This is a genomic window from Bradyrhizobium sp. AZCC 2230 (assembly GCF_036924495.1).
Classification (GTDB): Bacteria; Pseudomonadota; Alphaproteobacteria; order Rhizobiales; family Xanthobacteraceae; genus Bradyrhizobium; species Bradyrhizobium rifense.
This window is the reverse complement of record NZ_JAZHRS010000001.1, coordinates 4,779,794-4,837,464: the sequence shown is the minus strand read 5'-3', so window position 1 is coordinate 4,837,464 and position 57,671 is coordinate 4,779,794. Positions and strand designations below refer to the sequence as shown.

Genomic DNA, 57,671 nt, shown 5'->3' with positions numbered 1-57,671 from the left:
GTCTTTGCAATTCCCGTCGAACAAACCCGTTGGGCGGATTGGCGCACCATACCGCAAAATCGCTAATGAATGCATCTTCGTAGTTCGACGGCGCGTGCTCGGCATGAAGCAACGTGATACCCAGTCTCTCCGCTGCGCTTCGCACGCCAATCGCGGCCGGACTTTCCCAATCGAGCTTCAGCCCGAGTTAGGCCACTCGAACCGCATCCGGTGCGACCTCGCGCAGCAACTGCAATCTCTTTGCTTCAAACTCCGGTCCAGTGTTACCTGAGAAACCTGTGATGTTGGCACCGGGATGGGGAGACTGGCCACGAGGCCCTGTGTGGCCGGATCGGAGCTGTTGGCCATGACGATGGGCACAGTTCGTGTCAACCGTTGGAAGGCGTGCGCGACCTCGTTGGCGCCGCCTCCGCCAGCCAAGATAACGTCGGGCGAAGTCTCGAGGACCCGTGCCGCGGAACGACGAAGACGATCCGATAGACCTTGCCGGCAGCTCTCGCCCGCTGCAGCCAAGGCGCGGACATAACACTGCCGATCAGGGCGATGACGACGCGACGCTCCATGGGATCATTCCGATCTAGCGAACAAATTCCGTCCTGTGCTGAGCTTGCGAGAACGAAGCCTACTACGGCTTTGCGTCGCCATCCGGCGGGGCCGCTGGGTTAACGACGCCATAGTGGTCAGCCAGGAAATTGCTCGAGTTGGCATAATTCGCCGGCCGAGGCCGTTCCGGTAGCATCGTGGCGTCCCAAGCTCCCAGTCGCTTTTCAGTCGTTCGAATACGTCTCTCTCCCGGTCCTTGAGGTTGGCCCGCTCACGCGGATCTCTCACAAGATCAAAGAGAAATTCGTTCCCGGCTACCCGCAAATATTTCCGATCGCCGTCGCGGATAGCACGCTGCGATCCCGCTTTATAGCGCCAGCACAATTTCCGAGGATGCGCCTCCGTCCGGGTAGTCAAGACTTGTCCAAGATCCTCTCCATCGGATGGATACGACGCGTCCGGCGATGTGCCGGCGGCCGCCAGTAACGTTGGCATCCAGTCCATCGTGATAATGACCTGCTCGGACACCGTCCCAGGCGCGATCCGTCCAGGCCAGCGCACGATCGCGGGAATGCGAATGCCGCCTTCGAGCAGCTCATGCTTCATGCCGGTAAACGGCCATACGTTGGAGAATCGTTCGCCGCCATTGTCGCTGGTGAGAATGACAATGGTGTTGCTGGCGAGGCCGCTGGCATCGAGCGCTTGCAGCACGCGACCGATATTGGCGTCCAGGCTTTGCACCATCGCCGCATAAGTGTTCTGCGAGCCGCCATCGCGATCGAAAATATCCCTGATCCGCTTCGACTCTGCCTCATCATCCGGCCCTTCCCATGGCCAATGCGGCGCGGTGAAATGCAGGCTCAGCAGAAACGGCTCTTTTCGCTTGGCGTAGCCTTCAATAGTTTGCAGGGCTCGATCGCCGAGCAGGTTTGTCATGTAACCGTGACGCTCAACCCGGTACCTCCTGCTCGTAAAGTTGATGCGCAAGTCCGGGGAACGGCAATACATACGTCCGGGAAGCCTCCGCTCCATGATTGAAATAGTCGGCGCAGCAGCCGAGTATTCCGAAAAACTGGTCATAGCCGCTCTTCAACGGACTGAAATCGGGCAGATCGCCGAGATGCCACTTTCCGACCAGCGTCGTGCCATACCCCACATTCTTCAGCAGCGACGGCAAAGTGGGGTGACTTGGCGCCAAGCCAGTCCCCTTGGGACTTAGAGAAATAAGCGGCTCTTCGAGCCCAACCGACAACCGAGCCTGATAGCACCCCGTGATCAACGCCGTGCGCGTCGCAGAGCAGTCAGGCGAATTGGAGTATGCCTGCGTGAATTTTAATCCCTCGGCAGCCAGCCGGTCTATGTTTGGTGTCGCATAGTCCCGCTGACCGTAGCAGCCCACATCGGCGTAGCCGAGATCATCCGCCAGGATGAAGACAATGTTCGGCTTGCTCGGTTGAGCCCGAGCCGGGCGACGATGGCCCATCCCCGCGAGTGCCAATGAACTCGCGGCAGTCGTTTGCACAAATCGACGGCGAGAAATTGCGCTCTGCTGAACCATGAGTGCCCTCCCTCTTAAGTTGATCGGTGATTGAGATCAAACCTTAACATCCTGCTCGCTTTTCGCGATAGCCGATGGATTGCCCGCGAGAGCTGAACCGAAGGCACTGCACCCCGCCGCCGGAGGCCGGCATTATCCGACCGATCGTATGCCTCGCGGGTCAGTATTTCGGTTCGAGGCTACGTAGTCGATCTCGCCATACGTAATACCGATATCCGTCAGCTCTCGATCACTGAGGCTGCAAAGATCCCGCCGCAGCCGCTCCCATTTCCGCCACTCTTGAAATGCGGTCCAACAATCCTTGAAAGCGCTGACATTGCGTCGCTGCGATACGGCCGTCTGGACCAAGCCCGTTGTCTGGTAAATCGTGCTCATTGCAGCATTCCCGGGTGCCTTGTTTCCACCCGGACAAGCTGCCATGATCCGGCCCAGCACGCTTGACCTGCTGCTTACATTTTCCTTACGGACAGCTTATTTCTTTAACTTTCCAGGTGTTGCCGGGCCTGACCGGAGACCGTCTAAAGGGATTTCGCGCCTTGCGCTATCTCTTCGAAGACTACGAACTGGATCCCGGCCGCCGCGAGCTCTACCGCGATGCAGGCGTCGTCGCCCTGACGCCACAGGCCTTTGACCTGCTCGACTATCTGATCCGCAACCGCGAGCGCGTCGTTGGCAAGGACGAGCTTATCACCGCCATTTGGAAGGGGCGGTGCGTGTCGGATGTCGCCCTCACGACAAGGCTGAATGCTGCTCGATCCGCAATTGGCGATTCCGGGGAGAAACAGCGATTGATCAAGACGCTGCCGAGGAGGGGCTATCGCTTCATCGGTGCGGTGCAGGAAGCTCACGGCGCCCCCACCGTGGCAGCCGCCGACATCCGCAGCGAGGCGGCGAAACCTGTCCTCACACTTCCCGACAAACCGTCGCTCGCCGTTCTCCCGTTCACCAACCTGAGCTCCGATCCGGAGCAGGAGTATTTCGCCGACGGCATGGTCGAGGACATCATCACCGGCCTTTCACGGTCCAAATCGCTGTTCGTCATCGCGCGGCAATCCACTTTTACCTATAGAGGCAAGGCGATTGACATCAGGCAGGTGGGGCGCGAGCTGGGCGTTCGGTATGTGCTCGAAGGCAGCGTGCGCAAATCCGGCGATCGCGTTCGCATTTCCGGGCAGTTGATCGAGGCCACGACGGGCGCCCATCTCTGGGCGGACCGCTTTGACAGCCAACTCAACGATATCTTCGATCTGCAGGACCAGGTGACGGGTAGCGTGATTGGCGCACTCTTTCCTCAATTGGAGCGCGCCGAGATAGAGCGCGCAAAGCGCGTACCGACCGAAAATCTTCAGGCCTACGACTACTATCTTCGTGCACTCTCGAGCTTCTATCAATTCACCCGCGAACAAAACATTGAAGCCCTCCGACTGATCTGGCTTGCTGTCGAAATTGATCCCGGGCTGGCCGCAGCCTACGCGCTTGGTGCTTATTGCTACCTGCAACGAAAGGTCTTCGGCTGGACGGTCGATGCGGATCAGGAGCGGAACGAGACCCGGCGGTTGGCAAGGCGCGCAATTGAGCTCGATAAGGAAGATCCAACTGTCCTCGTGAGAGTCGGGCAGGCTATTGCCGCCGTACTGTATGAGATCGACGAGGGCGTGCCCCTCGTCTTCCAGGCGTATGAGCTCAACCCAAATCTGGCTGTCGCACGGTATACTATCGGCTGGGAACACATACGCCGCGGCAATGTCGATGCGGCGCTCAAGCAGTTCCATGCCGGGGTGCGTTTAAGCCCCATGGATCCGTTTCTCTTTCTGATGCAGAGCGGAATAGCGTGTGCGCATTTGCTGACAGATCGATACGAGGAGGGGTCATCCTGGGCCAAGTCGGCTGTGCTGCACCGGCCCAATTATCTAAACGCACAATTCCTTCTGGCGGCATGCCACGCTTTGTCTGGCAGGGTCGAGGAAGCCCGGATGATCGGCGCGCGCCTGATGGAGGCGAGGCCGGCTGTGCGCGTGTCCACACTCGTTCCCAAGCTTGCCAGAATTTACACGCCGGAACACCTCGAAAGGATAGCGGGTGCCTGTCGGATCATGGGCCTACCCCCATGATTGCGTGCGTTCGTCGGGAAGTGCCGGTCTCAGTCCAACTCCCATGAGCCGCGCAGTATGGAATGTCCGCTTGTGGCCCCGTCGCGACAAGTGGAGGACGTCGTGCTGAGGTCTCAACTATTGCGGCTCGTGACCCATTTCCGACATCACCCCTCCGGCACTTCCGCCAGCCGCAGGCCCTGAAAGATGCGCTTGCCCCAGGCGAGGTAAATTGGGTTGTCACTGTAAGTGGCGTTTCGGAGGCGGCGGAGGGTGAAGCTTGGAACGAGCGCAAGCAGCGTCTGTGCAGCGGCTTTCGCCTCATCCAGCGAGCCAACCAGCGCGAGCGCGGCGGTCAGCCCAAAATGCGCGTTGACGTCGTTCCGGTTGGCTTCGATGCTGCGGCGGAAATAGCCGACTGCTTCAGCATCCGCGTTAACATGCAGCTTGGCAAAGCCGATTATCATGAGCCAGCGATGGGCGAAGACATCGCGAGGAGAGAGGCGAAACGCTTCCTTGATATGGGCCTCAGTCTCTGCACCGCAACCCATGTTCAACTTCGCGCTGCCAATCTGCGCATGCGCCTCGGCCAAATTGCGATCCAACGCCAACGCTCTCTCGAATTCAGCGATACCCTGAACGGCGCGGTTTGTGCAATTTTGCGCGATGCCCAAGACCAGGTGGGCATAGGCGTGGTTTGGCGCGAGAGATAGCGCCTTTATTGATATCGACTCGGCCGCCGCGAAATGCGCGGTCCGGTCGTCATCCATGTAGCTCACGCCAAGTATCAATTCGACGCCCGCCATCCAGACCATCGCGTCGACATTCTTGTGATCGCGAGTTAACGCCCTTTCAAAAATATCCCGAGCTTGCAGCACGCATTCGGACGTCCATCCCTTGTGCAACAAAGCCTTACCTTGGAAATACAAGTCCATCGAATTGGGGTGCGGAGAACGTTCTGACCGCCTGGCCTCCTGCTCAGTGAGCTGCGCGTCGAGCGTGTTGGCAAGACGCGATACGATCTCGTCCTGCATATCGAACAGATCGGCAATAGGCTTGTCAAATCGGTCCGCCCACAGATGGGCGCGAGTCTCCGCGTCCACGAGCTGAACGTTCACGCGAAGTCGATCACCGGCGCGCTGCACGGAACCTTCCAGCGCGTACCGAACATTCAGCTCACGACCAATCTGCTTGAGATCGGCTGCCTTGCCTTTGTAGGTGAATGCAGTGTGTCGCCCAATGACGAACGAGCCTGAGATACGCGACAAATCCGTGGTCAAACTCTCGGTCACGCCATCGGCGAAATAGTCTTGCTCGGGATCGCCGCTAAGGTTGGCGAAGGGCAAAACGACGATTGAAAGGTGGTGTCGCGAAAGCGGTCTCGGCGCTGCCTCGCGGTCTTGCTCCTCAGAGCCAAAGGCGCCGCTTACGGGTCCTGCCCCTTCCCGAACCGAGCCTACGAAGCGGAAGCCCTTGCGCGGGAGCGTCTTGATCAGGTCCTGTTTCTCACCCGTGTCGCCGATTGCACACCGGGCACCATTGATGCGCGTCGTCAGCGCGGCATCGGAGACGATGCGACCATTCCAAACGCCGGCGATGAGCTCGTCCTTGCTGACGACACGTTCCCTGTTGTGGATCAAAAAGCTCAGCAGGTCGAATACCTGCGGCGCGACAGAGATCGTCTCGGCTCCCTGCCGCAGCTCCCGCCGGTCCGTATCCAGCGTGAAGTCCGAAAAGGAGTAGAGCAAAGGAGTCCTCCTACGGTACGATCGCACCCCAGCAGAGCTGCGATGTAAGCAAACGGTAAGAAGAATGGAAGCCGATTGTAAAGTACTTCATATGTCCTCGGTGCATCCTCATGCTCGGCTGAACGGTATCAACTGCTGGCCGAACTCGCGCCACGAGGGAGGGCGTCATGAGGCGGATGGTTGCGCTGACGGGGGAGGTCGCTGCAGCGACGCTCTTGCTCTGTGTCGTATGCGTTCTCGCCTCTGCGAACCGCGCTCACGCTCAATGCTCGGCGCGTGATGTGTTGCAGAGGCAGTTGATGCACAAGGCGACGCCATTTGTCCCGGCACTCATGGGTCCGATAACGTCCGTTTCGGATGTTGCCGAATGGAAAACGATCAGCATCGGGACGTTCCCGGATACGTTTGCTCTCCTCAACGCACTGAGTGCGATGGGTTGCGGCGTCGGGAACTCGGCCGCGGAGGCTCTTGCCCGACCTGCGTTTACTCTTAGCGGCACCAGCACGGCTGTAACACTGCTGACAGTGACTGCGGCCGACCTGGGCTTCAAGGGTGAGACGGTGCGGTTGCGGGAAATCTACGAACTCGCGCAGCAACTGGGCTTCGGGCTTGCACCGCCCGAAATCGCTCCGCAGCTTAGACTTCAATATCTGGACCAGCCCGTCGGCGAGTTTCTCGTCATCGGGATGAACCCGATCCGGACATGGGCTGGCGAAGAGGTCATCCTGACGGTGGCAAATGGGGGAGCGGGCCTGATTCTCATCGGCCAGGATGGTCGCGCCGATGCGGAAATACCGGTGACCTCCCGCTTCGTGTTCCTGCGCTCCTTGCCCTCGACGCCGGCGACGCTGAGTCGCAACTGACTGTCCGAGATGGCCGAGGTGACGAAATGCTGGTGATCAGAGCGATGAAGCACATCGCGGTTCCAATCTGTCTGCTGCTGCTGTCGTCGACCGCGATACTTGCGCGAGATGACGGGCGCTTCGCGAATTCCCCGCTGAAGCCCTGGTTCGAGAGCCTGGAGGGCGAATTCGGGAAGTGCTGTGAGGACTCCGACGCCTACGTAGTCTCCGAACCGGATTGGAAGTCCGATCACGGACGATATCGCGTTCGCATCGACGACGAATGGGTGCTCGTGCCAGACGGCGCTCTCATCAAGCAACCCAATCTCACCGGACGGACGATGGTCTGGAAGCACTACATCGATGGCCATCCTCGTGTCCGCTGTTTCATCCCGGGCAGCATGACCTGATGCGTCGAGCATCGTCTAATGCACCCTGCGCATGATCCAAGGTCGATGGTCCAGTTCAACCATTGAGATCGGGTGCTTAGTTTCGGCATTGACGCGTGCGCGCAACGAGCGTTTTCGCAATCCGCCGAAATGCTCTCGTCGATTCGCTCCAGCCGGCGCTTCATCTTTGCCTCGGTGAAGTTCTTGTCCCTCGCATTGACGGCCTTGAACTTCGATCCATCGATGGCGACGCTCGCTGCAACAAGCAAATCAAGCTTGCGGCACAGCGCGACGAACTCGCGGCAGACCTCACGAATGGCCTTGCCATTGTCCTTGCGGAAATCTGCGATGGTCTTGAAGTCCGGCGCCAACTGCCCAGTCAGCCAGATCATCTCGATATTGCGCTGGCATTCTCGCTCCAGGCGTCGGCTCGACGGCACGCGATTGAGGTAGCCGTAGATGTAGAGCTTGAGCATAACACCGGGGTGATAGCTGGGTCGGCCGGTGTCGAGTGGCTGGACACCGACAAAGCCGAGCTTGTCGAGCTCGAGACCGTCAACAAACACGTCGACCGCTCGCACCGGGTTATCTTCGGACACATAGTCGTCGAGTGATGCCGGAAACAGCGTGCTCTGCCCGCGATTCAATCCTTCAACAAAGCGCTTCATCAGATGCCCCGCAAAATCGCCAGGAATCTTAGCGCGCGAATCACAGCCAGCAGAGGCTTTTCACACAGCCTGGGCCCATAGCTGACATAAACGGCGCTCTGGCCTAAGGTCCTCTTTCGAGGGCAAAACCGACGTGCCCGCACTAACCGGTGTATTTACCGCCAAAAGTTCTTGAAGCGGGTAGGCGACAACTCGGTGTAACGTACAGTGTGCTGAATATTCTTGTGCCCCAGATAGGCTTGCACCGCGCGGGTGTCGTGTCCCTTGTTGGCGAGCGTATAGCCGCAAGCATGCCGTAGCATGTGTGGATGCGCTTTGAATTGTAATTTTGCAGCCGCGCCTGTCCGCTCGATCATTCGCGCAAATCCCGCGGTGCTGAACGGAGTGCCGCGTTCGGAAGTGAAGACGAACGGGGATTTTGGTTGCTGTTCTCGCTGAAGCTTGCGCAGAGCACGAAGCTCGTCTCCGAGGATCGGATGCGTACTTGGCGTTCCATTTTTGACTCTTCGGACATGAAGAGTAGCTGACGAGAATTCGATTTGGTCCCAACGAAGGTCCGTCAACTCTGAAGCGCGGAATCCGTGGCGATAGGCCACCAGGACCATGGTGGCGTCGCGATGGCCGTAGCGATTTGCTTTGGCGACATCGACCAAGGTCTGTACCTAGTCATCAGTCAGATATTCTCGTGTACGTCGACAAGTTGGCGACGCGGCGTCTTCCAGTATGAGAGGTCAGACGGCGGCCCCGGTCGACGACGATCCATTTTTCAAGTCGACATTTCGGATTTATCGGTCGAAATGCTTTGGATTTCGTCAGTTCAGCAACTGATAAGGATTTGAGAGAAAGCTTATCAGTAGGGACGGCGCGGTTAACTAAAAGGACAAGCGCGCGTTCAGGACGCATCCGGCGAGGGCCCCCGGCTAGGCCGCTTTCGGGAAGGCTGATCGCGCTCAAGCTGCGTGGACGACGCTTTGAGGGTGCCAATTCCAAGGCGGCAGTTCGTTAATGCGTTTGGCAGAGTGATCGGGTAGGCGCGCCAGCACGTCGGCAAGCCAAGCCTGCGGGTCGGCGTCGTTGAGCTTTGCGGTGGCGATGAGGCTGTAGATGGCAGCAGCACGCCGGCCGCCCTCATCGGGCCCGGCGAAGGTCCAATTTTTTCGCCCGATGGCGACCGCCCGTAGCTCACGTTCAGCAGCATTGTTCGACATGCAAAGCCGTCCGTCGTCGAGGAAGCGGCTAAATGCATCCCAGCGTCTGAGGCAGTAATTGATCGCCTTGGTTGTGTCGTTGTTCCTGGAGAGCTTGGCGCGCTGCTCGCGCAACCACGCCTCCAGCTCGACCATCAAAGTGCTGATTCCGCTCGATGTCGCCCACCATTCCGGAATGATCTCGCCCACCGTTCCGATTTGATGTCGCCCACCATTCCGAGATGATCTCGCCCACCATTCCGGGATGATGTCGCCCGGGGTGACGAGGCCTCTTCTGGCTCCGCTACGGTCCCGCCTTTCGGCTTTGCGAAGGGGGGACCTGGATGCCGACGGAGAGGTTTGCGATGCGCCATGTGCGCGATGTGATCAGATTGAAGTCGGCCGGGATGCCGACCCGCGAGATTGCGCGGCGGGTCGGCACGGCCCCTTCGACGGTGCGGTTGACGATCCGCCGGTTCGAGGCGGCGGGGCTGACCTGGCCGTTGCCAGACGACGTCACCGACACGGTGCTGGAGGCCCGGCTGTTCGCCAGCGCCGGAGCCGGTCCGGGCACCCGGCGGGGCCATCGGCGGCAGGCCGAGCCGGACTGGGCGGCGGTGCATCGCGAGCTCAAGCGCAAGCACGTGACGCTGTCGATTGTGTGGGAGGAGTACATCGCGGGCGAACCCGGCGGGTATCGCTATTCGCGGTTCTGCGAGCTCTACCGGGCCTGGGAAGGCCGGCTGTCGGTGACGATGCGCCAGTCGCATGCGGCCGGCGACAAGCTGTTCGTCGACTATGCCGGCGACGGCGTGCCGGTGGTGATCGACCGGTTCACCGGCGAACGGCGCACCGCGCAGATCTTCGTCGCAGTGCTCGGCGCATCGAGCTTCACCTACGCGCAGGCGACCTGGACGCAGGGCCTCGCCGACTGGATCAGCGGGCACGTCGGCGCCTTCGAGGCGATCGGCGGCGTGCCGGCACTGCTGGTGCCGGACAACACCAAGGTCGCGGTGATCAAGGCCTGCCTCTACGATCCGCAGATCAACCGCAGCTACGCCGATATGGCGGCGCATTACGGCACCGCCATTCTGCCGGCGAGGCCGCGACGGCCACGGGACAAGGCCAAGGTCGAGCAGGCGGTCCTCATGGTCGAGCGCTGGCTGCTCGGACGGCTGCGCCACCGGATCTTCCACAGCCTCGCCGAGGTCAACGCGGCGATCGCCGAGTTAATGACCCGGCTCAACGAGGAGCGGCCGATCCGGCGGCTCGGCGTCACTCGCCGCAAGCTGCTGGAGGAGATCGACCGGCCGGCACTCCAGGCCTTGCCGGAGAGCCCTTACGTGTTCGCTGAGTGGCGGATCTGCCGGGTCAGCATCGATTATCACGTCGAGATCGAGGCGCATTATTACAGCGTTCCGCATCGCTTCGTCCGCGCCGAGGTCGAGGTGCGCTTCACGGCCCGCACCGTCGAGATATTCCACAAGGGTGAGCGGATCGCCGCGCATCAGCGCATGAGCGGCAACCACAAGCACACGACCGTGCCGGAGCACATGGCATCCAGTCATCGGCGCTACGCCGGCTGGACCATCGAGCGCATCCGCAAGGACGCAGCCTCGATCGGGCCGGCGACCGCGGCGCTGTGCGACCTGATCCTCGACGAGCGCGCGCATCCGGAACAGGGCTTCCGCGCCTGTCTCGGCATCATCCGGCTCGCCCGATCCTACGGGCACGAGCGGCTCGATGCCGCCGCCATGCGGGCGATCGATATCGGCGCGCGCACCTACGGCTCGGTCAAATCGATCCTCGCCAACAATCTCGATCGGCGTCCTTCACCCAAGCGCTCCGCGGACGACGCGCCGATCCTTCATCCCAACATCCGCGGGCCGCGCTACTACAATTAGGAGATCTCATCTTGCTTACCCATCCGACCCTCGATCAGCTCCACGCGCTCGGCCTTCACGGCATGGCCAAGGCCTTCGCCGACATCGAAGCCGGCGGCGACGCCGCAAGCCTCGGCCACGCCGAATGGCTCGCGCTCCTGCTCGAACGCGAAGCGTCATTGCGACGCGACAAGCGGCTGTCGAAGCGGCTGCAATACGCCAAGCTGCGCCAGGAGGCCTGCGTCGAAGACATCGACTACCGCACTCCACGCGGCCTCGACCGCAGCCTGCTGACGATGCTGGTCGAAGGCCGCTGGATCGATGACCACGCCAACCTGCTGATCTGCGGGCCCTCCGGCGTCGGCAAAAGCTGGCTCGCCTCAGCGCTCGGCAACAAGGTGTGAATGCTGACCGAAAAGTGACCCCCATCGGCGTCTTCGGTACCCCTTCAAGTCACTGATTCCATTGAATCTGATTGATCGGACCCCGCGCCGATCAAGGTCGAGACCCCATGCCGAAACACACCATTCACCGTGAGCTGAGCTCGGCTGGCTGCAGCACGTTCTTCACAACGTAGTCTCCGATTTGAGATCCCATCGCCGTTCCGATACGCGTCGAGAAACGGTAGTGGAAGCCTGACCAGACGCGAGCATTTGCAACTTCCGTAGTGAAAGCCGTGAGGTTGGTCCACCGGTGCGTCACGCCCGGAGCTGTCGGACTTGTCATCGCGATCTCCGGAATGTCGTCTGAGCCGAAGGTCGCCCGTACGACTTCCGCGACGCTGCCGCTCACGATGCAATGAGCGCAAGGGTATTCGGGGTGCAATGGCGTCTCGGCGATTGGCTGCCAGGTAGCCTCCCGCTCCGTGGCTGGATTGTCATCGATATCGCCGTTGCGAATCGCCGTGACTGGCCGCCAGAAGTTGTAGTGGTACTTGGCATCCAGAACAGCGATGAATGCGTCATTGATAGCAATTCCTCCGAGTGCCATGAACCGCGCGCTTTCGGCGACACCCATGTTCTTAATCATTGCTAGCTGGCTCAAGAACGGGAAATAGGCCACGGGTCCGGTGACAAGCCAGAAGCGGGCAGTCTCAGTCTGCTCAGGCGTTCGCGCTACGCTCTTCTGCGCGCCATAGACCTTGATTTCATTGAAATCTTTCGCCCATTCCGCGCTATCAAGTGCAATCGGCGGGCTGGGCCGGAACTGAGAAGCACTCGGGAGGGCAAATGGTTTGACGCTTGGCCACATCGGGGCTCGCTAATAGCCGTCGGCACATAGACCCCAGGCGCCGTTCTTGGCCGGTAGTCATCAGGTGCATCGGCCCCATCGTTCGCTCGCGCTTCGAGAATCTTCACCGCAACCGCTTCACCGAGGCGTATGCCGTCCGATTTCGGAACTCCATCGGGAAGCGCCGCAATATAGCTTTCAAGCTCCCCTTTGATCTGCTTGGCCGTTGCTGCATCGATGCTTGTAAGAACTGTCGCCGCCGCCGCCGCCGCTGCGGCTTCCTTTGTGGTGCTCGAGTCGGCCGGCAGTTGTACTAGATATCTGCTGTAGCGGCGCTGGATCGAATTGACCGCGTCGAACATCGCCAGATGGACCATTCCGACCATACGGTAAGCGGCATATGGCGTGTATGGCGACGACGGAGCGCTAGCTAGCGGCGCAACGGCGGTAATCGCTTTCGCGTCCCAATCAGTTATAACATTAGCGAAGGCGGGCGCGGCAGCGCCTGGAAAGCCGGCAATCGTTACCGTCCAGACGAAGTTGTTGAATGCATGAAGCGAACGAGCAGCCATACTTTCCTCCCTCAGCTTGAAGGTTTGCGTACAACGGCACTGTCAAAAAGCATTGTGGTGCGCTTGCTTGCGCATCAAGGTCTATAGAGCTCGAACCCTCTAGGGTCGTGCGTCGGCTCGAGCACAATCGACCGACTGCGCGAGCCATCACCCGTAAGGAGCGAGCTAGTTCGGAAGCTCATCCGGCGCAATCGCAGCGAGGCGCAATGGCCATGGCTTGCAGTAGCTGCACGTCAAACTATGTATTTCATGATGGTCGTCCTCCGTTTGAGAAGAGAGTCTTTCACCACCAAATTTCAGAGCCAACATAACGTCTCTTTGTGAGCTCAAGTGTGAACTTGCTCACAGCTGATTTCTAATCGAAACTCAAATGGTCGGCGCATGATGGACGAAGAGGATGGCCTCCTTACCTTATCCAGCTAACAGGGACTTTTCGTTCATGAGGCGAAAGGCAGTTTAGTGGCGTAGCCAACCAGGTTTGCTCGCGCCGAGTTCCGTCACCGTAACCAGAGTTATTGCGGCTGTTCATAAGACTTCCATCCCTACCTTCATTAGTTGGATAGACCTGCAGCCTTTTTGCTCTGACGGTACCGGATCGCTTGGAAATACGTCATTTCGATTGCTTGGCGCGTGCTTCGAGCGATTTTTGGAATATGCCAAGAATCTGCCAAGGCTATCGTCAGGTCGTGAACCAGTTCTGGTGATCCATTCCAGCATTCGACGCTGGATGGAAATGGTGCATTTGTGTGGCTTGCGCCAAACTTCAAACGCCCTCTCAGCATGAAAGATGTCCGCTTTGTTCGCGACATAGTCGTGCCACCACGCCGTATCAGGTCGAGCCGGTACGAGACCGATCACGATACAACCGCGCTCGCTCTCGCGCCAGCATTTCTGCACCGATGCACTCGTGGCAAAGCACGCGGGACGGCTTGTGAAGCAGCGACATACCGAGGTGACCTTAACTCAGCAGTACAGCGGACGCGAGGTAGGGGAGCGTACCCATAGTGTACCGGGGACAAGCCATATCAAAAGTCTCGTCTGGACGATCCGGGTCATCCAGGCGCGCGCAGCTTTGATCTAGGTCAAGGAGGTTATTTTCCTGCTATTGAACGTTGTGAGATGGCAGGGAGCGACGATACAGGTTCGTAATTTCGTCCCCTTTGGTATGGTCCCGTCGGTGAGATGTTTCCACAGACCACTCGCGAAAGCTGACGGACATTTAGTTTAGGCCAGGGAAAAGCGATCATGGCGAAGAGGGATATTGCAAGGAAGGCTTCGACCCGTGCCCCTCCCGCGTCGTCATCAGCGAGAAATGGCTTTAAGGTCTTGGCGGTGCACGTCACTGAGGCGAGCGGCCGACGCTTATTCGCGGCCCTTAAGGCTGATCGGTCAGCGCATCCGGTGTTTTCGGACCCGGCACGCCAGCCCGGTAATCTCGATCCGGAAAGCGCCGCCAAGCGCATTCTGGAGCACGCCTTTGCGAGCAAAACGATGCCAACGCTGAACGTTCCAAAAATCCGGGGGTGTGAGAGCGATTTCAGGAGCCTTGGTGTCGAGACCGTGTCCCTGACCAAAACCAAAGTCGTCAAGTTTCGACAGCAGGTCGATGGCATTCCGGTTTTCGGTTCTCTTGTCAGCGTCGAACTCGACAAGCACAACGAGCTGGTCTCGCTCAATTCCAGCATGGCGGAGCCGAACCTGCGATCCTACGTCGCGCGGATTTCGCCTTACCGGGTGCTAAAAAAGATAGCGGCGATAGCAGGATACGGTCGCAAGCTTCCTTACGGGATACCGAAGCTGAATCTCTATCGCGACAGCAAGGGTAAATGGCACCTCGCTTATATTGTTGAGGACGTGCGCAGCAGGAAGAAGGGCAGGACGACGCTCAAGGACTTCCCCCTGGTTCATGACTACGTCGTTGATGCGGTTACCGGCGCTCTGGTTGCGGAACTGCCGCGCACCCCGACTATTCGCCTCGGCAAAGGAGTCGATGAGCTAGGCAAGCCGAAGACTTTCGGGATCGAAATCAAGGGCGGCAAGAGGACGATGCGCGACGTCCGGCTAAATATAGAGACTCACGATTTCGCTTTTCACGATCCGGTCGATGGGAAGTTGCCAGGCGAACTAGTCGGGCCTCCTTGGTCGGCCGCGGCGGTCAGCGCACACACTAACGCCGCTGCTGTCGTGAACTTTCTGCGCGATGTGCTAAAGCGCAACAATGTCGACGACATGGGTGGCCCGATCATTTCGACCGTCAATTGCGTTGTCAGACAGTTCGAGCACCCGCCGCGCGGCAGCAGGATCTGGTTAAACGCGTTCTGGAACGGCACTCAGATGTTGTATGGTCAAGCGCCGTTTGACGGCAGACTGAGGTCGATAGCGTCATCACTGGACGTTGTGGCTCACGAGCTGTTTCACGGCGTGACCGGCCACACGGCGCGTCTTATCTATCAAGGCGAGACCGGCGCGCTCAACGAATCCTATTCGGATATTTTTGGCACAATCATCTCAAATCGGGCCAAGCCAGATATCGCGAAGTGGAACTGGTTGATCGGCGACGGTATTTCCAGCGGCGTTGCGGCGTTTCGTGACATGCGGAATCCGCCGCGGTTTAACCAGCCCAAGTACATGAAGGATTTCAAGACGCTTCCGCTCAAGCGAAAGTCCGATGAGGGCGGCGTGCACTTCAACAGCGGTATCCACAACTTCGCCGCCTTCAGGGTAATGTCTGCGACCCGCAGGGGCACTTTCGTGTTCAAGCCAGCCGAACTCGCTGCGATATTCTACGTCGCGCTGACGCAGCAGCTTTCACGCCAATCGACATTCGCCGACAGCAGGCGGGGTGTCGTGCTCGCAACGCGATCACTATTCCGCAAGCTGCCGCAGAAACAGGTCGATGTCCGCGTTAAGGCGGTCGAAACGGCGTTTAAGGCTGCCGGAATCAAATAGCAACGACGGTCGGCCAATCGCTCGCGTCGCGATGCCGTCCACAGAGCGAACGGGTTCGCCGAATTGCCGTCGATCCCGTTCGGTGACCGGTATCCGCCGAAGATCAAGCGGTCCAGAAACACCAATCCTCATTCATCGATCAGCCTCGGACGCTGCTCAAAACTCGGACGCTGCACAAAAGAGAGTTTGCGCAAAGTCCGAAACCTCGGCGCGAGCGATGCAAAGACAGCCCACCGGTTATGCGAGGTCTTACCTCTTGGCTTCACGTTTTTTTCTTCTTGGCCGCCAATTTTTTGAGGTGTGCATCGATGTTCTTCAATGATTTCTTGTGCCCTTCCTTCTGCGCCAAAAGGCGCTTCTTCAGTTTGGCCTTGTCCGCAGGACTCAAATTAGCGAAATTCAAGCCACTTAAAAGAGCCATGTCTCGTCTCCATCCTTACTCACTACCCAATACCGCATTGGTAGCCATTGATGAGCTACTGTCAATTGTAGAGAGGAAAGTTGGTATCCCGTCTCCTCGGCGAGGACTTGGAGAACATTGCGTTTGTCAGCCAAAGACCAACTGTCCGATCCGCCATTCCGGATCGGCGGCCACCCTGGCGAGGATTGCCCTGTAATCCGCCATCCACTGGCGAGGCGTGTCGGTGTCGAACAGATCATCCTTGTAGGCGCATGACCCCGCGATGCCCGAGGGCCCCTGCTGCAGCATCAGCGTCAGCCAGGTTTGATCGATGGTGAAGACCGGCCGACCGTTAAAATCGTTTCCGAACGGTCGAACGTCCAGATCGCGCAGCGCGAGGGGCCGACCAACGGCGTTTTGCAGGACGAAAAACGCTTGCGCGAGCGATGCGGGATGAACCCCGCCGTCTTGCGCCAGCCGGGATGCAAGGATCTCGAAGGGCAGATCTTGCCGTTCGTGAGCCTCCAGAACCGCTTCGCGCACCCGCGCAAGCGCTTCTCGAAATGTAAGATCCGGATCCAGGCGGGTTCGGATCAGCGTCGTGTTTTCGAACAGCCCGACCACGCGTTCGGTCCACAACTCGGCGCGGTTGGCCATGATGGTGGCGATGCACATATCGCAGCGTCCGTTCCGAGCCAACAGCATCGCCTTGAAACCCGTCAGCAACGTCATGAAAAGCGTGGCGTCCTGGGTTCGGCTCAAGGCGCTGAGGCGGGCAACCAGATCTGTCGGGAGGTGAACCGGTTCGCGGGCCTTAACGGAGCTGGGCCGCGCGCCGGCGGCGCTGCCGTTTCGGGAGAAAACCGGTGTCGCGCCGCGGAGGTGATCTCGCCAGTAGGCGATCTGCCGGCTCGCTAGGTCACTCGTGCACCACCGGCGCTGCCAATTCCCGAAGTCGGAGAACTGGGACGTTTGCTCCGGAAGCCCCGCCTGACGGCCGCTCGTGAGGGCGGAATAGATCGCGGAGATCTCCTCAAACACGATCCCGATGGACCAGCCATCGATGATGACGTGGTGCAGGATCAAAAGGAAAACATGATCGTCCTGACCGAGCCGGAGCAAGCCCGCACGAAACAGCGGGGCCTGGCTCACGTCGAAGGGTTGCCAGGCGTCTTCTTGTGCCAGCAATTCTGCTTTCTTGAGGAGGAGTTCCTTGGCGCGTTTGTTTCCGGACGCAATCCCCGCTGCGAGGTCTTTGACGACAAGCTGCTGATTGATGTCGGCGGCCGGAGCCACGACGGCGACTGGCTTTCCCTTCACCCAGGCAAACCCCGTGCGCAGGGCATCGTGCCGGCGCACGACCTCTGCCAGACTTTGCTTGAGCGCCGGAATGTCGAGCAGTCCCCGCAAACGATAGGCATGTGGGACGTTGAATAGGGGCAGTCCCGGCAAATCCCGTTCGATGCCGAGCACGCGTTCCTGGGCGATGGAGACCACGCGCGAGCCGTCTCCTTCCACGCGCACAGCCTGGAGCACCGGCGCCTTTGAGTGCGTCTTGCGCGCCTCGTCGATCAACCGGGCCAGCGCTTCAATCGTGCTAGCCTCGAAGATCGTTCGGATAGGCAATGAAACACCAAAGACATTGGCGACCCGGGCCAGAACGCGTCCCGCCAGCAGCGAATGACCGCCCACGTCAAAGAAGTTGCTGTAGACCCCAACCTGCTCGATATCGAGGATCTCCGCCCAGATGCCGGCCAGCTTCTGTTCGGTGGAACTGCGTGGCGAAATCAATTCGCCGACTGCCCGCACGATGCTCGCGGGGATTGCCGCCAACGCGGGACGATCGAGCTTGCCGTGAGGCGTCGACGGCAAGCGATCTAGCATGACATAGCCCGCAGGGATCATGTGCACCGGAAATCGGGTCCGAAGAAAATCGTTGAGTTCGGTGGCCTCCGGTTCCTCTTCGGCTACAGGGACAATAAAGGCAACCAGTTCAACCTCGCCATTGACATCCCTCGCCACCACGGCGGCGGACTGCACCTTTGCGTGTTCGACCAGAACATGCTCGATCTCTTCGGGCTCGACTCGGCAGCCGCGAATCTTGAGCTGATGGTCGACACGCCCGAGGCATTCCAAAGTAAGGTCGCTTCGCCAGCGTGCCAGATCTCCGGTCCGGTACAGGCGTGCGCCCGGCCGTTTCGAAAATGGATCGCGCAGGAATCTGTGGCGGGTCTGTTCCGGGTCGTTGAGGTAACCGCGACCGACGCCGATGCCGCCAACATACAGCTCACCGGTTACGCCTATCGGCACCGGCTGCAGATTGGAATCGAGCACATAGAGACGAATGTTGGCTATGGCCCGGCCGATCGGCACCGTTGCGGTCGAGACCGGCGGTGCGGTGAGGCGATGCGTCGCGACGTCGTCGGACGTCTCGGTCGCCCCATAGGCGTTGATGATTGGCACGGCCGGAAAGTGCCGGAACCAATCACGACAGAGATCGGGCGCGAGGCTTTCGCCTGTGGAAATCAGCACACGAAGTCGGCCCAGTGCATGAAAGGAGGGTTCGTCAGGGACACGCTGAAGGATTTCGCGCAATAGCGGCGGCACGATCTGCAGAATCGTGATCCCCTCGCGCGATATTTCCTGCGCTAGCAAAGCCGGATCCCGCACTATCGCGTCGGCGCAGACGTGGATGCGCGCGCCCACGATCGGAGCTGCGAGAAACTGCCAAACCGAGATGACAAAGCTCTGCGGCGCTGTCTGAGCAACCACGTCCGTGGCTGACAATTCAAGGTCCGCGATCTTGGAAAGGAGGTGGTTGCACATGCCCCGCTGCTCGATCATGGCGCCCTTCGGAACGCCCGTAGAGCCGGAGGTGTAGATCACGCAGGCCAGGCGCGAGGGGGAGGGGCGGGATGACGGAATAGGGCCTTTCGAGACTGACGAATTCAGCTTCTCCAGCACCAGAATGGGGGGGCGTCTTCTTCGCGGTAAGCCGTCGAGGGCCGCTTGCAACGTCGTCGAATTCGCCTGTGCGGTCAGGATGACCCGTGCGCCGCTGTGACGGATCATCTGTGCCAGTCTGGTATCCGGCAGCGTGGGGTCCAGGGGAAGGAAAGCAGCCCCGGCCTGCTGGACCGCGATTATGGCAGCGAGCAAGTCGATGCCGCGTTCGGCAAGCAGGGCAACGACGTCATCGCGGCGGACATCCGCGCGCATGAGCCGGCCAGCAATAGCGTCCGCCCGGCTTGCGAGTCCGCGATAACTCAGCCGAACGAGCCCGGCCGACACCGCGATCGCATCGGGGGTACGCGCGACCTGCCTCTTGAATCGTTCAGGGAACATGTCCATGCGAGGCGGTCTGATCTTGCTGTCATTCCCGGCCGCAAGTTGCTTCCATTCCGAGATCGGCAGCAGGGGCAGACGCGCGACGGTTTGCTCGGGGTCGGCGACGATCGACTCCAGGAGCGTCCGGAAATGCGCTGCCATTCGCGCGATGGTACGATCCTCGAACAGTTCGGTGCTGTATTCGAGCCAGCCGCTCAGACGCCCGTCCTCGTCGATCAGTTCGAGCAACAGGTCGCACCTCGCTGTACCGGGATCGACCTCCACAAAGTTCGCGGAAAGCCCTGACAAGGCAGGCTTGGACGGTGCCTTTTGCAGAAGGAACATGACCTGAAACAGGGGATTGCCGTCCGAATTGCGAGGCACTTGAAGTGCCCGCAATATCTCCTCGATTGGCAGATCCTGGTTTCGATAGGCATCCAGCGTGGTTTGCCGGACACGGTGCAGAAGGTCGCTGAAGGTGGGATCCCCGGACAGGTCGGTCCTCAATACGATCGCATTTGCGAACATTCCGATCAGCCGCTCGATCTGGATTTGGTTGCGGTTCGCAGTCAACGATCCGACCGCGACATCCTCGTGCTGCGTAAACCGGTGCAGAAGGCACTGAAACGCCGCGAGAAGCGTCATGAACAGGGTGGCGTTATGGGTCCGGCTCAGTGATTTGAGGCGGCCGGACAACGCCCGCGACAGGCTCAACGGAAGCCTGGCGCCAAGCCCGGTCCGCGTCTCGGGACGAGGCCGGTCCGTTCGCAGCGGGAGCTCAGCCAATCCCTTCAGTCGCTCACGCCAATAGTTGAGTTGTTCCGCAGCGGCGGGCGTTTGCAGCCATGCTCGCTGCCACGCGACGAAATGGCCGTACTGGACCGGAAGCTCGGGCAGCGCAGCGGGCTGATCCTTTGTTCGCGCATTATAGAGCGCTTCGAGTTCGTTCCAGAACAGCCGCTGAGACCAGCCGTCCGTTATCAGATGGTGAAGCTTGATCAGTAGCGCATGATCCTGTTCGCCAAGTCGCAGAAGCCATAGCCGGATCGGCGGCTCTTTTTCGATCTCGAAGGCCTGTCCCAGCAATTCCATCGTCTGTGATCGAATCGCCTCTGTCCGGTCGGCCTCAGGCAATGGCCGCAAGTCGAGACGTTTGAGATGCGGCCGAACCGACGTGACTCTTTGGATGGGCTCGCCCCGACGGTCGATGAAAACCGATCTCAACATCTCATGGCGTTCGCCGATCGCGGCGATGCTCGCCTCCAGGATGTCGAGATCGAGCGGTCCGGACAGGCGAACGGCATCCACCACGTGATACTTGTGTCCGATCCGGTCGATCATGCTCAGGACGTGGATTCGCTGCTGCTGCTGCGACAGCAGGCTTTTGGTACTCTCGGGAATATCGCCCAGGCTTGGGGAGGAGATAGAAATGCCCGACTTGGTCGATTCGATACGGGCCGCGAGAGCCGCAACCGTCGGCGCATCGAAAATGTCCTTGAAGGAAAATTCGACCCCGAAGCGTGCCCGCAGTCGCGACATCAGTTGCGCCACCGTCAGGGAATTCGCTCCGAGTGCGAAGACGTCCTCCTCGACCCCGACCTCATTGATATCCAGCAGGTCCGCCCAGAATCTGGCCAGTTGCCATTCGGTCTCCGAGCGGGGCGCGCCGCGCTCGTTGCGTTCGATGCGCGATCTTGGCGCTGTGATCGACAGCATGCGTGCCAGCTCGCCGCGAACGAGCTTTCCGTCGGGGCCGGTTGGAATCTCGGGCACAATTCGGATCAGGCCAGGGGTCTTGAAGCGTGCCAGGTATTCGCTTGCGAACTGGCGGAGCTTCTGCGGGTTGATCTTGGCTTGGGTCCGCAGGACCACGGCGGCCGCAACGTCTTCCCCAAGCGTCGTGTGAGGGATCGGGAAGGCGGCCGCCGCGGCCACGTCGGGATGGTTCAGCAGAACCTGTTCGACCTCGGCCGGCGAGACCTTCTGTCCACCGCAGTTGATCACATCCGCTTTCTTTATGCGGCCGACCAGGAACAGATATCCGTCGGCGTCGATGTAGCCGAGATCGCCGGTTCGAAACCAGCCGTCGCGAAACGCTGCTTTCGTAGCGACCTCGTTATTGTCGTAGCCCCTGGTGATGGTCGCTCCTCTGAGCGCCACCTCTCCACGTTCGCCAGCGGGCAGTTGCCGCCCCTCGCTGTCCATGATGGCGATCTCGGGCCCCGTGGGGATGCCTACGGATCCCGGCTTCCGTCGCTCGACCGGGTTTGCTGCAATTTGTGTGGACGCTTCCGTCATGCTGTAGGCCTCTATCACGGGGACGCCAAACAGGGCTTCGAGCTCATCGAGCACGTCGATTGGCAGCGACGACGAGGCGGATCGGATCAGCCGCAAAGATGACTGGTGGAAGCTCCGCTTGCGTCGGCGCGCCGCCGAGATCAACGCGCGATGGATCGGCGGGACGGCGGTGTACCAGGTTGGCTGCCACTGTTTCAGCCAGCCGAAGAAGGCCGCTGCATCGAACTTTGGCGGGCAAACCACGCTTGATCCGGCTGCCAATGCGGCCACCAGTCCCGCGATCAGGCCGTGCCCGTGAAACAGGGGGAGCACACTCAGCAGCCGGTCCTGAGCCTGTAGCGCTAGGGCCGCGCTGACATTGTGGGCTGACAGGCAGACGCTGACGTGAGTCAGAGGAACAAGCTTCGGCCGTGACGTCGTTCCTGAGGTCAGTAGCATGAACGCGTCGTCGGCGCCGGTCGCCAAATCGGCGATGACGGCGGGGCGCGGTGTCGGGCAAACCAGCCTGAATGCGCCCGGCCCCTGGTTTGGGAGCGGCGCGAGATCGATCACGGGGATGCCGAGGCTGTAAGCGACGCTTCGGCTCGCCGAACCCGCATCGGAGCGGGTCAGCAGCCCCGCTACCCGCAGATCCGCGAAATAGCGTCGCCATTCGTCCGCGGCAAAGCCAGGGTGAAGCGGCACGCAGACCGCGCCGGCGGCGACGGCGATGGTCGCCACCGCGGCGTCTGCGCCGTTCGGCAACACAACCGCCACACGATCACCTCGGCCGATACCGAAGCTGCGTAACTGGCCGACGATCTCATTCATGCGCGTCCAAAACGCGCCATAGGTCAACGCGGCACCGCCGGGCGCAAGAATGGCGACCGAGTCCGGCGAATGGCGCCCATAGTGAGCGAGAAGGTCTCCGATGCAGGCAAAAACCGGGTGCTCGGACTCGACGGCATCCTGTAGCGGCCGTGTTGCGGCGATATTTGACAAGCTCGTCCCCTTGCTCACTCGTTCGGCCCGTATTTGGTGCGCCGGCGCCAGACGGTGTCCTGGGTCGGAGTCACCGGCTCCTCCAGAAGGCGCGAGAGCGCGGCACCGTCCAGGCGCGTGGAGGATAGCCCAAATAAGTCAGTTGGCGCCGCACCCGTTTCGAGAGCAGTGTAGCGCCCATTATAAATGCCTCGCCACTGGGCCATACGGGACGGCCGACTCTGCAGTATTAGTGGTCGTCAAAAGCGTTCCAAACTACATCAAGCGTTGGTACGCCGATCACCGACGCCGATGAATTTCGATGGTTTGCTCGTACAAATCTTGATGTGCATCAGAACACGCCGCTGGATGCAAGAGCTCTGCAAACGTGATCAAGTTCTCACTCGTCTGCGACAACGTCAAGAATGATCGTGCTGATCTTCATGTCTGCGAAGCGGCGCAGTGTCGCCCCAATCTCGGCATAACTTCCAACGAGGTACGGACAATCCGCCTGGCACGTTAGGAAGGGCAACAGCCAATAGCCGTTTTCACGGAGTTCGCCGTCTTGATCGGCCTCGTGCAGCTGGCGCTTCCAGACGGAGTCGGTGTTCTCCATCGTATATCTTAACAGCTCACGCTGCTCAGCGCTGTCCAGAAACAGCCTTTTGGCGTCGTCTTGCTTGATCACGTCTCTCTCTCTCTTGCGAAAATCCCGAAATTCCGACCGAAAGCAGATATTCCATGCTCAAGATCCGGCGGAAGCATCTGCATCCTTAGACAGCCCGTCTGCGCCGCGACACGGCGGGCATCATCGGACTGACCTGCGATCAGAAATTCCGGCATGAGCGCGTGTGGCAAGCCCGCACGTAGCTGCAGATTTTGCGTCGCGTAAAATTCTCCTTGAAAAGTGATCGGTCTAGGGCTGGCTAACAGTTGACGGACGATGACGATAAACTCGCCGAGCCTTGAATACCGCTGTTCATGAGTGCGCCGTTCGCCCAGCCCCGCTAGATCGCTCGTCGCCGTCCCGGTGATCATATTGAGATAGATCTTCCGGCGGTAGAGCAGCGCAAATGACGAGACGAACTTGGCGACTGTGAACGGATGCATATAAAGCGGGTTGACGGCAATCAGTGGCGAGATCTTCCTCGTGTGGGCGAGAATGTGCTGAGCCATGGCCCATGGCTCGACTAGTGTGTCGTTGCCGGCAAACAGCAACGGACCTTCCAATCCGATGCTTTCGCCGAAACGCGCGACGCGCATCAATTCGTCGATGTGTTCGGCGGCATTCGGATTGCGTGGGATGGCAGGGAACACCCGAAGTCTAGTCATGGCCATTGCGACCGATCCCGGCCGCGACCGATCCTGGCCGCTTGTACCGCTTGCGATCGCTTATATCCAATCGTGCTCACAGGAAAGGCCTCACCACGAGCTCCGTCGCAAGTTCGCCCTCGATCGCCACCGCTGCCCTCACGCTCGCGCTGACCGCAAGAGTTTCGACCGTCCAAACCCCTGCGTCGAAGGTGACATAACTGCGCCCCTGTCCAATTCCGACCTCCGCCTGTCGGGGATCAACAAGAAACCCTCGGCCGATCGCCTTGAGCAGCGCTTCCTTGCGGGTCCACAGGTCGAAGAAGCTCGAATGCATTTCGCCTGCCGGTAGTTGTCTCAGCAGGTCGATCTCTTGAGCCGTTGCAATACTCATAGCCACTCCCAAGATGTCGCTCATCGGCCGACTCATCTCGATATCGACACCGACGGAGCGATTTTCCCCACCGCGATGAGACTGTGGCGGCCGGAATGGGAGAGATTGAACTGAAGAGCTTGCGCGGGTTTGGTAAGAAAGGGCTTCCCTGCGTCGGTTGCGTCGAATTCGAGGTGCCCCGGATCGACACACAGTTGGAGAGCAAGGATACGCCGGACGGCGCAATGTGCTTCCAGTAAGCGTCTGCGCTCATCTGGCAGTTTGAAACGACTGGCGCAGGCGCGCTCATGTGCCGAAAGAACACCTATGTCGCCACCGCCGCAATCCAAATCCGCAGCCCAGACTTGCAAGGTTTACCTCCGAACCTTTTCAGATTGCTATCAAGAGGGGCCTTGCGTAACAGCTAGGGACCGTCTCATAAATCGAGATTGATGGTAAGGCTTGCTCGACGTCCGCGATGCCCGGATAGCGACCAAATTCCACTGCTCAACCAAAAGGCGCGACTTGCAAAAGCGGACGTGCGGACCCTCGCAACCACAAGCGCCTTCATTGCGTCAGCTCGTCAAGTAGCACCTTGGCCTGCTTCAAGTCCAAGGTGTCAAAGCCCTCGACAAACCAGGCGTAGACCGGGGCGAGAAGTTCTCTGGCCTCATCGCGCTTCCCTTGCTCGTGCCACAGCCGCGCCATGCTCATAACCGCGCGCAGATCCCAGGATTTCGCCTGCTGCGAACGGGCGGCCGCCAGCGCGCGCTTGAAATAGGCTTCGGCTTTTGCTGCATCCCGTTCTGGCGACATCAGCGCGATTTCACCGGCGATACGATGGACCTCGGCCTCGTACCATTTTTCCTTTGTTGCCTCGACCGCCGTGATTGCTTCGCCAATGTAGCTCCAAGCGTCATCGAATTGGCCAAGCTCGCCACAGGCCCTTGCCAAGCGGGATAGCCATACCGGCAAAAAAAGTGTTGTTCCGCTTGCGCGCGCTGCGTCGATCGCTGAGGCCAGTATGCTGACCGCCTCTAAGCTTTTTTCGGTTAGAGCCAAAAGACCGGCTCGCCTCAGCGTTCCGCTGACCTTCCAGTAAACGGAGCCTTTTTCTTCGGCCAGTCCGATGAGCTCATCAGATTGCGCCTTCGCTATCGTATAATTACCGCTGATGAGTTGGGTGAGGCACGTAATGGCAATCGCATGCATCAATGAGCCGGGGTTGCCGGTCTCACGCGCCCTACTGAGCCCTTGCTCTGCACTTGCGAGCGCAGCCTCGGGATAGCCAAGCACCCATCGTCCCAGCGACCGAAAGATCAATGCCGCCACCTGAGGATCTGTGGAGAACTGAGTCTTCAAGAGACGATGTTCCACAGGATCGTAAATCGCAATCACCTGATCGTAGTGTAGAAGGGATTGCACTATGTTTCCCGCGAGCAGCAATGAAGTGCCCATCGCAGCATGCCCGCGCATGAGCGGGACCTTGGCTCCGTGTTTCTCGGCAAGCGTTAGAACACGCGCGGCATGTTGGCGCGCCAGATCGCCGCTAAACCCTGTAATGTAAGTCTGCCACAAACTGTAGAGAGCCGAAAACAGCAGCAACGGATCCTCGAGAGGCTCACCAAGTGCTTCAGCTTGTTCTATCAGCAGAAGCGCCCGCTCCGCGGCGGCCCTGGTTTCTGGGGCGGCTTGCCCTTTGACATTCTGGAGTGGGTATATCAGTGCAACTTGAAGCTTGATTTCTTCACGACGGAGCGCCGGCGTGCGAGGCAAAGTTGCAATCTGTCCGAGCGCACGTGTGAGCTGCTCGAAGGCTTCAACCAGCGCCGACCGCTCAATTGACCGCAATCCTGCTTTGCCCCACAGGCTCGCGGCCTTGTCGATCAACCCAGCCTCGGTGTAATGCCGTGCCAGCTGGTCAGGCTGACCATCGGCAATCTCGGTAAACTGCCTTTCGAGAGTGTCTGCGACATTCGCGTGGAGCGCGCGTCTCGGCTGACGCAACAAGGTGCCATAGGCTGCTTCTTGCACGAGGGCGTGCTTGAATAAATAGGTCGCGTGCGGCGGCTCGCCTTTGCGGAAAAGCAAACCCGCTTGCAAAAGACGGCCGAGTGACAATTCAAGTTCAGCCTCTGGCTTGCGTACTACCGCAGCCAGCAGCGCATGAGAAAACTCACGACCTATCGCCGCCCCGATCTGTGCCACTTCTTTGGCCGAGCCGAGCCGGTCGAGTCTCGCCATCAGGGAAGCATGCAAGCTCGCGGGGACCGCCAGCGCCGGAGAGGGAATCGCGGCCGCGGTCCGCGTCGCTTCCAGCTCGCTTCCGGCCTCCAACACTGCCTTTGTCATCTCTTCGACGAACAGTGGGATGCCGTCGGTACGCTCGATGATGTCCTTTCTGACATTCGCCGGCAGCAGTTTATTGCCGACGACGCGGTCGATCATGGTACCGACGTCACGATGTCCCAGCCGATTGAGGGTAAGAGCTGTGACGTGCGGTTGCCCAACCCAGGGCGCCTCGAATTCCGGCCGAAACGTTATGATCAAGAGCACGCGAAGGCTCGCGATCAGGTCCACCGTGCGACCGAGCGATTCCAGGCTCGTGGGGTCGCTCCAGTGCACATCCTCCGAGATGATCAGGACAACGTTGGAGCGCGCCAGGGCTTCGACCTGCAGGCCGAGCGCCTCCAGCGTTTTCTGCCGGCGATGTTCGGGAGCGAGCTCCACAACCGGATAGCGTCCGTCGTTAGGAAGTACCAACAATTCGGCCAACAATGCCGCGTCATGCCTGGACGTCGAAGTCTGCGCCAATAGCGCGTCGAGTTTATCGAGCTTTGTTTGCGGGGTGTCGCCGAGCGCAAATCCGGCGGCACGTTCCACCTGCCCGATAATCGGATAAAAAGCGCTGTCCGTGTGTTGGGGCGAGCAGAAATAGCTCATGCGGCTGTGTGGTTCGGCCGCAAGTCCTTCCATGAAAGCGGCGTGGAGCCTGGATTTGCCGATCCCGGCTTCACCGGATAGCAGCACCACTTGGCCTGCGCCGGTCTTGGCTTTCACCCAGCGCCGCAACAGCAGGTCAAGCTCCTCTTCTCGTCCGACGATCGCTGTCAGACCTCCGGGGTGCATCGCCTCGAAACGGCTCGCGACAGAACTTGCCCGCAGCGCTGCGAAAGCTCGCACTGGAGCTATGATCCCCTTAAGCTCCCTTAGCCCGAGGTCACGCAGCTCGAAGAGATTGCCCAGCAGCTTGCGCGTGGCCTCGGCAATAACGACCGTGTTCGGCTCGGCGATGCCCTGAAGGCGTGACGCGAGGTTTGGCGTCTCACCGACAATACCGCGCTCTTGCGTTTCGCCAGACCTGAGAAGGTCTCCGACTACGACCATCCCTGTGGCCGCTCCAATCCGCACCTGTAGGGGTTCTTTCGCGGAAAGCGCGGCGACCGCATCGATTAGTGCAAGGCCGGCCCGAACTGCACGCTCAGCATCATCTTCATGCGCCACCGGATAGCCGAAGTAAATCAACGCCCCGTCGCCCAGATATCTGGCGACGAAGCCGCCGTAGCGAACCACAATATCGTTGACGCATGCCTGATAGGCGGAAATGACGTCGCGGAGGTCCTCTGGATCCAGACGGGCGGAGAGCGCCGTTGAACCGACAAGGTCTGAGAACATCACGGTGACCTGGCGGCGCTCCGCGCCGTCCTTGGCGGCATTGTCGATTGCGAAAGGAGCGTCAGATAACGCCGTTGGTGCGCTCGCTGGAGCACGCAGAGCCGCAATAGCGTCGAGAAGAATGCGGCGGTGCCCGACCATACCGACGCCCAAGTCCTTCAAGTCCTCCGCCGTCAGGTTGGGCAGGACCTTGTCGCTGATCGCATTTCCGCGGAATGTAGCCTCATACTGTTCGAGGCCGAGGCTCCGCAGCCAACCTCCGACATCCATGGTGCTGCCCTGGTTCGCGCAACGCTACATGATCCTTCAGACGAGACGGCCTGTCTAGGAGAATGACCGGTTGGGGGGCGCCGTGCTCCATCGTTGGCGACGTCAACCAGGCGCCGGGGAGGGCCGCCAGCCGAAATTGAGGGGACAACCTCATTCTCTTGATATGCAATCCAGCCCACGCTGTGGAGCGAAACCAGAAAAGGTACGTCCTGCCAGTCACCGGCGATGCTGAACGGTCATTGCCGGGTGCACGGCGGCCCGTCGCTAGCCCCCGAAGGGTGATAAGAACGCTGTTAAGCACGGATGGTACTCTGTCGATGCACAATGGGTGTTGGTCTCGGACGTTCGCCGCGGCGTCGCTCACGTCTGCTTTGGGGGGTGGAGCGGACGTGGGGCCAGGAAGGTCGGGATGTCTGCTTCTGCCGATTCCGTTGAAAAAGGCGGCTGTTGCGACGCAGAGGGATCAGTGATTCAGTAAGTCTAAGTGGCAGGACTGAAGGTCATGATGGGGCATCGGCAAGTCGAACAGGCTGCGTTGTTCTATGAGTTCTCGCTGGAAAGGCACATCCCGGCCGACCACTTACAGCCGACTTTTGCAACAGAATCGGCCCAAAGCGGACATGGCGTGATGCCTGACTTGAGTCCGTTATGCGGACAAAAAGCGGACATCGACTGACGCGCGCCGTTTCAGGATTTGCGCGCTAAGCGCGACAGCAAGTTAACGACCCTCACTGCCTGGATCGCCTCTATTGTGCGCGTGCCGTGTCGATAATTGCCGTTCTGCTTACTGCTCGGCGCACCACCACCCGCTCCATGCATCCGACAGACACGACAGCCGCGCACCGCAGGCGCGCGGCAGGATTATCCTGTTCGTTTCGATTTGGCTTTGCACCGAGGAGCGTCGTGGGCGCTTTGCATGGGGTTGATGCTCATTTCGTTTTTGTATCTCCCCACCACCCCCAACCGGATCGGGTCGTCTTGTCTCGTTGAGGATGGGCGCCTCAGCGCTGGCAGCCAGGAGAGCAGGCGACACGGCGCGGCCGCTCCCGGTGGTGACGTGTCCGGCAATGACCGCCTGATCCGCCGTGACGTTGTTGGTGGTGACGTGCTTCACGGTGATCTGTTGCTGCCCGCGGCCACTGGTGGTGGTCGAGCCTTTCAGTCAACAGCACCACCGTCCGCGCCGCTTTGTCAGCGAGTTGCAGATATTTCGTTCGCGCCTCGAAAAACTCCGGCGGCTGCGACCATCCCTTCTGATACATCGCCAGCGCGGCCTCGTTCGCCACCGTCAATTGCGCGATCAATCTCAGCGGACAAGGTTGGAGCCGAAGTGTCGGCCGCAGTCGGCGGCGTGACGATCAAGCTGAAATAGGCCGACGGCGAGACTCACGACGGGCTGCCTCACCGCAGCCCGTTCTCATGTCAGCATCGCGCGCGTCAATATCGCCATGCCCTCGACGGGATCAGCCGGCGCCATATCCATCACGCCGTAAGAGACAGCCAAGCACGCCTCCGTGACGCTCAGCGTGTTTTTCGAATAAGCTATCGGCAGCGCGTTGACGGTGAGATTGGTTCGCGCGTTCTGCACGGAAGACCTGGACTCTACTAGAGTTGAACGAGCCTGATGTGTTTTGAGCCTTTGCTGCCTACCTGCTTTGCGCGGCGGCGGCCATCGCGCTCGCGGACTTCTTCTTGCTGTTCCCGTTGATGAAGTGCACGCCTGCCATTGTGCCGTCGATCCAGACCAGCTCGCAGCGCCGATAGGCGAGCCCCGTCGACGACAACACCAGGAAGAATTCCTTGGCCTGCAGCACGTCGAGCGTGCCCTCGACCTCGAGCTTCGCACCTGTCTGTGATACGTCGAGCAGCACGCCGCTGCGTCGCCAGGTGCCGTCCGAACCCATCAAGTTGACGGGCTGCAGGTGCTCCATTTTCACACGAGTGTCCTTGCGGCCATCGAATCTGATCGGCTATTCCCCATTTTCGCGCCGCGATGTCCCGGATCGCGTGTGTTTGCGCCTGCTGCGATTTCCCCCCAGCGCACCGTCCATTGGCTGGTCGAAAGAAGAAGCGTCTCGAATAGGTATTGCGCGCGCTCACGCTGAGCGGATGAGAGCCGCAGGCCGCTGCGGTTGTTCAGGATTGCGAGCGTGGTCGTCCAGTTCAGGCGCGAGGCCCGACAGGCCATCACCAACCCCTCGCAATCCTCGTGGGTCATGACATGCTCGACGATCTCGATCGGAGCGCCTGATAGCACCGACAAGGCAGTGAACAGATTGGCGGTCTCGCCGCGCATCACAAAACGGTTCACCGTTGAATCGTTGAGCTTCCCAACGCGATTCAGGGCAACGATCTCGGGCCTAGCCATCGCATAGTCGGTCGAGGAGGGCAGCTTCAGCGCGACCGGCGCCGGGTTCTGTGCCGGTGATCGGGCGGAGGCATTGGGCTTGGCCGCGGCTTTTGGTGCGGGCGAGGCCGAGAGCAGCTTGCGCAAGACCAAGTCGGGCGTGTCCGGTCGGAGCGCCAGCGTCTTCGTGATCTCGTCGTCAGCCGCATCGGTCTCGATGAGCAGAGCGTAGGCCGCTTCGGAAAATGTGGCTGCCGGGTTCTTGATCAGGGCGAGGCGGACCGCGCGCGCGACGAGCGCTTCGGTTACGGCCGTTTCGATCCCGTCACGGGCCGAGATCGCAAGCTGGTGGGCTTCACTGCACGATTTCGCGATCGCCGCGAGGTCCGCGGTCGAGAGGGCCTGCGATTTTTGCAGCAGAGGGCATGCGATGGCCGGATCATCATGGGATGCCAGATGTCGCAACGTGTCTTGCGGAGCAACGTCCAGAGCGGCAAGTGCCTCACTCAGCTCCGTCAGGGCGGCAGGCGCGACGCGTCCAATCAGCCGGAGCAGGACGCCGTCGACCACGTTGACCAGTAACTCCTGAGGCCTGTCGCGACTGGATGCAAGCAGGCCTACGATCCCTGTAAGAATACGGGCGCAGCGCTCCAGCGGGCAGGCTGCGACCGCTTGTTCCAGTTCGACAAGAATATCGGCAGGCGAATTTGCCATTATGGCAGGAGCCTGAATTAAAAAAAACCTAAAATATCGGACAGGGTCAATTGCACTCTAAAGGCGTTAATTTTGAATTTATGCGTCGGTTGCGCGGGTGTTTGTGCACTACCCAGCCTGCCGGTCCCTGGCCCAGTCAGACAGAGCGCTGAAGTCGACCTGGCTCGCCGTTGCTGCGGTCTCCGAGGAGCTTGGCGGTCGTGCTGTTGACGAAGTGCAGCGCCATGCAGTCAGAGATAGGAAACGTTCAGTCCAGGGGGCGCTCTCCAGCCGCTCAAGGAGAGCCTGCTTGCGCGCAAGCAGATTGGCAACGGTCGACATCGCACCTTCCGCAGTCGGAACCTGCAAACGGTTTGGTGCGCCGCCGACGCGAAGCTCATGCACACTGCGTATCAGCGCGTCGGCAGAACTCGTTTAATGCTCGTGGCGTTTGCACTTGGCTGGCTGTGCTGCGGACCGGCACTTGGCGGGACGCGGGTAGCGCTCGTCATCGGCAACTCGGCCTACCAGCACGTGCCGGTCCTCTCGAACCTGGCCAACAATGCGGCCGACGAGATGCGCAAGCAGGAGCGACGCCGACGTGCTGGACGCCACCGTATCGCTCGACCGCGTCCGAACCCGGCAAAGTCTGAATGAGCTTGCTGCGTTTAAGGGCCATTCTCGTCGATGCAATGGATGGGAATTACGCTGTCGTCCGGTCGGGGGTTAAGAAGGTAGCGCTCCCGTGACTCGAACCCACGACCCGTTGGAAAGGAGACGAGAGGTTGCAGTGAGAGGAGATCAGGAGCTGACCACCGATTGACCACCGAAACCCCGTGAACGAACGGCGATAAAGCTGGTCAATCACGAGCGAGTTTCATTGTTTTTGTTGATCTTTTCGGCCGCTATTTACGTTCGGGACGCAGGGGTCGCAGGTTCGAATCCTGCCACACCGACCAGAAATCATTAGGTTTTTCCTTCTGATCGTTGGTCCTTCCCGAGTCAACCACCGAAACATACCGGCCCTTTTGACCGATGGCCGTTGCAGCCCCTGCAGAAAGTCCGGGTGGTGGTGGCCGTAGGTGTCCTGCAGGACCTCGGGAGACATACCCAGGAACCCCGCTGCCTCCCAGGTTGGCACGCCACGCTGCATGAGCCATGTCGCAGCGGAATGGCGCAGGGTGTGGGGTGTCACCTTCCCGGGTAGGCTGGCGAGCCCTACTGCGGTCTTAAAACTCTTCCTCACCGAGGCGACCGGCTTGCTGTTAAATTCACGAAGCACTCCGCGATCAGCTTACGGTTCACCAGCGCCGAAGATCGGCAAGAGGCCGAGGCGGGATCGGTGCCGGCGTCTGACGCTTCTTAGTTGCGCGCTTGCCAATGGCCTTCCGATAAAAAATACCGTGCTCTAGATCCACGTAGAACCGCCCTGACACGGCATATGGCGACGCTGACGCTATCGCCCTGCCCGAGTGCCAGTGTAGGGCTGAGATGGTCTCGCAAGGAGGACTCGGATGCGCCGTCGGCGCGATATTGTGCTCGAACAGCCGGCGCGGCCAATTTTGCGGCTATGGAAAGACGGAGAGGTACGTCAGGGTCAAGCTGATGACCTCCATGCCAATAGCAACAGCTCTAGCGTCCTAGTACTCGCCGGACGCAAAGCATTCTGATTTCGTTAGTTTGGCGCAGTTGCTCAGCGCTCGGGGGATCAATGGAGCCGAGAGTCTCGGTACTAAATTTCGCTTCCAATTCTGAGGCCATGCAGTTGCAAATCTGCAAGCAAGCGTCCGTCGAAAAGCCACCATGCTGCGCGCAACCGTTTTGGCACGCTGAGAGAAACTGCGGTCGCCATTCTGCGGCCGTGGCGATTGTTATAAAATTGATAGCAGCTATCGTCAGAGCCGGAAGAAACGCGGACATTGCTTCGCTTCCCTTTTTTTGTTTGCTGAGGGGCTGCTCTAATTCGACTCCATCTTTTTCGCCTTTAGCAATATCTAGCTACTTGCGTAGTTGTCCCCTGAAGCGGAACCACAAATGACCGATCAGTGATAGGACTATGGCGGTCAGAATTATCGGAAGCCAGATCGACGTGGTTATGAAGAACAAGGATATGATGACCACGCGCCCAAAGACCGATTCGCTGACCGGATTCTTAAGGCGAGCGAAATAGGCGTAGATAATAAAAATGGTGGCCGGCACCATCCACGCGGCAACAAGCAGCAGTAACAGGTCAACAAGTTGGCTGGCATAATGGTGCATGAGCACACCTCCTGACAGCGTCGGCGCGAATTGCTGTCACCGATGCGAACTCGCAGCCTTCGATTCGCCTGAGCTAGGGCCTCTCAACGCGCACTCGTTGAGATGGCTCGGGCAAGGGCTCGTCCAATGCAATCATAACCATCGGCGGTGTTGTGCAATCCGTCCCACGTTACAAGCGCGCTTTGCGCAACTCCGGCACTGACCGAGTTTCGCATCAGCGCAAAACGAGAGAACAGCCCGACCCGTTCCTGTTTTGCGACATCGATTATGATGTCCTCCATGGTCGAATAGCCAACGGAGGCGAGCACCTGTGGCGCATATTGCAGATCCATCAACACGACATCGGCAGACCCCGCCTTAAGTGCCCTTACCCCTTCAAGAACGCTTCTTTTGAGCCCTTGGTCCGGCCGGCCACCCCAGGCGACGTCATTAGTACCTAATTGCCAGATAACGAGATCAGGCGTGTGCGCGAAAACGTCACGCTCGAACCGTGCGACGTTGTTCGGAATCGTATCGCCGACTCGACCGCTGTTGATGACCTCGATCGTGGCGTTGGATCTAAGTCTCGAGAGTTCTCGGCGCATCACCTCCGGATATGTGGCCGCGGACCTAAGTACCCAGAGTCCCACCGTCGACGATGATCCAATCGCTACAATCTTTAGCGGCTCACCAGATTTCAAACGCGACGCCGTGCGGGGCAATTGTGCACCCAGCGAGGCGTTGAAATTTGCTGAAAGGCATTTCTCGGCAGATGATAACTCGTCCTGCGCTTGAGAGGACCCACTGCCAGACAATCCGATAAGCAAGGCCGCGCCGATTGACGCCATTATTCCAGCGGCTCGGGTACGGAGGGCAAAATAGGTCAGAAACATGTTCCCCTAATAACTGGTCGATTCTCTCTTGACAACCGTTGGCGTCAGACGTTTCGCTGTCCTTGAGTTACAGGTCGATTGACGCGTGGGCAGCGAGTAACACGATAAAACCGCGGGTAGTCGCGGGTGAGACCATGACCGGAAAGCCCCTAGCGAAGCGGCTGGTATTCCACATCGGCGGCTATGATCCAATCACGTCGCATACCAGCGCGCAACGACGCTTTGTGCGCGAAATTGCGAGGTTCCAACGTACCTGGTCAGTGAAAGCGGCCGTTGACGGTTTGCATGATACCGCCGACCAGATACGTTGGAATGTGACGACAACTGGCCCCGATTGGCTCGTCGAAACCGATTATCGACTGGTCCGATGGCACGATGTAATTGAGGCCTTCGGGCGTCGAAGCATTGGCTCACGCATTTCCGTCGGCATTCTTGCGTTTCTGGATTTCGTTTTAACCGGCACTCTATGGCGGTACTTGCTGACCAACTGGCGCTACGCACTGTTCTTTCTCTATCCATTGGTCATGTTCGGACTGCTCATGGCCGTCGCCTTTTTGATTGGCGTAGTCGCATTCAAGATTACCGGATCCATTCCTATCGCTCCCGGCGGCGGTCTCTTCGGAATCGTAGCCGTTTTGGCGGGCCCGTGGCGCTGGCTCCACCTAGGCGACTTGTTCGACGATTGGATTTTTTCTCGCGAGTATATTCGATGCGTTAATTCGGAAATTGAGCAGAGGCTAGACAGATTAGCCGCCGAGCTCGTGGCTGCGGCGAGCAACTCCGCCGCAGACGAAATTTTGGTCATAGGGCACAGTCTTGGCGCCGTACTTGCGGTTGATCTACTTGATCGCGCCTTGAGGCTGGACCCTGCGCTCGATCGGAGCAAAACTCCCGTGACATTCTTGAGCGTTGGATCATCCATACTCAAGATCGGCCTGCACCCGAAGGCAGTACGCTTTCGCACCGCTATGGAACGCGTCGCCAATTCACGCGCGATCTTCTGGGGCGACTATCAAGCCCTCATCGACCTGTTGAACTTTTACAAAAGCCGGCCAATGGCCGAAATGGGCTTGTCGACAGAAAATGAGGCGATCGTTAGGATCGTGAGACTTAGTCGAATGCTTGACGACGACATGTATCGACGCATCCGCTTCAACTACTTCCGCTTGCACTGCCAGTTCGTTAGCGGAAATGATAAGCGAACATCGTATGACTACTTTATGCTGACTTGCGGACCTATTTCAGCCAAATCCCAGACACTCGCGCCGGATGGTGCCTTGTCGATGATCGCTGACGACGGAGGACTTATTGCGAGCGCGCCGCTGTCAGGAAGCGAACTGCCCGGTATTCCGGGCGCGGCAGCCTAGTTCAAATGACGCCCACCATTTCGAAAATCATCTTCGTTGCGTTGGTGATCGGCTGGTACGTTATACGTTATAAGTACGCGCGGCGTTCTCGCCGTGCCAGGATCGTGTGGAGCGCTCGCGGCCCCCTGGAAATTGCTCTCCTGCTTACATCTCTTTCGGGGCTCGGACTTGTTCCGCTCGTCTACGTAGCGACGGGAATGCCTCGTTTCGCAGCTCACAGCTTTTATCCCTCGTTGGCGTGGCTGGGATCTCTCTTTGCGATTGCGGCTTTGGGCGTGTTTCACCTGACTCACCGTGCACTCGGCCGGAATTGGTCGATAAGTCTCGACGTGCGGGAGAACCATGAACTCGTGACGGAAGGGATTTACCGGAGAGTTCGACACCCGATGTATTCGGCATTTTGGCTGTGGGCTATCGCCCAGACATTGCTGCTGCCTAATTGGATCGCCGGTTTCGCGGGCATTGCTGGCTTCGGGATTTTGTTCTTTGGCCGCGTTGCAAGAGAAGAGCGAATGATGCGGCAGACGTTTGGCGACAGCTATCGCGAGTATATGGCGCGGACCGGCCGGGTCTTTCCGTGGAAGCTCTGAGGTAGGTCCCGGCACGTCTCGACCTGTGGTCCCCACGAGGTTGATTTGGAACCAAACGCCTCAATTTGCGTGCCATTTCCGCAACATACGGCGGGAAAAGCTGTCGGAGCCGCCGACTCCCCAGTCTATTCGTTGGTGTCGTGGCGAGTGTCAGGTTATTTCTATGCGTGTCAGGTGAATTCCGATCCCTCCCGAACAATGGTGAGAGCCCGATGTTGAAATTCGTTGTCCTTGGAATCGCTTCTTTGGCTTTCGTGGGAACCGCAGTTGCTGCCGACATGCCACGGCCTCAGCCGGTTGCCGCCGCCCCCGCGCCAGTTGGTAAATATCCCGTCGGCAAATACCCCGTTGGTAAGAGCCCGGTGGGCAAATACCCGGTCGCTGCCCCGGCTCCGTTGGTGACCAAAGGTTGATCTGACTTTCCATTCGGACGCCAGCGGCGTTCGTGTGGGGACTACCTGTGGCATCGGATCTTGGATCCAAGAGGATTCGAAGATGGCGGGAGTGTTTCGGAAATATCCGGGTCCAAAGCTTCTTGCAAAGGCCGCCATGCTGGCGGCGTTTGTGGGCTTGGGGTCCGGGATCAGTAGCGCACAACCACTCGCGGCGCGTACCGACCAGCAGCAACGGGACGCTCTCCCCAGTTCGGCGACGAAGCATGCGGAGAGCATGGCTGCTGCTACGCCAGCCACATCAGATGTAAAGCCAGTTCGAAGAGCTGCCGCCACGGGTCCCTACTACGTTGATTTTCGTGCCCGCACGGCAGCAACGTACGGTCATGCATTCGTCTGGTACGGAAAGACGAGCGAAAAGCAGGTCGAGGTCGCTGGTCTGGCTCCGGCCGGCGACGAGATACCGTACCTCTTGGGACACCTCATATTTGTCCCCTCTGAGACGGGTGCGAGCTATGGTGATCTTGACGAGCAATATCTGACGGCCAGCTATCGCGTCTATCTGAATGAGGCTGACGCCAAGAAGGTGTTTGCCTACATCAAGCACATTCAGGAGACGTCGCCGGTCTGGAATGCGGCGACCATGAATTGCACTGCATTTCTCGGCCGCATAGCAACTTTTATGGGCCTGAACGCTCCATTTCATCTGTTAAAGCCTGAGGAATACGTTAACCGCCTCAGAGAGCTGAACGGTGGACGAAAGACGGTGCAGCTTGAACCCGATCATGGCTAGACTCGCTGGTATGCGAGCTGGTCCAGCTTTCCTGGCCGTCTCGATGGCGCTCCGTCCTGCGAGCGGCATCTTTCGCGCAAGTGCGGGCTCGGTACGGGCGGTGTTCACGTGCTGCCTCACGCCGGATAGTCAATTCTCGAGGCTAGGCCGAGAGCAATCGATCAATGCGCCTCGCGTACGCGGCTGGATGACAGGCGCTCTCGATGTCTGTCTGCGGTCCACCCAGTATTTCGCACAATGGACGCGCCGGATCGGGACTTGTGCCATACAAAGCCCTCTTCGGCTGTGCGAAAATAATGCTATGCGCACTCGTTAGCTTCGCCCGCATTGGAGGTCATGGATAAGAGCCTCGTTTTGAGCTAAGCGGTCTGAGCCGCTTGGAACGACGCTGGCGGCGGTTCCGTTGCGGCAAATCAAGTGCTGTAAACTACAGGGCTCAGGACACCAATGCGGGTCTATATCATTGTTGCCAGCCTTGTCCTTTTGATCATCGGGAAGGCCAGCGCCACGGTTGTCGATAAAGGAACCGACGCGCAAAAGTCTTGCGAACTGCTTGTTCAGAACTCGTTTCGCAATCAGGACGAAGCTCGGTCCGCCGGCGTATGTGAGGGAATGATCGAAACTGCGATGCTCTTTTCACCAAATCTGCCAGCTGACGTGCGTGCATGCCCCCCCGCCCAAGGCAGCACTTTGCAAAGTGCCAAGGTTCTTCTGCGGTATCTTGATAACAATCCGGATCGAGCGAGTGAGCCGGGGATCACCGTCGCCATCGAAGCATTCAGGGATGCTTGGCCCTGCCGTGGGGACGACGCTGAGTCGTCCACCGGAACTGGACCGAAAAAGCGTGCCCCAAAAAAATCCAAATAGAACGCGTATCTGCTGATACTGATGCTAGCCTTACGGTCCCGCGATGTTCGCGTCAGGCTTGATTGATTCGCAATGCACTACCGTCGAGGTGCGCGAACTGAACCGCAGTGCACACCTCCACAATCAGCACTCAACGCCTTATCGACGAGCGAAGCGAACCCTTGAGCCCCGATAAACAGCGGGGCATTGTGCCATCAACGCCCGGGCTGGAGCAGCATGACGAACCCCTGCCGCGTGCTAATGATCTATCCGAAGTTCGTTCCGAACTCGTTCTGGAACTATGCGGAGGCCTGCGAACTCGTCGGAGCGAAGTATCCGGCGGCGCCACTCGGCCTGATCACCGTCGCTGCTATGTTGCCGAAGCATTGGGACATCCGGCTCGTCAACCGTAACACCGAGCCTTTGACGGACGCGGACCTCAACTGGGCCGATCTCGTGATGATCGGCGGTATGCTCAACCAACAGCCTGATTTCATCTACCTGATCGATCTCGCCCACCTGCACGGCAAGCCAGTGTGTGTCGGTGGGCCGGACGTCTCCTCCAGCCCGCATCTTTACGCGGACGCGGACTTTCAGGTGATCGGCGAGGCCGAGCATGTCATTGAGCAGTTCATCGCCGCCTGGGAAGGCGGCGAGCGCAGGGGCGTGTTCATCGCCGAGAAATTCACGATCGATGTCACGCAGAGCCCGATGCCTCGCTACGATCTGATCAACTTCGATCACTATCTCTTCATCGGCGTGCAATATTCACGTGGCTGCCCGTTCACCTGCGAGTTCTGCGACATTATCGAGCTGTATGGTCGCGTGCCGCGCACCAAGACCAACGATCAGATTCTCGCCGAGCTGCAAGCGCTCTTCGATCACGGTTATCGCGGGCACGTCGATTTCGTCGACGATAATTTCATCGGCAACAAGAAGAACCTCCGCACCCTGATGCCGCGGCTCAAAGCCTGGCTGGAAGAGCACGACTATCCATTCGAATTCTCGACCGAAGCCTCGATCAACATCGCTGACGACAGCGAGCTGTTGCAGGCCATGAAGGATGCGAACTTCTTCGCGATTTTCGTCGGCATCGAGAGCCCGGATCCCGAGACGCTCGTGCAGATGAAGAAGAAGCAGAACACCAGGCGCAACATCGCCGAGTGCATTCACAAGATTTATAGCTACGGCATGTTCGTCACCGCCGGCTTCATCGTCGGGTTCGACAACGAAAAGGCCTCGATGGGACAGGCAATGGCCGACTTCATCGAGGAGGCGAGCATTCCAGTCTGCATGATTGGACTGCTTTATGCGTTGCCTGGCACACAGCTCACACGGCGGCTGGCCGCGGAAGGCCGCTTGCACCAGGGCCATGACCTCATGAACGTCGAGCAGGTGGGCGATCAGTGCACGCTCGGCTGCAATTTCGATACCAAGCGTCCGCTTCGTGACATCCTTGCCGATTACAAGGCCGTGCTCGGGCACGCCTACAGCCCGACGGCATATGCAGGACGGCTGTCGCGTCTCGCCGCTATGCTCGACCGGTCCGACCGGCGCCGCGACCTGCCGGATGGCGATGTGCGCAAGAGGCTTGGGGGCATCGACAGCGTACACAAGATCATGCGGGCCGTGCCGGAGGTTCGCAAGCCGTTCTGGAAGACCTTCGTCGAGGTCGCCAAGACCAATCCAGGTGCACTGCGTTACATCGTCATGCTGATGGCGCTGTACATGCACCTCGGGCCGTTCTCGCAGCGCGTGATTGGCGAGATTGACCGCCGCATTGCCGAACTGGACGATGTGCTTCCGCTGGCGGCCACGGAGCTTGAGCGGGTGCTACCGCCAGCGACGGTGTAGCCACAGCCACTGATCGGGATATTCGCGGATCCAACCCTCAATCACCGACGTGACCGCCTGCATAGTTCCCTGAACGTCGATTTGCCCGGAGGCGTCGCGGACGGGCTTCACTTCTTCAGACAGTTCGCTACGAAAGCGGTGTCCGGGTAGGCGGATGATGCGCACGCCATGAACCGGGCACTCGATCTGCCGCAGCAGTCGGGCCAGCATCGGATTGGCCTTGGTCTTGCGGCCAAAGAAAGTAACCTCGACCCCGTTGGTCAGATATTGGTCGACCAGCATCCCGACGTGCTGACCGTTTTTCAGGGCTTCTGCAAGTCGTAGGGGAGCGTCACGACCAGCCGCAATAAGCGTACCCATGTTCACGGCCCGCATATCCTGGATGATGCGGTCGGCGGACGCGATGTTGGGTCGGCGATACAGGATCGCGGTGTCCAGCCCATGTGCGACGCCTGCCAGCGCGGGAAGTTCCCAGTTGGCAAGGTGACTTGCAAAGATCAGCGCCGGTTTGCCGTCGAGTCGCAGCTGCGTAAACAATTCATACGAGCGCTTGTCGATTTCGATCCGGCTATCCTCGGGCCGTGCGGGATCGTACTTCCAGATGTGATCAAGATGCGCGAATTCGGCGCCTACACGACCGAGATTGTCCCAGACGCCTGCGAGAATGGTCTCGATCTCTGCAGGCGATTTCTCCGGAAATGCGGCGGTTAGATTGGCTCGACCGGTCTTTTGCTCCCGCATCATGGGCCCGATTGAGCGAGTGATCCGGGCGAACAAGTTGGCGGTCTTGGTCGGATCGAAATGGCGAGCAGTGCGCAGTATTCCGATTGTCAACGCACCCACCGCCGCTTGGCCCAGGGCCTTGGTCACGTCGCGAAATTGGGGCCTACTGCGCATAGCAACGACAATCTTGGCTTACACGTCGGCTTTCCACGGCTTCAGCGCGCATCATCATACCACCGATACGCGATGCGATCAAAGACACCGACGAGTTGCGCAGGGCAGGCCTCTCGGATCGAGCTTCGTCTGGAGAAAATGTCCGTTAATGGGATGGACCGGTTTGCTTCTCCCGCGAGGATAGTCTGCAGGGACGACCCCGCAGCATCCGGCGAAGTAGCCCATGGAGCTCACCTGTCCCTGTCGGAAACCTAATCCGGCTGGCACGTGAGCCGAATCGCGCAATGCTTCTGTCTCATGAGAGAAGCTTACAGCCTAGTCTGGTCGGTGCTGGTCTTATTGTTCCGGTCGCGGGTCTCGTTGGAAGCTGAGATCCTGATCCTTCGTCATCAACTTAACATCCAGCGACGGCGCCTGCCGAAGAGAGTGGCCTTCAGGGCGATGGATCGCCTGATCTTTGTTGCGTTGTATCGTTTGGTGCCGAATACCATCAAGGCGCTGACGATTGTGAAGCCGGACACCGTGATCCGTTGGCACCGTGCTGGTTTCAGATTGTATTGGCGCTGGAAATCGCGGCACCGCTGCGGTCGACCGACTGTACCATTGGAAATTCGCCGGCTGATGCGCGAGATGAGCATCGCCAACCCGTTGTGGGGAGCGCCGAGAATCCATGGAGAGCTTCTCAAGCTCGGCATCGAGATCGGCCAGACCAGCGTCGCCAAATATATGGCGCGGAGGAGGGGCCCTCCCTCGCAGGGGTGGAAGACGTTCCTTCGCAACCATGCGGATGGCATTGTCGCAATCGACCTGTTCGTCGTGCCAACAATCTCGTTCCGGCTGCTCTATGGTTTGCTGATCATGGGCCATGGCCGGCGGCAGATCCTGTGGTTTGGGGTGACCGCGCACCCGACGGCCGAATGGATCGCCAATCAGCTCACGGAAGCCTGCGGCTGGGAGCAAATCCCTCGTTACTTAATCAGGGACCGCGATCAAGCCTATGGCGCGATCTTTGTCCGCCGGGTTCGGTCGATCGGCATTCGAGACCGCCCGACGTCTTTCTGCTCACCATGGCAAAACGCCTACGCAGAACGGTTGATCGGTTCAATCCGGAGGGAATGCATTGATCATGTCGTAGTCTTCGGCGAACGCCATCTGCGCCACGTTCTGCTGTCGTACCAAGACTACTACAACGCCACGCGCACTCATTTGTCATTGAACAAGGATGCTCCGGTCCCTCGCGGCGTTGAGCGTGCCGGGAATGTCGTCTGCCGCCCGATCTTGGGCGGACTGCACCATCAATATGGCCGGATGTGATTTACGGCAGGCACAGGTGGAATGTAAGTCGATTGAGGGCAGCCCCTAACTCCCCGAGCACAAAAAGGCCCAATCGATGTGGGACGTAAAAGCATGGAAGTTCTGTTCCGCCTCCGCCTTGTCCCATCGTGAGTTAGTTTTCTATATAGTAGCTGTGCAACCCGGATTTCCCCGAACAGAATTCTTGGCCAGCCACGGTTGCGACTACGGACAGCCGAGTTCTTCGGCAAGTATCGTGATTTCGGCGCGGCTCGGGAACGAGGGCGTGGTGTTGGGCCGGGTTACCGATAACGAGGCCGCGGCGACCGCGACAGTGACGGCTTTCGACAAGATCATGCCATTCGCAAGAAGACCTGCAAGCGTACCGACGAACACGTCACCGGCACCTGCGGTATCGATGGCGGCTACCCGCGGGGCGTCGATCGTAGTCTCGATTCCATCGCTTATCACCAGCGCGCCGCGCGCTCCCAAAGTAATGATGGCGGTGTGCAAGCCGCTGGCCCGCAACGCTGCGGCGGCCGATGGCGATCCCGCCGTCAGCAGATCAGCTTCTTTCTCATTTGCGATCACGATATCGAACAGTCCGAGAATCGGCTTCATGTCCCACGCAATGGGGGCCGTGTTCAGTACGCGCGTCGCGCCGCGCGCCTGTGCGGTTTGCGCCGCCGTGCGGGTGACGTCCGCGGCGAGATTGCCTTGCATCAGCAGCACATCACCGGCAGCCAGGGTGTCGCAAAAGCTATGCGCTTGATCCGATGTGACCGAGCTCGCGCAATCGGTGCTGCTGACGATGACATTCTCTCCGCCGGTCGCCACCCAGATCGCGGAGAGGTCGGTTGGCGCATTACAAATCAGCCAGTTGACGTCGAGGTCGGCTTCGTCCCTGAACCCGTCAGCGAGGAAGGCGGCTTCTGCATCCTGTCCAATCGGGGCGACAAGCAGTGTCGGCGCGCCAGTACGCGACGCAGCGACGGCCTGATTCAGACCCTTGCCGCCGGCGCAGCGTGCCGTACTCAGCGCCAGCACGGTTTCGCCTGGCATCGGCAGGCGATCGACGCGCTGGATCACGTCGAGCGTCGCATTGCCCAGTACCAGCACGCGGCTCATCCGCGGGCCTTGCGCACGACCGCCATAAAATTGGACAGCCTGACAGGATCAACCTCGTTCCACCAGCCGCCCTCACGTTTGAGCGCACTGGCGACGATCACCGCATCGGTAAATTGGAAGATCGATGCAACGTTGTCGGGCGTAACGCCACTGCCGACCATGCTGGGCAGCTTGGTCGCGCCGGCAACGGCTTCGAGTTCGTCCAGCCTGGCGCTGTCGCCGGTGCGCTGGCCGGTGACGATTACCGCGTCGGCGTCGAAGAACTCCGCATCCCGTGTCAGCTCCTGCAACGTGCGGTCAGCGACGACGGCATGCGCGCCGTGCTTGACATGGACATCGGCGAAGATCGCCACGTCCTTGGCGCGCAGCCAGCTGCGATAGCGGCTGGCTGCGCCAGCCTTGCCCTCGATGAAACCTTCATTGGCGACATAGGCATTGGCCCATTGGTTGACCCGGACGAACACCGCGCCGGCCGCCTTGGCGACGGCGAGCCCCTGGACGGCGCCGTTGGCCAGCACGTTGATGCCGATCGGCAGGCCGGACTCGCGACGGACGCGGTCGGCCATCACCGCCATGCAGGCGGCGGTTTCCGGGCCCAGTTCGTCGGGCTTGGCGAACGGGATGTCGCCATGGTTCTCGACGATCAGGCCGTCCACGCCACCCTCGCGATATCGCTGAGCCTCGGCGCAGGCGAAGTCATAGATGTGCGCGACCGCTTCGCCGTCGTAATGCGGCGAACCGGGCAGCGGCAGCGAATGGATGACGCCGATGACGGCCTGGCGTCGGCCGAAGATGCGCTGGATCGCATTGTCCTTGGCGCGATAGATCGAAGTGTTCTCGGACAACGGCTATCTCCAAATTCAAATGATGGCGTGGGCCGAAACATTTGCCTCGTCAACGAGGCGGATCAGGTCGGAAGCGGAGGGGCGCAACTCCTGCGCACCAAAGCAGGTGACTTGCAGGCTGCCGGCCGCGCAGGCGAGGTTGAGTGCTTTTGGCAACGGGCAGTCGTTGAGCCATGCGGCCAGAAAGCTGCCGACGAAGCTGTCACCGGCACCGGTGGTATCGACGACGTTAACCGAAAGCGCGGGTGCCTCGATGATGGCGCCATCGCGCGTCACGGCGGCCGCACCGTCGGCGCCCAGCGTCACGATCATGACTTCGGGGCCATTCGGCCCGGCGGCACGCGCTTTCGCCGCGAGATCCGCAAGGTTAGCGCGGACATTGCCGGGAATGGATGGCAACAGGGCCAGCGTTTCGCGATGAAGCACGACGAGGTCGAATGATCGGAACACCTCATCGGCATGCCCCTGAAGCCATTCCGGTGGCAGGCCGGTTGCCTGCATGCTGGTGCGAAAACCTTTGGCTCGGGCCTCGGCCGCGGCCGCGATCTGGGGCGGTACCTGATAGCCTTCCAGATGCAGCCACCAGCGTGTCGTCTGGGGATCGGTGGTCTCGACGAAGCGCTGGACGTCAACATCGTTAAGCAGCGACGGCTCGTTGACAATGGTACGCCGGCCATCGGCTTCGACCAGCACCAGCGCACGGTTGAGCCGGCCGCTTCGTCGTTCGCGCGGGATGATGAGATCGACACGACGGCTCGACAATTCAGCCGCCGCCCAATCGCTGTCCTGATCGAGCCCGATCGAGGTAATGATCGATGCTGCGACGGGAAACGGCTGGCCGAGACCGGCTGCGATCGCCGCGACGTTGGCTGCCGGTCCGCCGATCGATTTGACGATCTCGTTCGCCAGGCGACGCTCTTCGCGTTCGGGCAAGCGATCGAGGCACGCGGTGTAGTCGACGCTGACATAGCCGACCGTCGTCAGGCGCGGCACCGAGGCGTCGATCCGCAGATTGGGCTCGGGCTGGCGCTTGCGCGCCGTCAGCGAGCGCGCTGTCTCGGCCGGACGATAATTCAGTGCTGCGATTGCCTTGTCGACGCGCGCTCGCGTGGCGGCTGTCACCGACACCCGGCCGCCGATGACATGCGAAACCGTTCCCTTTGAGACGCCGGCGGCGCGTGCGACGTCGTCAATGGTCGGCTGGGTGCGATTGCCAAGATCGTGCGGTTGATCAGACATGGATCGCTCCCGTCATGCGGGCGCGGCGCAGTAGATCGAGGCGCGTTCGGTAAGCCGCTGTCATCCGGCTTTCGCCATCGTCGAAGGCGGCGAAGGCTGTAAGACCTCCGGCGCGAATGCAGGCGGACAGTCGCGGCGAGGGCGCGACGGCAGCCAGCGGCGGATCGGCCGCAAGGCACGCCTCAATCCGATGCGGGCAACGCGAGGCGAACCGGCACTGCGACCAATCGGCGTATGGGCTCGGCGGTTCGCCAGTGATGGTCTCGTGGCTGCGCAGCGAGCCCGGCACCGGACTCGGCGTCGCAGCGAGCAGCATGCGCGTATAGGGATGGCGCGGATCGGCGAAGATGGTCTCCGACGGCCCGCTCTCAACCAGGCGTCCGGCGTAGAGCACGCCGACATGGGTCGCGAGATGACGCACCACCGCCATGTCGTGGGAAATGAAGACATAGGACACGCCGAGCCTGGCGCGCAGTTCGCTCAGCAGATTCACGACTTGGGCCTGGATAGAAAGGTCGAGCGCCGAGACCGGCTCGTCGCAGACGATCAGTTCGGGCTCGACCGCCAGTGCGCGCGCGATGGCAACGCGTTGGCGCTGGCCGCCGGAGAATTCGTGGGGATAGCGGTCGGCATAACTGGCATCGAGGCCGACCAGCGACAACAACTCGGCAACACGATCGGCGATCTGATGCGGCGGACGCAGATGATGCAGTGCAATCGGCTCGGCAATGGCTGCGCCGATGCGAACCCGCGGGTCGAGCGAGCCGAACGGGTCCTGAAAAATAATCTGGATCCGGCGGCGCAAGCGTCGCAACTCGGCAGGTGCGAGCGCACCCACGTTGATGCCGTCGAAGGTGATGTTGCCTGCGTCTGGCTCAATCAAACGTAACAGCATGCGCCCGATGGTGGTCTTGCCCGAACCGCTTTCACCGACCAGCGCAAACACATCGCCGCGCCGTAACGAGAAGCTGACGTCTGACACGACCCGTGCCGATTTCGAGCGGCCGAAAAAGCCGCTGCCGGACACGAAGGTCTTCGAGAGCTTCTCGACGGTGAGCAGCGCGGTCATGTGACATGCTCCTCGAGCGGCGCGCGCCAGCACGAGACCCAGTGGTCAGGTTTTATTTCGCGCAACGGCGGATACGCTTCGCTGCATTGCACGACCGTAAAAGGGCAGCGCGGCGCGAAGCGGCAGCCCGACGGCATAGCACCGGGCGAAGGGACCTGACCCTCGATCGCAGCAAGCGCCCGGCCACGCTCGTCGGTGCGCGGCATCGCGGCGAACAGCGCCAGTGTATAAGGATGCATCGGATCGCCGAACAAAGCGGTGCGCGATGTCCGCTCGACGATGCGTCCGGCATACATCACCGCGATCTCGTCGGCGATCTCAGCGACCACGGCAAGGTTGTGGGTGATGAAAAGCACGGCAGTGCCGAACTCCGAGCGCAACTGGTCGATCAGGCGCAGGATCTGGCTCTGGATCGTGACGTCGAGCGCTGTTGTCGGCTCGTCCGCGATCAGGATCGCAGGACGGCAGATCAGCGCCATCGCGATCATCACCCGCTGGCGCATGCCACCCGACAATTGATGCGGATAGGTCTTGAGTCTGGTTTCAGGCGCAGGAATCTGCACGCGGCGAAACATCTCCAGCGCTGCATCGAAAGCCGCTTGCCGGGTCAAACCCTGATGGACCATCAGGGCTTCGGTCACCTGGTCTCCCACCGTCATGACTGGGTTCAGCGCCGTCATCGGCTCCTGGAACACCATGGCCATGCGGTTACCGCGGATACTGTTCAGCGCGTACTCGTCGGCGTCCGCAATATCTTTGCCATCGAGCACAAACTTGTCGGATGAGAGGTGTGCGGTGGACGGCAGCAACCGCATCAGCGACAGCGCGGTCAGGCTTTTTCCGGAGCCGGATTCACCGACCAGGCACAGAATACGTCCGCGCTGCAGCGTGACGTCCACGCCGTCGACGATTGTTGCGCCGGCGGCAAAGCCAACGCGCAAGTTCGTCACGACAAGCGCGGCGTCGCGCGGGCTGCGCTCAACGCGAGTTGGCGCGGAAACGGACAGGGCCACCTCATTGTGCATTGCGTTTAGTCGGTCCGAACTATTGACAGAACGTCGTTAACCCCAGAAAATCACATTTGAACCGGTTCAATCAAGCAGTGTTTTGGGCATGGCCCGCTATTTCGCCACACGGCTGATCTCCCTCGTCCCGATCCTGTTTGGGACGTCGATCGTGGCGTTTTTCCTGGTTAGGCTGGTCCCGGGCGATCCGGCCATCGCGTTGCTGGGCATGGAGGCCGATGCGCGCGCGCTCGCTGCGCTGCGCCAGCAACTGGCGCTCGATCAGCCGATCGTCGTTCAATATGTCACCTGGCTCGGCCACATCCTGACTGGCGATTTCGGACGTTCGATCCAGGGCGGTCGGGCGGTGTTTCCGCTGTTGATCGGTGCGCTGGCGCCGACAGCGCTGCTGTCAGCTGCCGCTCTGGTCATTTCCCTTGTCATCGCGATCCCGGCCGGGATTGTCGCTGCCACTAGCCGCAACAGTGCCGCCGACTACGTCGCTTCGTTTCTGGCGCTGTGCGGACTTTCGCTGCCGAGCTTCTGGCTCGGCATTCTTTTAATCCTGATGTTTTCCATCTACTTGCCGTTGTTTCCGGCCTCCGGCTATGTCTCGCCATTGGCCGATCCGATCGCCCATTTGCGCCATCTGGTGCTGCCGGCGGTGACGCTGGGCGCAGCGCTCGCAGCCGCCACCATGCGCATGACGCGCGCAACCATGCTGGAGGTTCTGCGCGCCGATTATGTGCGAACCGCACGCGCCAAGGGGCTTTCACGCCGCAGCGTGATCTGGGGGCATGCGCTGCGCAATGCGCGCATTCCCATCGTCACGCTGCTTGGCATTCAGCTGGGCCAGTTGCTCGGCGGCGTCGTCATTACCGAGACAGTGTTCTCCTGGCCCGGCATCGGCAAGCTCACCGTCGATGCAATCTTCGCCCGCGACTATCCCGTGGTGCAGGGCGCGGTATTGCTGACGGCGACGCTGTTCGTGCTGATCAACCTTGTGACCGACTTGATCTACACGGTGCTTGATCCGCGCGTGCGCCTGTCATGAGCACTGATGCGATCCTCCGCCCGTCGGGCACCGCTGCGCTACTGCGTGCGCTGAGCGGTGATCCGCGCGCGGCGATGGGTCTCGGCCTCGTCGCGCTGGCGAGCGCGGCAGCTCTGGGCGCCCCACTGATCGCGCCCTATCCGCCTGATATGCCCGACTTCATCAACATCCTCGCGCCGCCGTCGTCGGGTCATTGGCTTGGCACCGATGAACTTGGCCGCGACGTGCTTTCGCGGATCATCTATGGCGCGCAGACCTCGTTGTTCGTCGGCATTCTCAGCGTCGCGGTGGCAGCAGTGGCCGGAACCGCGCTGGGGCTCATCTCCGGCTATTTCGGCCGGTGGGTCGATGCGCTGATCATGCGGATCATGGATGTGGTGTTCGCCTTTCCGAGCATCCTGCTGGCGCTGGCGATTACGGCGGTGCTCGGTCCCAGCCTGAACAATGCGGTACTCGCGATCGCTGTGGTCAACCTGCCGGTGTTCGCCCGTATTGCGCGCGCGCAGACGCTGGTGGTTCGCGAACTCGAATTCGTCGAAGCCAAGCGCGCGCTGGGCTTCGGCATCGGCAATATCCTGCTGCGCACCATCTTGCCGAATATCCTGGCGCCGGTGATCGTGCAGGGCTCGCTGCTGTTCGCTTCCGCCATCATCACCGAATCCTATCTCTCTTTTCTCGGGTTGGGCGCGCAGCCGCCGACGGCGACATGGGGCAACATGCTGCGCAACGCGATCGGCTTCATGGAGCTGGCGCCATGGCTGGCAGTGTTTCCCGGCGCCGCGATCTTCCTCACCGTACTCGGCTGCAATCTGCTGGGCGATGGGCTGCGCGACCGCTTCGACCCGCGCGACTGATGATTTCAACAAAATCTCAAACTGGAGACGAGATATGATCCTTCGCATTCCCCGGCGTCATTTGGTTGCCCTGATCGCTGCGGTACCGATCGCATTTTCGGCACCGCCCGTTAAAGCTCAGGACAGTAAGACGCTGACGGTCGGCATCGTCTCCGATCCGGTCACCCTCGACCCCGCGCTGATGGCCTCGTTCTTCGAGATTTCCGTGCAGTACAATCTGCATGAGCCCCTGGTCCATGTGACGCCCGATCTCAAGATCGAGTCGGGTCTGGCCAGCGTCGAGACGCCGGATCCGCTCACCTATCGTTTCACGCTGAAGCCGAAGCTGACCTTCCATGACGGCACGCCGATCGATGCCGCCGCCGTCAAGGCCAATTTCGACCGCATGCTTGATCCCGCCACCGCTTCGCCGCGCCGCAGCGAGTTGAGCCCGATTGATCAGGTCGAGGTCACCGGTGCGCTAACCTTCACCATCAAGCTGAAGATGGCCTATGCCCCGCTGCTGCAGGTGCTGTCGAACCGTGCCGGCATGATGGTGTCACCGGCCGCGCTCAAAAGTCTCGGGCCCGATTTCGCCACCAAGGCGGTTGGCGCCGGCCCTTATAGGCTCGTGAGCTGGACCAAGAATTCCGAGCTCGTACTTGAGCGCTTTCCCGGTTACTGGCGCGGTCCGGCGGCGATCGAGCGAATCGTGTTTCGTCCGATCGCCGACGAGACCGTGCGCCTAACCAATCTGCGCTCGGGGACCGTCCAACTGGTAGACGCGGTGCCGGCACAGGCGGTAGGTCAGCTCGGCCGCGAGGCCGGCATCACGCTTAAGCAGGCGTCGGGCCTCGGCTTTAACGCGTTTTCGCTCAACACGACTAAGCCGCCGTTCAACGACGTGCGCGTGCGACAGGCATTCACCACGGCGATCGACAAGCAGGCGATCCTGCGGGCGGTCTATTTCGGCACGGGCAGCGTCGCCCAGGGCGCGATCCCGCCGTCAATGGCCTGGGTGCATGATGCGGCCTTCGCTCCCTACAAGCCCGGCGCGGACACGGCCCGCAAGCTGCTCGCCGACGCCGGCGTGACCACACCGGTGTCGGTGACCATCACCGTCACCAACTCTCCGGCGCAGGTGCGGACCGCGGAGGTGTTGCAGGCCCAGGCCAACCAGGCCGGGTTCAAGGTCGAGATCAAGCAGATCGACGCGACCAGCCTGATCACGGTGCTGCGCCAGAAGGATTTCGATCTGTGCATGTCGCCGTGGTCCGGCAGGACCGATCCGGACGGCAATATCTACAACTACTTCACCAAGACCGGCCCGAACAATTTCATGGGCTATCAGAGCGACAAGGTCACCGACCTACTCGAAAAGGCGCGCAGCGCTCCGGCCCAGGCGGATCGCGCAAAACTTTATCGCGAGGCCGAAGCGCAGATCGCGATCGATGCGCCGATGCTGTTCCTCACGTTTCCTGCGACCCTGCAGGCTTCGGTCAAGTCGCTAACCTGGTTGCAATACCCTGACGGTGCCTTCCGGCTGCAATTCGCCAGCTTCCAATAAAGGCCGCTTCCGCTTCAAAGGATGACGTGGCTGCATCCGCGCCATCCAGTTTGTATTCGCCCCGACCGACGGACCGAGAATCATGACTGCAAAGAAAATCCTGCTGGCCGGCGAAAGCTGGACGTCAACGGCAACCCACATCAAGGGATGGGATCAATTTCCCTCGGTCACGCATCATCGCGGCGCCGACGAGTTCGTCTCGATCCTGTCCGGTGCCGATTTCGATATCACCTACATGCTTTGCCACGAAGCGGCCGTAGACTTTCCGTCGCGGGAAGAGGACCTCGACGTCTATGACTGTATCATCCTCAGCGATATCGGCGCCAATACCTTGCTGCTGTCACCCGAGGTCTGGATCCATTCCCGCCGCGCGCCGAACCGGCTGAAACTGCTGCGCAGCTATGTCGAGCGGGGCGGCGGCCTGATCATGGTCGGTGGTTATTACAGCTTCCAGGGCATCAATGGCGGCGCACGCTACCGCAACACCGCCGTTGAGGCCGTGCTGCCGACGGCGATCCATCCTTACGACGACCGCCTCGAACTGCCGGAGGGCATAGTGCCGGAGCTGAGCCCGGGGGCCGAACATCATCCAATCCTGAACGGCGTGCCGACCGATTTCCCTTATCTACTTGGAATCAATGAAGTCGTCGCCAAGCCCGATTCCGTGACGCTGCTAACGCTGCCGGCCGGCGAGGGCGGGCATCCGCTGCTCGCGGTGAGGGAGGCCGGAGCAGGGCGCAGCGCTGCCTGGACCACCGACATCGGACCGCATTGGCTGCCGAACGAATTCCTGCGCTGGGATGGCTTCAAGCCGCTGTGGAGCAATCTGCTGCACTGGGTGAGCCGACGGAGTTGAGACGGCATCTCAGGGCGTGCGTCTCGATATTTCACAAGCTCTACGGACGATGAGATGACTGGCCCAAACCGGAAGCACTCTAAACCGTGACGCCGAGCAGGCTGGCATGGGCAGAGACGATCCGCCAGCCGTGTTCGGTGCGCGTCAGAGTCTTGGTCTCGCGGCCAGTCGTCGCTTCCCCCTCGCGCTGATATTCGGTGTTGGCGGTGGCGAAGTCGCGGCCGTAGGTAGTGATGATCGTGTTGAATAGCGTGCGGTGAAATTTACCGAGTTTCTCGCTGCGGCGGAAATCGGAGATCGATTGCCAGCCGTGAAGGTTCTCGCCGACGCCATAACGCGTAGTAGCGCCATGGTTCCAGAACAGCTCTTCCATCACCGGGAGGTCGTTTGCCTGCAGTGCGCGCTCATAGCGCTCGAATACTGCGCTGACTTCCGAAATAATATCGGGCAGATTGATGGGATTAGTCACAGTGTCATCCACTCGGAGTATCGCTGCGGGATCTCAGTTTGATACTACATAATGGCGGAGAGCCATGCAGTAGTCGACGGGTCGGCGGCCGAACTCATGGGACAGCGAGGGTACTTCGCAGCCCTGTGCCCATAGGGGCTATTCTAGTCCCACGGGTGAAGCATTTTCGCGGGAAGCGTATCCATTCGGCGTAGGCCGCAGGTTAGCGCTTGAGCAGTCCTGGGTTCTCTTTGTAGAACCTAATCAGCTCGATGAGGTTTTCGATTCCGAAGTCGGTGAACGATTGGGCGAATTCGGCTGGCCTGCGTCCACTAACGTAACTTATCCGTCTCCAATGGAGCAACTGCTCCAATACGACCTGGGCCTACTGGGCTGGTTTAGCCGTCAGATCGTCTGTCGCGATCAAAGATGACGACTTGAAAAGTACTCTAACGGTCAACTGGCATCGGGCTAGGTCGGCGAGCTTGAGCGGTGTTACGATGACCCGTCCTGCCGTCTTCGGCGCGTCCCATGACAAGCTGAACGCGGACAAGCGGCTCGACAACTATTGAAGTGGTGTTGTGGTGTTCGAATGGCGTTCAGTCAATCTGGCGCTGGGCCGCCCTGAAGGGACCAATCGCGGCCGGTCTTCTGCTTCATTCGCGCGAGAAGTTTGTCGATCCTCTCAGAATATAGCGACTCGACGGCGTTCACAAAATCCGGCCACTCCTTGGCGCCCCCGATATGATATCCGACCGAAATCCCGAATTTGATTTCGAAGCGATTATCCTCGAACGCTATCTCGAGCGCGTTTGACACTGAGTCATGTTCGTCGTGGTGCGCGAAGCGCTTGTTTCTCAGATCGACCACTCGATCGTGGATGGCCCGCAGCTTTTCAGGAAGGCTGTCACGCGAAAAGCCGCTTCCGTTTCCGCCTTGGTGCAGCCGGACGTAAGTCACTACGAACGCCGTCGTGAGCATCTCGAGTTCGAGCAGCGCCTCCATCTTCAGTTCGAATTTGTAAGCCGACAGGCGCTTCTGCACATGCTTCAGCGTGACCAACGTAGCGAACGAGCTCAAAAGTTTGACGAGTTGCGACAATTCGTTGTCGACGGACTTCAGAATGACGCGCCCGTCGTCGGCCATTGCTTGGAAGTGATTTCTCCACTCCTCGGGGAGGTACTGGAGCGCCTCTTCGGGCAATAGGTAGAATTCTCCCGTGCCTTCCTGGTGAAGCGTCAGGTCGCGGTTTGCTTGTTCCATCAGCGTGGATACCTTGTTCATTGTGGCGGCGACGCGCTCCGCCTGATTTTTTGGGAGGAGGCAACCGAGTGAGTTGCAGTAGGTATTCCTCACGATCCAGTACGGCCAGGACTTGTCGCCCTTCATGCTCGCCGTCTCGGCGTAGAATGGCGGCGCCATGCCGATCCCGCGTTTTGTCTTCAGCATTTCCCGGGCGAAGTCGTCGACGTCTTCGTCTGTCACGTGCTCAAACTCCCTCCGGAGCGCGCCAGCTTGATGCGATCCAGGACTTCTACCAGATACTGCTGGAGGATTTCGATGATTTCATGCAGCAGCCGGACTCCGCCCGGCACGCCATGAATTGTGCCATTACCGCGCATCACATGGCGGATTGGGTATGGGGAGACTTTGTCAAGGATGATGCTGCGCTCAAGGCCAAGTTCGGCATCAAGAAGAAAGAGGGTTTCATGGCCTGGATCGATGGCCAAACCGTTTGGTACGGACGTCACAACATCATCGAGCCAGGGCGAGAAGATCAATGGTCGCCCATGTCTGAAATCACCATCCTCAAAGTGGCGCTCTCGACGAGGTGGCGTGCGGCCATCTCGTCGGGCGCTTCGACCCAGACTGCTTCCTTGAGATTGGAGGCCGCCCATTTTTCGTCGTCTGCTCTGATGTCGATGGGAGCCAGCCGATACACGGACATCAGAAGCCCTCAATACCGGGGCGTGCGCGTGCGATGTACTGAGCCTGAGCCGCGGTCGCGAAACGCGCGATGCAATCATGGGTCGCCCTACGTTGTCGAGTCCCACCAATGGATGAGGCCGCAGCAAAGCGAAGAGGTAACGGTACCAGCGCATGGCAAGTTTCCCGAAGAATGTGTTGGCCAAATGAAAGAGGCCGCCCACTGAGGCGCTCTTTCTTATTCAGCGAAAGTCACAAAGAGCAGCCAGCCGATCACTACCGCAGCCACGCCAGTGCAAAGAGAAAATAGAAGCTATTGCGTCCCATGGTCGCTTCAGCCAGCCATCCCCCTTCCCGTGGAGGGTATCCCTTCTCGCCGCCCCCGTAATAGGTCGTCGGATCGTCGACGTTGAAGGGCGCACCGAGGCGGATCCGCTCGGGCAGGTCCGGATTGGCGATGAATTTTCGGCCGAACGCGATCAGGTCCGCCATGCCTTCGCGAAGCCATTTCGCCGCGGTGTCGGCCTGGAAGCCGCCCGCCACGATCAGCGTTCCCTTGTATTTCTTCCGGATCAGCCGGACCATATTCATCGCCTTCGGGTCCGGCTCCTGTCCATTCTGCATTTGATCCAGCGCAGGGTTGACCATATGCAAATAGGCGAAGCCATAGTCGCTGAGCCGCTCGGCAACATATCCGAAGGTCGCCTCCGGGTTCTCGTCGTGAATATCGTTCAACTTGCCCATCGGCGAGATGCGCACGCCGATGCGGTCCGGCCCCCAGATCGGCATCAGGGCCTCGGCGACCTCGAACAACAGCCGCGCCCGGTTTTCTACCGGGCCGCCATATGCGTCGGTGCGCCGATTGGTGCCGGTCTCGATGAACTGATCGAGCAGGTAGCCGTTTGCGGCATGGATCTCGACGCCGTCGAAATCGGCGGCCTGTGCGTTCCTGGCCGCGCGCTCATACTGCGCGACGATGTAGGGCATCTCTTCGATATTCAGTGCGCGCGGCCGCACGAACGGAACAAGTTCACCTTCGCCGCGCTCGTTTTCGATGAAGGCTTCGCCCTCGGGTATGACGGCCGACGGCGCGACCGGGAGCATGTTGTCGGGCTGCAGCGCCGGATGCGAGATGCGCCCGACGTGCCAAAGCTGATTGAAGATCAATCCGTGGGCCTCGCGTACCGCCTTGGCGACCCGGTGCCACGCTTCTACTTGCTCGCGGCTGTGGATGCCGGGGGTCCAGGCGTAACCTTGGCCCTGCATCGATACCTGCGTGGCCTCGCTCACGATCAAAGCGGCGGAGGCGCGCTGCGCATAGTAGCAGGCGGCAAGGGAGCTCGGCACATTGCCCGGCTGGCGTGCCCGCGAGCGGGCCAATGGCGCCATCACGATGCGATGGCGTAGATTGAACGGGCCGAGCCGGTAGGGCTGGAACAGCGGGTCCGTGTCTGAGCCCTGAGTGGTACTTGGCCGCGTAGCGGTGGCGATCTCGTCCATCGTTTCCCTCCTTAAGACATCCAAAAAGCCTGTCACTTTGGGAAATACTAGCGACGGATCGGCTCGCTTCCATTGATAGCCGTCAATGCAAAGAGCGGCTGGAATTTCGCTAATAGAGTCCGCATTCGCAGTGACCGCATCGGTGAAGGCCGGCGTCACCAAAGAAGATGAAGATGAAGATGAAGATGAAGATGAAGATGAAGATATGGCCATCATCAAACCGACCGACATGATCACCGTCGCCGAGGGCTATGACGCGATGCGGATCTTCCTCGAGACCGTCTGGCAGCGCCAAGGCAAGCCCGCCGGCGAGATCGAGCTTCTGATAGGCGGCTTGAAATGGGCCGATGGCTCGCCGATCAATCCGACGTTGTGGGAAGACTGGCTGGCGGCTGCGCAAGTCGTATGCAGTTGTCGGACGCAGGAGATCGTCGACGGCGAAAACTGATATGCTGGCGCTGCCGCTATTCAGTGCGCAGTTCCTCGCGAGCGTTTTTTGCCAAAGCTCCGCGCTAAAACCCCTCGATGAGCCCTTCAAATTGGAGGCGTATTCGTGTTTCGGTCAAACCTTCGCTGGTGATGCTGTAGAAGCACCGGCAACGCCAATCCGGGCGGGGGATCGTAGTTTCGTTCGGGTTCATCACTCCGCTCTTGCAGTGGAATACCGCCCTTGGGAGCGTCCGAGGTTGCACGTCCTCGAGCGCGAGCCCTCGCGTCTGCAGTTTTGCGCGGTCGACCTGAACGCGCACCGCCGGCTTCTGCTCGCCCCCGATCACGACTTGCGCCACCCCTTTGATCTGCGAAATCTGCTGAGCGGTGACCGTGTCCGCGAAGTCATCGACGGTGGTGATCGGCAACGTATCCGAATATGCGGCGATGACCAGGATCGGCGAATCTGCCGGGTTCACCTTAAGTAGGTGGCGAGGTGAGATTGGTGGGAAGCTGACGGTTCGCGCCGCGGCATCGAAGTGCGGTCGAGATCGAGTTGCAGACCGATCGAGGTTGCGCCGAGCATGCTCGTCGACGTCATGTCCGTGAGACCGGAGATTTGCGCGAACTGGCGCTCTAGCGGCTGGGCCACGGTTGCCGCGATGGTTTCGGGGCTTGTTCCCGGAAGCTGCGCGGCGACCTGGATGGTCGGGAAATCGATCTGCGGCAGCGGCGCCACCGGCAGGAGCGGAAAGGCCGCAATGCCGACAACCGCCAGCGCCATCAGGAGCGAGGTCGCGACGGGGCTGCGGATGAATGGTTCGGAGATTTTCATACGATCAAATCCGGCCTCTCGTTCGAAATTTGCGGGAATATTGACCAGCGTCAGCGCATTCGAGCGAGCCGCGAATACCGTAATAGAGAGGCTAATGCGTGCGACCGCAGCAGGATCAATTTGGAGGTCGAGATAATGAAGATCGAGAAATTGCAGTGGCGCGGCTACTTCGATCGGGTGTCAAAGGCACTTGTCAGCAAGCGCGCAGAGATAGAGGTGGCCTCGCTCAAGCTCGGTGACCGGATCGAGGCAGAGTGGTTGCCGCTTCTGGGGATTTCCTACGACCCAAAGAACGACGTCATCGATATTGCACTTGAGGGATTGACTCATCTGATCAACGAGCCCCGCGAGGTATACGTCGAACAAGATGGCTTGGAGCTGTCAGCTCTTGAGGTCGTGGATGCTGAAGGGTCGCGTCAAATCGTCGTTCTCAAAGATCCGCTGATGCTGCCGGCGCCGGCG

General features: G+C 60.0%; 49 protein-coding genes and 6 pseudogenes (2 of these 55 running past the window's edge). 21 read left to right on the top strand and 34 right to left on the bottom strand.

Features of this window, described 5'->3' with window-relative positions; translation table 11 throughout:
* A protein-coding gene (locus V1280_RS23230; protein ID WP_442895248.1) for a winged helix-turn-helix domain-containing protein crosses the window boundary here: on the top strand, window positions 1–66 show its 3' end. The gene continues 537 nt to the left of window position 1, outside the view; only the last 66 of its 603 coding nucleotides appear in the window; its start codon lies off the left edge, out of view; it ends in the stop codon at window positions 64–66.
* A 501-nt stretch (window positions 67–567) separates the two neighbouring features.
* Here the strand turns inward: V1280_RS23230 and V1280_RS23225 are convergent.
* The 3 genes from V1280_RS23225 to V1280_RS23215 form a co-directional block, all read right to left on the bottom strand.
* A complete protein-coding gene (locus tag V1280_RS23225; RefSeq protein WP_334529337.1) occupies window positions 568–1,479 on the bottom strand; it encodes a sulfatase family protein in 912 nt (303 codons plus the stop codon).
* A gap of 13 nt (window positions 1,480–1,492) precedes the next feature.
* Window positions 1,493–2,101 (bottom strand): sulfatase-like hydrolase/transferase, encoded by a 609-nt coding sequence (locus V1280_RS23220; protein ID WP_334529334.1) that lies wholly within the window; start codon window positions 2,099–2,101, stop codon window positions 1,493–1,495.
* 132 nt (window positions 2,102–2,233) lie between these two features.
* Window positions 2,234–2,476 (bottom strand): DUF1127 domain-containing protein, encoded by a 243-nt coding sequence (locus V1280_RS23215; protein WP_334529331.1) that lies wholly within the window; start codon window positions 2,474–2,476, stop codon window positions 2,234–2,236.
* A gap of 161 nt (window positions 2,477–2,637) precedes the next feature.
* On the opposite strand from V1280_RS23215, the gene V1280_RS23210 reads away from it, so the two are divergent.
* Window positions 2,638–4,212, top strand: a complete 1,575-nt coding sequence (locus V1280_RS23210; protein WP_334529328.1) for a winged helix-turn-helix domain-containing tetratricopeptide repeat protein — start codon at window positions 2,638–2,640, stop codon at window positions 4,210–4,212.
* 146 nt (window positions 4,213–4,358) lie between these two features.
* Here the strand turns inward: V1280_RS23210 and V1280_RS23205 are convergent, their stop codons facing one another.
* Window positions 4,359–5,939, bottom strand: coding sequence for a winged helix-turn-helix domain-containing tetratricopeptide repeat protein (locus V1280_RS23205; protein ID WP_334529326.1), 1,581 nt, complete (start codon window positions 5,937–5,939; stop codon window positions 4,359–4,361).
* Between the two features lie 299 nt (window positions 5,940–6,238).
* Here V1280_RS23205 and V1280_RS23200 point away from each other — a divergent pair, with 299 nt between their 5' ends.
* Both V1280_RS23200 and V1280_RS23195 read left to right on the top strand, forming a co-directional pair.
* Window positions 6,239–6,802, top strand: a complete 564-nt coding sequence (locus V1280_RS23200; protein WP_334529323.1) for a hypothetical protein — start codon at window positions 6,239–6,241, stop codon at window positions 6,800–6,802.
* Window positions 6,803–6,828: 26 nt separating this feature from the next.
* Entirely contained in the window at window positions 6,829–7,191 is a 363-nt protein-coding gene (locus tag V1280_RS23195; protein ID WP_334529320.1) for a hypothetical protein, read from the top strand.
* A gap of 125 nt (window positions 7,192–7,316) precedes the next feature.
* Here V1280_RS23195 and V1280_RS23190 read toward each other — a convergent pair.
* The 3 genes and pseudogenes from V1280_RS23190 to V1280_RS23180 all read right to left on the bottom strand — a co-directional run.
* Window positions 7,317–7,838 (bottom strand): annotated as a pseudogene (locus V1280_RS23190) (transposase); the annotation flags it as partial.
* A 155-nt stretch (window positions 7,839–7,993) separates the two neighbouring features.
* Complete coding sequence (locus tag V1280_RS23185) at window positions 7,994–8,491, bottom strand: tyrosine-type recombinase/integrase (RefSeq protein ID WP_334529317.1); 498 nt, start codon at window positions 8,489–8,491, stop codon at window positions 7,994–7,996.
* Window positions 8,492–8,788: 297 nt separating this feature from the next.
* Window positions 8,789–9,184, bottom strand: a pseudogene (locus V1280_RS23180) (IS66 family transposase); the annotation flags it as partial.
* 206 nt (window positions 9,185–9,390) lie between these two features.
* Here V1280_RS23180 and istA point away from each other — a divergent pair.
* On the top strand, window positions 9,391–10,929 hold the full coding sequence (istA, locus tag V1280_RS23175; RefSeq protein ID WP_334538391.1) for an IS21 family transposase: 1,539 nt from the start codon (window positions 9,391–9,393) through the stop codon (window positions 10,927–10,929).
* Window positions 10,930–10,940: 11 nt separating this feature from the next.
* Window positions 10,941–11,306: pseudogene (locus V1280_RS23170) on the top strand (ATP-binding protein); the annotation flags it as partial.
* A 130-nt stretch (window positions 11,307–11,436) separates the two neighbouring features.
* Here V1280_RS23170 and V1280_RS23165 read toward each other — a convergent pair.
* Complete coding sequence (locus V1280_RS23165; RefSeq protein WP_334529314.1) at window positions 11,437–11,925, bottom strand: vanadium-dependent haloperoxidase; 489 nt, start codon at window positions 11,923–11,925, stop codon at window positions 11,437–11,439.
* A 98-nt stretch (window positions 11,926–12,023) separates the two neighbouring features.
* Window positions 12,024–12,710 (bottom strand): hypothetical protein, encoded by a 687-nt coding sequence (locus V1280_RS23160; RefSeq protein ID WP_334529311.1) that lies wholly within the window; start codon window positions 12,708–12,710, stop codon window positions 12,024–12,026.
* A gap of 1,245 nt (window positions 12,711–13,955) precedes the next feature.
* Between V1280_RS23160 and V1280_RS23155 the strand changes: the two genes are divergently transcribed.
* Window positions 13,956–15,659, top strand: a complete 1,704-nt coding sequence (locus tag V1280_RS23155) for a M4 family metallopeptidase (RefSeq protein ID WP_334529308.1) — start codon at window positions 13,956–13,958, stop codon at window positions 15,657–15,659.
* A gap of 262 nt (window positions 15,660–15,921) precedes the next feature.
* Here the strand turns inward: V1280_RS23155 and V1280_RS23150 are convergent, their stop codons facing one another.
* The 6 genes and pseudogenes from V1280_RS23150 to V1280_RS23130 form a co-directional block, all read right to left on the bottom strand.
* Complete coding sequence (locus tag V1280_RS23150; protein WP_334529305.1) at window positions 15,922–16,080, bottom strand: hypothetical protein; 159 nt, start codon at window positions 16,078–16,080, stop codon at window positions 15,922–15,924.
* Between the two features lie 126 nt (window positions 16,081–16,206).
* On the bottom strand, window positions 16,207–22,665 hold the full coding sequence (locus V1280_RS23145) for an amino acid adenylation domain-containing protein (RefSeq protein ID WP_334529302.1): 6,459 nt from the start codon (window positions 22,663–22,665) through the stop codon (window positions 16,207–16,209).
* A 379-nt stretch (window positions 22,666–23,044) separates the two neighbouring features.
* A pseudogene (locus tag V1280_RS23140) lies at window positions 23,045–23,982 on the bottom strand (LLM class flavin-dependent oxidoreductase).
* Between the two features lie 70 nt (window positions 23,983–24,052).
* Complete coding sequence (locus tag V1280_RS23135) at window positions 24,053–24,541, bottom strand: 4'-phosphopantetheinyl transferase family protein (RefSeq protein ID WP_334538390.1); 489 nt, start codon at window positions 24,539–24,541, stop codon at window positions 24,053–24,055.
* Window positions 24,433–24,678 (bottom strand): annotated as a pseudogene (locus V1280_RS46840) (4'-phosphopantetheinyl transferase family protein); the annotation flags it as partial. The pseudogene V1280_RS46840 and the gene V1280_RS23135, both read right to left, overlap by 109 nt.
* A 217-nt stretch (window positions 24,679–24,895) precedes the next feature.
* Window positions 24,896–28,273, bottom strand: coding sequence for an adenylate/guanylate cyclase domain-containing protein (locus V1280_RS23130; protein ID WP_334529299.1), 3,378 nt, complete (start codon window positions 28,271–28,273; stop codon window positions 24,896–24,898).
* Window positions 28,274–28,441: 168 nt separating this feature from the next.
* Between V1280_RS23130 and V1280_RS46835 the strand changes: the two genes are divergently transcribed.
* Both V1280_RS46835 and V1280_RS23125 read left to right on the top strand, forming a co-directional pair.
* A complete protein-coding gene (locus V1280_RS46835; RefSeq protein WP_442895247.1) occupies window positions 28,442–28,555 on the top strand; it encodes an HGGxSTG domain-containing protein in 114 nt (37 codons plus the stop codon).
* Between the two features lie 220 nt (window positions 28,556–28,775).
* Complete coding sequence (locus V1280_RS23125) at window positions 28,776–28,949, top strand: hypothetical protein (RefSeq protein WP_334538651.1); 174 nt, start codon at window positions 28,776–28,778, stop codon at window positions 28,947–28,949.
* 108 nt (window positions 28,950–29,057) lie between these two features.
* Here the strand turns inward: V1280_RS23125 and V1280_RS23120 are convergent, their stop codons facing one another.
* The 7 genes from V1280_RS23120 to V1280_RS23090 all read right to left on the bottom strand — a co-directional run bounded on the left by V1280_RS23120 (window position 29,058) and on the right by V1280_RS23090 (window position 34,444).
* Window positions 29,058–29,387, bottom strand: a complete 330-nt coding sequence (locus V1280_RS23120) for a hypothetical protein (protein WP_334529296.1) — start codon at window positions 29,385–29,387, stop codon at window positions 29,058–29,060.
* A gap of 303 nt (window positions 29,388–29,690) precedes the next feature.
* Window positions 29,691–29,861: a hypothetical protein gene (locus tag V1280_RS23115; RefSeq protein ID WP_334529293.1), complete on the bottom strand. Its 171-nt coding sequence runs from the start codon at window positions 29,859–29,861 to the stop codon at window positions 29,691–29,693.
* A 58-nt stretch (window positions 29,862–29,919) separates the two neighbouring features.
* On the bottom strand, window positions 29,920–30,240 hold the full coding sequence (locus tag V1280_RS23110; protein ID WP_334538389.1) for a PilZ domain-containing protein: 321 nt from the start codon (window positions 30,238–30,240) through the stop codon (window positions 29,920–29,922).
* The gene (locus tag V1280_RS23105; RefSeq protein WP_334538388.1) at window positions 30,207–31,337 is read right to left on the bottom strand and encodes a DUF2336 domain-containing protein; all 1,131 of its coding nucleotides are present in this window, start codon (window positions 31,335–31,337) and stop codon (window positions 30,207–30,209) included. The genes V1280_RS23110 and V1280_RS23105 overlap by 34 nt, the downstream gene beginning before the upstream one ends.
* An 853-nt stretch (window positions 31,338–32,190) precedes the next feature.
* On the bottom strand, window positions 32,191–32,508 hold the full coding sequence (locus tag V1280_RS23100) for a hypothetical protein (RefSeq protein WP_334538387.1): 318 nt from the start codon (window positions 32,506–32,508) through the stop codon (window positions 32,191–32,193).
* Window positions 32,509–33,311: 803 nt separating this feature from the next.
* On the bottom strand, window positions 33,312–33,572 hold the full coding sequence (locus V1280_RS23095) for a hypothetical protein (RefSeq protein ID WP_334529290.1): 261 nt from the start codon (window positions 33,570–33,572) through the stop codon (window positions 33,312–33,314).
* An 83-nt stretch (window positions 33,573–33,655) separates the two neighbouring features.
* Window positions 33,656–34,444: an SGNH/GDSL hydrolase family protein gene (locus tag V1280_RS23090; protein ID WP_334529287.1), complete on the bottom strand. Its 789-nt coding sequence runs from the start codon at window positions 34,442–34,444 to the stop codon at window positions 33,656–33,658.
* A 134-nt stretch (window positions 34,445–34,578) separates the two neighbouring features.
* Here V1280_RS23090 and V1280_RS23085 point away from each other — a divergent pair, with 134 nt between their 5' ends.
* The 5 genes from V1280_RS23085 to V1280_RS23065 all read left to right on the top strand — a co-directional run bounded on the left by V1280_RS23085 (window position 34,579) and on the right by V1280_RS23065 (window position 40,286).
* Window positions 34,579–35,811, top strand: coding sequence for a hypothetical protein (locus tag V1280_RS23085; RefSeq protein ID WP_334529284.1), 1,233 nt, complete (start codon window positions 34,579–34,581; stop codon window positions 35,809–35,811).
* Window positions 35,812–35,816: 5 nt separating this feature from the next.
* Window positions 35,817–36,401 carry a protein-S-isoprenylcysteine O-methyltransferase gene (locus tag V1280_RS23080; RefSeq protein WP_334529281.1) on the top strand — a complete coding sequence of 195 codons (585 nt, stop codon included), beginning with the start codon at window positions 35,817–35,819 and terminating at the stop codon, window positions 36,399–36,401.
* Window positions 36,402–36,896: 495 nt separating this feature from the next.
* A complete protein-coding gene (locus tag V1280_RS23075; RefSeq protein WP_334529278.1) occupies window positions 36,897–37,586 on the top strand; it encodes a hypothetical protein in 690 nt (229 codons plus the stop codon).
* 447 nt (window positions 37,587–38,033) lie between these two features.
* Complete coding sequence (locus V1280_RS23070) at window positions 38,034–38,453, top strand: Rap1a/Tai family immunity protein (protein WP_334529275.1); 420 nt, start codon at window positions 38,034–38,036, stop codon at window positions 38,451–38,453.
* 216 nt (window positions 38,454–38,669) lie between these two features.
* The gene (locus V1280_RS23065) at window positions 38,670–40,286 is read left to right on the top strand and encodes a B12-binding domain-containing radical SAM protein (protein ID WP_334529272.1); all 1,617 of its coding nucleotides are present in this window, start codon (window positions 38,670–38,672) and stop codon (window positions 40,284–40,286) included.
* Here V1280_RS23065 and V1280_RS23060 read toward each other — a convergent pair.
* A complete protein-coding gene (locus V1280_RS23060; RefSeq protein ID WP_334529269.1) occupies window positions 40,266–41,183 on the bottom strand; it encodes a lipid A biosynthesis lauroyl acyltransferase in 918 nt (305 codons plus the stop codon). The genes V1280_RS23065 and V1280_RS23060 overlap by 21 nt on opposite strands.
* Window positions 41,184–41,480: 297 nt before the next feature.
* Here V1280_RS23060 and V1280_RS23055 point away from each other — a divergent pair, with 297 nt between their 5' ends.
* Window positions 41,481–42,497 (top strand): integrase core domain-containing protein, encoded by a 1,017-nt coding sequence (locus V1280_RS23055; RefSeq protein WP_334529266.1) that lies wholly within the window; start codon window positions 41,481–41,483, stop codon window positions 42,495–42,497.
* A gap of 204 nt (window positions 42,498–42,701) precedes the next feature.
* Here V1280_RS23055 and V1280_RS23050 read toward each other — a convergent pair whose 3' ends face one another.
* The 5 genes from V1280_RS23050 to V1280_RS23030 are packed head-to-tail and all read right to left on the bottom strand — an operon-like array spanning window position 42,702 to window position 47,656.
* Window positions 42,702–43,604 carry a ribokinase gene (locus V1280_RS23050; protein WP_334529263.1) on the bottom strand — a complete coding sequence of 301 codons (903 nt, stop codon included), beginning with the start codon at window positions 43,602–43,604 and terminating at the stop codon, window positions 42,702–42,704.
* The gene (locus V1280_RS23045; protein ID WP_334529260.1) at window positions 43,601–44,449 is read right to left on the bottom strand and encodes a BtpA/SgcQ family protein; all 849 of its coding nucleotides are present in this window, start codon (window positions 44,447–44,449) and stop codon (window positions 43,601–43,603) included. Before V1280_RS23045 ends, V1280_RS23050 begins: the two co-directional genes overlap by 4 nt.
* A gap of 15 nt (window positions 44,450–44,464) precedes the next feature.
* Entirely contained in the window at window positions 44,465–45,688 is a 1,224-nt protein-coding gene (locus V1280_RS23040) for a carbohydrate kinase family protein (RefSeq protein WP_334529257.1), read from the bottom strand.
* Window positions 45,681–46,757, bottom strand: coding sequence for an ABC transporter ATP-binding protein (locus V1280_RS23035; RefSeq protein WP_334529254.1), 1,077 nt, complete (start codon window positions 46,755–46,757; stop codon window positions 45,681–45,683). The genes V1280_RS23040 and V1280_RS23035 overlap by 8 nt, the downstream gene beginning before the upstream one ends.
* Complete coding sequence (locus V1280_RS23030) at window positions 46,754–47,656, bottom strand: ABC transporter ATP-binding protein (RefSeq protein ID WP_334529251.1); 903 nt, start codon at window positions 47,654–47,656, stop codon at window positions 46,754–46,756. The genes V1280_RS23035 and V1280_RS23030 overlap by 4 nt, the downstream gene beginning before the upstream one ends.
* Before the next feature lie 214 nt (window positions 47,657–47,870).
* Between V1280_RS23030 and V1280_RS23025 the strand changes: the two genes are divergently transcribed.
* The 4 genes from V1280_RS23025 (at window position 47,871) to V1280_RS23010 (ending at window position 52,071) form a co-directional block, all read left to right on the top strand.
* Entirely contained in the window at window positions 47,871–48,815 is a 945-nt protein-coding gene (locus V1280_RS23025) for an ABC transporter permease (protein WP_334529248.1), read from the top strand.
* On the top strand, window positions 48,812–49,669 hold the full coding sequence (locus V1280_RS23020; RefSeq protein ID WP_334529245.1) for an ABC transporter permease: 858 nt from the start codon (window positions 48,812–48,814) through the stop codon (window positions 49,667–49,669). The genes V1280_RS23025 and V1280_RS23020 overlap by 4 nt, the downstream gene beginning before the upstream one ends.
* A gap of 34 nt (window positions 49,670–49,703) precedes the next feature.
* The gene (locus tag V1280_RS23015; protein ID WP_334529242.1) at window positions 49,704–51,215 is read left to right on the top strand and encodes an ABC transporter substrate-binding protein; all 1,512 of its coding nucleotides are present in this window, start codon (window positions 49,704–49,706) and stop codon (window positions 51,213–51,215) included.
* An 82-nt stretch (window positions 51,216–51,297) separates the two neighbouring features.
* Window positions 51,298–52,071 carry a glutamine amidotransferase gene (locus V1280_RS23010; RefSeq protein ID WP_334529240.1) on the top strand — a complete coding sequence of 258 codons (774 nt, stop codon included), beginning with the start codon at window positions 51,298–51,300 and terminating at the stop codon, window positions 52,069–52,071.
* A 79-nt stretch (window positions 52,072–52,150) separates the two neighbouring features.
* On the opposite strand, the gene hpxZ is transcribed toward V1280_RS23010, so the two are convergent.
* The 5 genes from hpxZ to V1280_RS22985 form a co-directional block, all read right to left on the bottom strand.
* Entirely contained in the window at window positions 52,151–52,552 is a 402-nt protein-coding gene (hpxZ, locus tag V1280_RS23005; RefSeq protein WP_334529237.1) for an oxalurate catabolism protein HpxZ, read from the bottom strand.
* A gap of 570 nt (window positions 52,553–53,122) precedes the next feature.
* Window positions 53,123–54,004, bottom strand: coding sequence for a hypothetical protein (locus V1280_RS23000; protein WP_334529234.1), 882 nt, complete (start codon window positions 54,002–54,004; stop codon window positions 53,123–53,125).
* Window positions 54,001–54,300, bottom strand: a complete 300-nt coding sequence (locus V1280_RS22995; RefSeq protein ID WP_334529231.1) for a hypothetical protein — start codon at window positions 54,298–54,300, stop codon at window positions 54,001–54,003. Before V1280_RS22995 ends, V1280_RS23000 begins: the two co-directional genes overlap by 4 nt.
* Window positions 54,297–54,467, bottom strand: coding sequence for a hypothetical protein (locus V1280_RS22990; protein ID WP_334529228.1), 171 nt, complete (start codon window positions 54,465–54,467; stop codon window positions 54,297–54,299). The genes V1280_RS22995 and V1280_RS22990 overlap by 4 nt, the downstream gene beginning before the upstream one ends.
* 254 nt (window positions 54,468–54,721) lie before the next feature.
* The gene (locus tag V1280_RS22985) at window positions 54,722–55,945 is read right to left on the bottom strand and encodes an alkene reductase (protein WP_334529225.1); all 1,224 of its coding nucleotides are present in this window, start codon (window positions 55,943–55,945) and stop codon (window positions 54,722–54,724) included.
* Between the two features lie 130 nt (window positions 55,946–56,075).
* Here V1280_RS22985 and V1280_RS22980 point away from each other — a divergent pair, with 130 nt between their 5' ends.
* A complete protein-coding gene (locus tag V1280_RS22980; protein WP_334529222.1) occupies window positions 56,076–56,393 on the top strand; it encodes a hypothetical protein in 318 nt (105 codons plus the stop codon).
* Window positions 56,394–56,631: 238 nt separating this feature from the next.
* Here the strand turns inward: V1280_RS22980 and V1280_RS22975 are convergent.
* Window positions 56,632–57,209, bottom strand: a pseudogene (locus V1280_RS22975) (efflux RND transporter permease subunit); the annotation flags it as partial.
* A gap of 135 nt (window positions 57,210–57,344) precedes the next feature.
* On the opposite strand from V1280_RS22975, the gene V1280_RS22970 reads away from it, so the two are divergent.
* Window positions 57,345–57,671: the 5' portion of a DUF5335 domain-containing protein gene (locus V1280_RS22970; RefSeq protein WP_334529219.1), read on the top strand. Its footprint extends 24 nt past the window's final position; only the first 327 of its 351 coding nucleotides appear in the window; the start codon lies at window positions 57,345–57,347; its stop codon lies beyond the right edge, outside the window.

What these genes read in the sequence shown, in the direction of transcription:
- V1280_RS23225 (WP_334529337.1), bottom strand. Translation starts at nt 1,479, where the DNA reads ATGACAAACCTGCTCGGCGATCGAGCCCTGCAAACTATTGAAGGCTAC.
- V1280_RS23220 (WP_334529334.1), bottom strand. Translation starts at nt 2,101, where the DNA reads ATGGTTCAGCAGAGCGCAATTTCTCGCCGTCGATTTGTGCAAACGACT.
- V1280_RS23215 (WP_334529331.1), bottom strand. Translation starts at nt 2,476, where the DNA reads ATGAGCACGATTTACCAGACAACGGGCTTGGTCCAGACGGCCGTATCG.
- V1280_RS23200 (WP_334529323.1), top strand. Translation starts at nt 6,239, where the DNA reads ATGCACAAGGCGACGCCATTTGTCCCGGCACTCATGGGTCCGATAACG.
- V1280_RS23195 (WP_334529320.1), top strand. Translation starts at nt 6,829, where the DNA reads ATGCTGGTGATCAGAGCGATGAAGCACATCGCGGTTCCAATCTGTCTG.
- istA (WP_334538391.1), top strand. Translation starts at nt 9,391, where the DNA reads ATGCGCCATGTGCGCGATGTGATCAGATTGAAGTCGGCCGGGATGCCG.
- V1280_RS23165 (WP_334529314.1), bottom strand. Translation starts at nt 11,925, where the DNA reads ATGGGTGTCGCCGAAAGCGCGCGGTTCATGGCACTCGGAGGAATTGCT.
- V1280_RS23160 (WP_334529311.1), bottom strand. Translation starts at nt 12,710, where the DNA reads ATGGCTGCTCGTTCGCTTCATGCATTCAACAACTTCGTCTGGACGGTA.
- V1280_RS23155 (WP_334529308.1), top strand. Translation starts at nt 13,956, where the DNA reads ATGGCGAAGAGGGATATTGCAAGGAAGGCTTCGACCCGTGCCCCTCCC.
- V1280_RS23150 (WP_334529305.1), bottom strand. Translation starts at nt 16,080, where the DNA reads ATGGCTCTTTTAAGTGGCTTGAATTTCGCTAATTTGAGTCCTGCGGAC.
- V1280_RS23130 (WP_334529299.1), bottom strand. Translation starts at nt 28,273, where the DNA reads ATGGATGTCGGAGGTTGGCTGCGGAGCCTCGGCCTCGAACAGTATGAG.
- V1280_RS23125 (WP_334538651.1), top strand. Translation starts at nt 28,776, where the DNA reads ATGATGGGGCATCGGCAAGTCGAACAGGCTGCGTTGTTCTATGAGTTC.
- V1280_RS23095 (WP_334529290.1), bottom strand. Translation starts at nt 33,572, where the DNA reads ATGCACCATTATGCCAGCCAACTTGTTGACCTGTTACTGCTGCTTGTT.
- V1280_RS23090 (WP_334529287.1), bottom strand. Translation starts at nt 34,444, where the DNA reads ATGTTTCTGACCTATTTTGCCCTCCGTACCCGAGCCGCTGGAATAATG.
- V1280_RS23085 (WP_334529284.1), top strand. Translation starts at nt 34,579, where the DNA reads ATGACCGGAAAGCCCCTAGCGAAGCGGCTGGTATTCCACATCGGCGGC.
- V1280_RS23080 (WP_334529281.1), top strand. Translation starts at nt 35,817, where the DNA reads ATGACGCCCACCATTTCGAAAATCATCTTCGTTGCGTTGGTGATCGGC.
- V1280_RS23075 (WP_334529278.1), top strand. Translation starts at nt 36,897, where the DNA reads ATGGCGGGAGTGTTTCGGAAATATCCGGGTCCAAAGCTTCTTGCAAAG.
- V1280_RS23070 (WP_334529275.1), top strand. Translation starts at nt 38,034, where the DNA reads ATGCGGGTCTATATCATTGTTGCCAGCCTTGTCCTTTTGATCATCGGG.
- V1280_RS23065 (WP_334529272.1), top strand. Translation starts at nt 38,670, where the DNA reads ATGACGAACCCCTGCCGCGTGCTAATGATCTATCCGAAGTTCGTTCCG.
- V1280_RS23060 (WP_334529269.1), bottom strand. Translation starts at nt 41,183, where the DNA reads ATGCGCAGTAGGCCCCAATTTCGCGACGTGACCAAGGCCCTGGGCCAA.
- V1280_RS23055 (WP_334529266.1), top strand. Translation starts at nt 41,481, where the DNA reads ATGAGAGAAGCTTACAGCCTAGTCTGGTCGGTGCTGGTCTTATTGTTC.
- V1280_RS23050 (WP_334529263.1), bottom strand. Translation starts at nt 43,604, where the DNA reads ATGAGCCGCGTGCTGGTACTGGGCAATGCGACGCTCGACGTGATCCAG.
- V1280_RS23040 (WP_334529257.1), bottom strand. Translation starts at nt 45,688, where the DNA reads ATGTCTGATCAACCGCACGATCTTGGCAATCGCACCCAGCCGACCATT.
- V1280_RS23035 (WP_334529254.1), bottom strand. Translation starts at nt 46,757, where the DNA reads ATGACCGCGCTGCTCACCGTCGAGAAGCTCTCGAAGACCTTCGTGTCC.
- V1280_RS23025 (WP_334529248.1), top strand. Translation starts at nt 47,871, where the DNA reads ATGGCCCGCTATTTCGCCACACGGCTGATCTCCCTCGTCCCGATCCTG.
- V1280_RS23020 (WP_334529245.1), top strand. Translation starts at nt 48,812, where the DNA reads ATGAGCACTGATGCGATCCTCCGCCCGTCGGGCACCGCTGCGCTACTG.
- V1280_RS23015 (WP_334529242.1), top strand. Translation starts at nt 49,704, where the DNA reads ATGATCCTTCGCATTCCCCGGCGTCATTTGGTTGCCCTGATCGCTGCG.
- V1280_RS23010 (WP_334529240.1), top strand. Translation starts at nt 51,298, where the DNA reads ATGACTGCAAAGAAAATCCTGCTGGCCGGCGAAAGCTGGACGTCAACG.
- V1280_RS22990 (WP_334529228.1), bottom strand. Translation starts at nt 54,467, where the DNA reads ATGTCCGTGTATCGGCTGGCTCCCATCGACATCAGAGCAGACGACGAA.
- V1280_RS22985 (WP_334529225.1), bottom strand. Translation starts at nt 55,945, where the DNA reads ATGGACGAGATCGCCACCGCTACGCGGCCAAGTACCACTCAGGGCTCA.